Raw genomic sequence first — 57,671 nt, 5'->3', positions numbered from 1 at the left:
GTGCGCAGATTGGCGGTGATGTCCTCGCCCGTCTTGCCGTCGCCGCGCGTGGCGCCCTGTACCAGCACGCCGTGTTCGTAGCGAATATTGGCCGACAGGCCATCGATCTTGGGCTCGGCGACGAAGGCCAGGGGCTGCAGCGGGTCCAGCTTGAGAAACCGGCGGATCCGTGCGGCGAAGTCGGTCACGTCGGTGTCGTCGAAGGCGTTGTCCAGCGACAGCATCGGCACGCCGTGGCGGACCTCGGAAAACTGGGCCGAGACCGGCGCCCCGACCTTTCTCGACGGCGAATCGGCGCGGATCAGGTCCGGGAAACGCGCCTCGATGGCCAGGTTTCTAGCCTTCAGCGCGTCGTATTCGGCGTCGGTCAGTTGCGGCGCGGCCTCGGCGTAGAGAAAGTCGGCGCGCGCCATGGCCTTGGCTAGCCGGGCAAGCTCGGCCGCCGCCGCCTCGGGCGTCAGGTCTTCAACGGGCATGTCGGCGGCAGGTGAGGGCATGGGAATCGCAGAACGTCGGCGGGTGGGTTTGGTTTAGCATTCTGGGCGCCGTCAGGTCCGATGACACGAAGTTAATCTGACGCTGGGCCTAAGGCTCGCTAGGCTTTGGCGAAAATAGGGAGGATTCCATGTTCAGACGTTCCGCCGCCGCCACCCTTGCTGCGAGCGCATCCCTGTTGGTGCTGGCCGGCTGCGAGGGCCGCCATCCGGCCGCGGCTCCGGCCGCGATGCCCGAGCCGTTGGCGCAGGTCACACCGCCCCAGCAACTGATGACCGACCTGCGCGTCCTGTCGGCGGACGACATGGAGGGCCGCGGCGTCGGCACAGCGGGCGGCGAACGGGCGCGGGCCTATATCGTGTCGCGGCTGGAGGCTCTGGGCATCGAAGCCGCGCCGATGGGCCGGCTGCAAGCCTTCCAGGCCGAGGGGCGCGATGCGACCGGTCGGCGCCAGGTGTCGGGCGTCAACATCCTGGGCCTGATCCCCGGCACGCGGGTCACGGACCGCTATATCGTGGTCACCGCCCACTACGACCACAACGGCGTCTATGAGGGTCAGATCTACAACGGCGCCGACGACAACGCCTCGGGTGTGGCGACCATGCTGGAGTTGGCCGCGCGGCTGAAGGCGGCGCCGCCCGAGCACAGCGTCCTCATCGTCGCCTTCGACGGCGAAGAGGCGGGCCTGCTGGGCGCCAAGCATTTCATCCAGGCGCCCCCGGTGCCGCTGGCCTCCATCGCCCTGAACATCAACTATGACATGACCGCGCGCGCCGAGACCGACGGCAAGCTGTGGGTCACCGGCACCTATCAGCACCCCGCGCTGAAGCCTGCCCTACAGGCCATTCCGTCCAACGGGGCGGTGGCGCTGGCGTTCGGCAAGGATTCGCCTGCCGATACAGGGTCCGACAACTGGGTGCACGCCTCGGATCATGGCCCCTTCCACGACGCGGGCCTGCCCTTCCTGTATTTCGGGGTCGATTTCCATTCGGACTATCACCGCCCGAGTGATGACTACGAGCGGATCACGCCATCGGTATTCGCCAGCGCGACCGAACTGGCGATCTCGGCCTTCCGGGCGCTGGATGCGTCGCTGGACCGCTGACTTCAATCCGCCGCAAAGCCTCGACATCACCGTCTGCGACATTCTGTCCAGCTTCGAAGGTGATCCATGGCCACGGCGAGCTTTGATCTTGGGCGCGTACAGAAACTGAGGAAGGCGGCGGTCGCTGCGGGGCTGATCGTCGCTATCGCGCTCGCCTTCGTCAGTCGATCCTTTTGGGGCGGGGGCGTCTTACACGAGGGCGTCGAGGCCGTTGGCCTCGGCATGATCGCGGTCTGCATCGTGGGGCGAGCCTGGTGCTCGCTCTACATCGGCGGGCGCAAGAAGGACGAGATCGTCGATCAAGGCCCCTATTCGGTCAGCCGCAACCCACTCTATGTCTTCAGCTTCATCGGCGCGTTCGGCGTGGGCGCCCAGACCGGCAGCCTGATCCTATCACTGGTGTTCCTAGCGATTACAGGTCTGATCTTCGCGATCACCATTCGTCGCGAGGAGGCCTGGTTGTCCGAGGCGTTCGGCCCCGTCTATGCCGCCTACGTCGCCCGCACGCCCCGCTTCGGGCCGGACTTCCGGCTGTGGCGGGATGCCGAGACCCTGCAGGTTAAGCCGCGCTTCTTCCTGACCACGCTCCGAGACGGCTTGGTCTTCCTGCTGGCCGTGCCGATCTTCGAGTCGGTCGAGAGACTGCAGTCCCTCGGTTGGATCGGCACGCTTTTCCGCCTGCCCTAGATACGAATAGGATGGGATGCGAAAGGGGCGGGCCGTTTTCACGACCCGCCCCTCGAAAGCGTCTTTAGTTGACCGTCGCCTTGACGATCTTGCCCGGCGTGCGGGGCGGCTCGCCCTTGGGCAGGGCGTCGACATTGTCCATGCCTTCGATCACTTCACCCCAGACCGTGTACTGGCGGTCCAGGAAGGTCGCGTCGTCCAGGCAGATGAAGAACTGCGAGTTGGCGCTGTCGGGCGCCGAGGTGCGGGCCATGGAGCAGACGCCGCGGACGTGCGGCTCAGCCGAGAACTCGGCCTTGAGGTTGGGCTTCTTGGAGCCCGAGGTGCCGGTGCCGGTCGGATCGCCGCCCTGGGCCATGAAGCCCGAGATGACGCGGTGGAAGACCACGCCGTCGTAGAAGCCTTCCGAGGCCAGTTCGGTGATGCGCTCGACATGGCCCGGCGCCAGGTCGGGCCGCAGCTTGATGACGACATCGCCCGTATCGAGGGTCAGGGTCAGGGTTTGATCGGCCATCGGGCACGCTCCGTTTCTAATCGGGTGTTCTTATCCGGGCAGGGGTCATAGCCCGCAATGCCTGTCGGGGCTATGTGGGATGCATGAGTGAAGATGAAAAGCCCCCAAAGACCGTGAGTGCGTCCGAAACCGCGCCGCCTGAACCCGCGCGCCGCAAGATGGTGCGCCCTCCCACCGGCGGCACGGCTGCGGGCCGCGGCATGGGCACCCAGATCAAGACGGCCGACAAGAAGTCGATGTCCTCCATCCAATGGATCAAGCGTCAGCTGGCCGATCCCTGGTCCGAGAAGGCGCGCGCCGAGGGCTGGCGCAGCCGGGCGGCGTTTAAGTTCAGTGAGATTGACGACCGATTCCGCCTGGTGAAGCGCGGTTCGCGGGTCATCGACCTGGGCGCGGCGCCGGGCGGCTGGGTCCAGGTTTGCGTCAATCGCGGCGCTGCGGCGGTGGTGGGGGTCGACCTGTTGCCGATCGAGCCGATCCCCGGGGCCATCCTGATCCAGGCCGACTTTACAGAACCGGGCGTCGATCAACAGTTGATAGAGGCTCTTGGCGGGGCGCCTGATCTGGTGTTGTCCGACATGGCGCACAACACGGTCGGCCACCGTCAGACGGATCACTTGAAGATCATCGCCCTGATCGAAATCGCCGCCGAATTCGCCATCCGGACCCTGCGTCCCGGCGGGCATTTCGTGACGAAGAACTTCCAGGGCGGGGACGCCGGTCACGTCCTGGCTGACCTGAGAGCGAACTTTCAGGACGTTAAGTACGTCAAGCCTTCCGCCAGCCGGAAAGGCTCGTCGGAGGTCTATCTGGTGGCGCTGAACCGGCTCTGATCCTTCAGGCGGCCTGGGGAGCCCTGCGGGCTTCCCGCGCCGTCCAGAAGCGATCGTGAAGGGCGAAGAAGACCATCTGGACCAGGGGCTCGACCACCCCAATGGCCAGGGCTGCGCGCCAATTCTGCGTCACGGCGAAGGCGACCGTCACGGCCACGGTGAAATGCATGACGCCGTAGGTCATGGTCTTGACCGCGATTTTCCTGAACGAGGGCAGGCTGTGGAGATGGCCGTGGTGCTCGCGGGTCCGCGCCTGTTCGTCTGCGTCCATGACGTTCAGGCGGGCGGTGAAGGCCTCTGCGGTCTCCTCCAGCGAACTGCCCGTTCGGCGTCGCTCGACACGGTGCCAAACGCGGTCGTGAATGGAATAGGCGATGGTCTGGAAAAACGGCTCGACCACGCCGATCGCCAAGGCCAGCCGCCAATCGCGCGTGATGGCCAAGGCCACCAGCATGGCGACGATCAGGTGCATCACGCCATAGCTGGCGATCTTGAGCGCAAGGCTTCGGACGGATCTGGCGATATCTGCAACCATGGCCTTTAAATGTTAGCTGCGGCTGAAAGTTTCAAGCACTGGCGAGCAATCTTGTCCGCCTGCGGATTTTGGCCGTCGGAAGCATGGACTTGCGGTTGACTTCGCAGCCGCGAAAGAGGATATGCGGCCCGCAAAACGGAGACTCCCTATGGAGATACGCGAAGGGCTCACCTTCGACGATGTTTTGCTCGAACCCGGCCCGTCCGAGACCATGCCTGCGGAAGCAGATGTCTCGACCCGCCTGACGCGCGACATCAATCTGAAGATACCGCTGCTGTCGTCCGCCATGGACACGGTGACGGAAAGCCGACTGGCCATCGCCATGGCCCAGGCCGGCGGTCTGGGCGTGCTTCACCGCAACATGACCATCGCCGAACAGGCCGATCAGGTCCGCGAGGTGAAACGCTACGAAAGCGGCATGGTCATCAACCCGGTGACCATCAGCCCGGAAACCACCCTGGGCGAGGTCCGCGAGATCGTGGCGCGCAGGAAGTTCAGCGGCTTTCCCGTCGTCGATCCGAAGACGGGTCGGCTGGTCGGCATCCTGACCAACCGCGACATGCGGTTCGACACCGATCCGAACCGCAAAGCCGCCGAGCTGATGACCACCAGCGATCTGGTCACCGTGCGCGAAGGCGCCGGGCGTGACGAGGCGCGCGCCCTGTTGCGGGACAAGAAGATCGAGCGCGTCATCGTCGTGGACGAGGACTATCGCGCCACCGGCCTGATCACGATGAAGGACATCGAGAAGGCTCAGGCCCATCCTCACGCCGCCAAGGACGAACAGGGCCGGCTGCTGGTCGGCGCCGCCTCGACGGTGGGCGACGCAGGCTATGAGCGGGCCATGGCCCTCGCCGAGGCCGGTTGCGACGTGGTGGTGATCGACACCGCCCACGGCCACTCCGCCCAGGTCGCCCACGTCGTCGAGCGCATCAAGCGCGAGAACAACCGGCTCCAGATCATCGCCGGCAATATCGCCACCTATGACGCCGCACGCGCCCTGATCGACGCGGGCGCCGATGCGGTGAAGGTCGGCATCGGTCCGGGCAGCATCTGCACCACTCGCATCGTCGCCGGTGTCGGCGTGCCGCAGCTGACGGCCATCATCGACGCCGTTCGGGCCGCCAAGGCCTCGGGCGCGCCGGTCATCGCCGACGGCGGGATCAAGTATTCGGGCGACCTGGCCAAGGCCATCGCGGCGGGGGCGTCGGTGGCCATGATGGGTTCGATGTTCGCCGGCACCGACGAGAGCCCCGGCGAGGTCTTCCTGTACCAGGGCCGGTCCTACAAGTCGTACCGCGGCATGGGCTCGGTCGGAGCGATGGGGGCCGGTTCCGCCGACCGCTATTTCCAGAAGGACGTCCAGGACAGCCAGAAGCTGGTGCCCGAGGGCATCGAGGGCCAGACCCCCTACAAGGGGCCGATCGCGCCGGTCCTGCACCAGATGGTCGGCGGTCTTCGCGCCGCCATGGGCTATGTCGGCGCCCCCACGATCAAGGACTTCCAGGAGCGCGCCAAGTTCGTGCGCATCACCGGGGCCGGATTGCGCGAAAGCCACGTCCATGACGTGATGATCACGCGGGAAGCGCCGAACTATCGGCAGGGGTAGGGGACCGATCCGATGACGCCTGAACTGACCTATCTGGCGGCGACGCTGATCCTGGCGGTGGTGCAGATCTTCCTGCCCGCCACCGGGAGGACGCGTCAGTTCGGGACCAAGTGGAACGCCGGGCCGCGTGACGAGGCGACTCCTCCGGTCGGGCCGATCACCGGCCGCCTCGAAAGAGCCCAGTCCAACCTCTACGAGACCCTTCCGCTGTTCATCGGCGCCGTCCTGATCGCCCATGTGACGGGCGAGGACGGCGTCCTGACCTACTGGGGCGCCGCCCTCTATTTCTGGGCCCGCCTGATCTACATCCCGCTGTACGCATTCGGCGTCACGGGTCTTCGCAGTCTCGCCTTCATGGCCTCGCTCATCGGCTTGCTGATGATCATCGCCGCATTGTTCCTCTGAAAGCCTAAGTGACCCCAGCCGCTCGTCTTGCCGCCGCCGCCTCCGTCCTGGACTCCATCGCCCAGGGCCGCCAACCGGCCGAGGCCGTCCTCAAGACCTGGGGATCCGAGAACCGCTATGCGGGGTCCAAGGATCGCCGCGCCGTCGCCGACCGCGTCTATCGCGTGCTGCGTGCGCGCGGTCGTCTGGTCTGGGCCATGGGCGGGCGGGAGGACGGCCGCGCCCTGGTCATCGGCTCGCTCAGCCTGATCGACGGCCTGTCGCTGGAAGAGATCGAGGCCCTGCACATGGGCGACGGCTATGGCCCGCGTCCTCTGTCGAAACAGGAACGCAGCCGCCTGACCGCCACCGACGGCGAACTGCCCGGCTGGGTCGCCGCCGGTCTGCCCGAGTTCGTGATGGAGGACTTCAAGGCCTCGTTCGGCGATAGCTGGGCGGCTGAGGCCGAGGCCCTGATGGTGCCTCGCGCGCCCATCGACCTGCGCGTCAACGCCGCAAAGGCGACGGTGGCCGAGGTCGCCGCCGAACTGCGTGCAGCCGGGCTGGACCCGCAGCCCACGCCCTGGTCCGCCTGGGGGCTGCGTCTGAATGCCGAGCCGCCGCCCAACGTCCAGGCGCTGGAAGCCTTCAAGGACGGCCGCATCGAGATTCAGGACGAAGGCAGCCAGATCGTCTGCTGGCTGGCTGGCGTCGAGCCCGGCATGACCGTGGTCGACTACTGCGCCGGGGGCGGGGGCAAGACCCTGGGCCTGGCCATGCAGATGGCCGCCGCCGGCTCCGGCCGCGTGGTCGAGGCCGCAGAGCCCGGCAAGGTCTGGACCCCGACCGGCTGGGTCGATGCGCCGGTGGCCAAGAAGACCGCCCCGGTCGCCGGGACGGACGGTCGTCTGGTCGCCTATGACGTGGTTCAGAAGCGGTTGGACAACATCAAGCCCCGCCTGCAACGTGCGGGTGTTGCTGCGGAATTGCATCAGCTCGGCCCCAATGGCGGCGGTGTCGAGGACATGGTCCAGCAGGCCGACGTGGTCCTGGTCGATGCGCCCTGCACCGGCTCGGGCACCTGGCGTCGTCGTCCCGAGGACGCCTGGCGGCTGAAGCCCGAGGACGTCGACCGCATGCACAGCCTGCAGATGGCCATCGTCGCCCGCGCCGCCAAGCTGGTGAAGCCCGGCGGTCGGCTTGTCTATGTCACCTGTTCGATGCTGCGCGGAGAGAACGAGGCGACCATGGACGCCTTCGAGGAGGATCACCCGTCCTTCACGCCCGTGGCCATCACCGCCGCCGTGGGCAGCGCCAACTTCACCGACGCCGGGCGCAACAAGCTGGCCGAGCTTTCGAACGGCGGCCATCGCATCCGCCTGTCGCCGGCCACGGCCAACACGGACGGCTTCTTCGCCGCCCTCTACGAGCGGCAGGCGTGAGCCTGAACGGGCGGCTGGAGCGATACGGCGACCTCTCGGTCCTGTGTGTCATGGCCGCCCCCGCCGAATACGGCGAGCACCTAAAGGCGCGCATCCAGCCGCTGATGACCGGCGTCGGTCCGGTCGAGGCCGCCGTCAGCCTGACCGCCGCCCTGGCGCGACTGGATGCCGTGAACAACCTGCCGGATCTGATCCTGTCCCTGGGGTCGTGCGGATCGCGCGAGTTGGAACACGCCTGCGTCTATCAGGCGTCCTCGGTCGGCTATCGCGACATGGACGCCAGTGCTCTGGGCTTCCCGAAGGGGATCACGCCCCTGCTGGACCAGCCCGCCGTTCTGCCTCTGCCATGCCCCATACCCGGCGTGCCGACCGCCTCCCTGTCCACCGGGGGCAGCGTCGTTTCGGGCGCCGCCTATGACGCCATTGACGCCGAGATGGTGGACATGGAGACCTTCGCCCTGCTGCGCGCGGCCCAGACCTTCGGCGTCCCTGTGGTCGCCCTGCGTGGCGTCAGCGACGGTCGCGCGGAGCTGACCAAGCTCGAGGACTGGACCTCGACCCTCCACCACGTCGATCAGAACCTGGCGGTCGCTCTGGATGGGTTGGTCGCTGTTTTGACGGCCCGCGGCCTTTCCGCGCTTGATATTGCTGGCGACGCCAGCCAAGTCCCCGCCCAATCGCTCGCCCCGGAATCGCCATGACCGCACAATCAGACCACCGATCCGTCCTCATCGTCGATTTCGGCAGCCAGGTGACTCAGCTGATCGCGCGGCGCCTGCGCGAGGCCAGCGTCTATTGCGAGATCCATCCCTTCGCCAAGGCCGAGGCGGCGGTGGCGGCGATGAACCCGGCGGCCATCATCCTGTCGGGCGGTCCCGAGAGCGTCCATGAGGAAGGCAGCCCGCGTGCGCCCCAGGCCGTGTTCGAGGCCGGCGTGCCGGTGCTGGGCATCTGCTACGGCGAGATGACCATGTGCGAGCAACTTGGCGGCAAGGTCGAGGGCGGCCACACCCGCGAGTTCGGCCGCGCCGAGATCACCGTGGCCAAATCCTCGCCTCTTCTGGCCGGTCTGGCGCCGGTCGGCGAGGACGAGACCGTCTGGATGAGCCACGGCGACAAGATCGTCGCCATCCCCGAAGGCTTTGAGGCCGTCGCCACCTCTGCCGGATCGCCCTATGCGGTGATCGCCGATGAGAAGAGACGCTTCTATGGCGTTCAATTCCATCCGGAAGTCATGCATACGCCGCGTGGCGCGGAGATGCTGAAGAACTTCACCCACGGCATCGCCGGCCTGACCGGCGACTGGACCATGGCCGCCTATCGCGACGAGCAGGTCGCCAAGATCCGCGCCCAGGTCGGTTCGGCCAAGGTCATCTGCGGCCTGTCGGGCGGGGTGGATTCTTCGGTCGCCGCCGTGCTGATCCACGAGGCTATCGGCGACCAACTGACCTGCGTCTTCGTCGACACCGGCCTGCTGCGCAAGGACGAGGCTGCGCAGGTCACGACCCTGTTCAGAGAACACTACAACATCCCCCTGATCCACGTTGATGCGTCTAAGGAATTCCTCGGCGCGCTGGCCGGACAGTCCGACCCTGAGACCAAGCGCAAGACCATCGGCCGCGTCTTCATCGAGATCTTCGACCGCGAAGCCAACAAGATCGAAGGCGCCGAGTTCCTGGCTCAGGGCACCCTCTATCCCGACGTAATCGAGAGCGTGTCCTCGTCCAGCGGCAAGGCCCACGTCATCAAGAGCCACCACAATGTCGGCGGCCTGCCCGACTATATGAAGCTGAAACTGGTCGAGCCGCTGCGCGAGCTGTTCAAGGACGAGGTCCGCGCCCTGGGCCGTGAACTGGGCCTGACCGACGCCTTCGTGGGTCGCCATCCCTTCCCAGGGCCGGGCCTGGCCATCCGCATCCCGGGCGAGATCACGCCCGAGGCCGTCGAGACCCTGCAACAGGCCGACGCCATCTATCTGGACGAAATCCGCAAGGCCGGTCTCTACGACAAAATCTGGCAGGCCTTCGCCGTCCTGCTGCCGGTCAAGACGGTCGGAGTCATGGGCGACGCCCGCACCTACGAAAAGGTCCTGGCCCTGCGCGCCGTGTCCTCCACCGACGGCATGACCGCCGACTTCTACGAGTTCCCCTGGGACGTCCTGGGCAAGTGCGCGACCCGCATCGTCAACGAGGTCCGAGGCGTCAACCGCGTGGTCTATGACGTGACGTCCAAGCCTCCCGGCACCATCGAATGGGAATGATTCAAATCTGCCGGTCTTCCTTCGTTCTGTTGGACTGGTCGGCGGTCTACCGACGCATCGCATCGGTCGGACGCGGGCCCGAAGCCCTCGTGCCCGCCGATGAACGCGCGTTCCAGGCGTAGGCAGGCTGCGGCTGATGGGGAGGGCGCTCCTATCGCATTCGGCGACCCCAGCCTTTGGATCGCGACGACCGCCGCTATTTCCGGCTGGGCTTGATTGACTCCCGCGCCGCATCTGCCGCGTCGAGCAGTCGGATGGCCGAGATTTCCGCTGCATCCGCGGTCATCTTCAGTTTGGCTTCCGGCGGATCGACCGCCTCGACGCGACCGTCGACGGCCTCGGGTTTCAGCGGGTCGGTGATCAGCGGCGTGTCATCAGCAGGCTCAGTCATCGCCAGAAAACCCGCGCTGTCGCCGCTTGTTCCGGACGGTCTCTCTTCAAGCACACGCAGCGCGCATCCCTTGCAATCCGGTCAGCGACATGTGGCCTATCGTCTGAGAGCGAAGTCCGCGCCGAATTCAGGCGTTTACTCCGATCTTGCCGCGTCGTCGGCAGAGCGGCCGAGTAGGCTGTCCATCGCCCGCGCAACATTCTCCAAAGTGTAGGGCTTCTGGACCACCAGCCGACCGCGATGATCCATCGGCAGGTTAGCCTGTTCGCCATAGCCGGTGGCGAAGAGGAACGGCACGTTCAACTCCATCAACCGGTCGGCGATCGGATAGCTGGTGCGGTCGCCGAGATTGATGTCGAGCATGGCCACCGTTGGTCTCGCGGCCTCGATCAGTTCCAGGGCCGCCTCCACGGTAGCGGCCGGTGAAACGGAGTCCGCGCCGAGCCGACCGACGATGTCCTCGGCGTCAAGGGCGATGATCAGACTGTCCTCGACCAGCAGAACAGTCTCGCCCGTCAGCACCGTCGTCGGCGCCGCTTGGGGATGGCCCACGGCGGGACGTGGATATTTTATGGGCTGCCCTGTGACAGTACGCGCCTCCGATACGTGGCGGCTGGGGATCCAGAAGGACGCTTGTACGCCCGTCGGATCGTAGTCGATGCTGGCCTTGCCGCCGAGGTCATAGGGCACCGAGCGATCAATGATGGTGGTGCCAAATCCCTTTCGGGTCGGAGGACTGACTGACGGCCCGCCTTGCTCGCGCCACTCGAGCACAAGGTCGTTCTTGGCGTCGCGGCGCCAACCGATCGTCACCCGCCCGCCCGCGGCCGACAGGGCCCCGTACTTGGTCGAGTTCGTGACCAACTCGTGGACCACCAGCGCCATGGTCGAATAGGCTTGGGGATTGAGCAGAACTGGCTCGCCTTGCGTAACGATCCGGTCGGGTTCGCTGACGAAGGCGGCGGCCTCGGCGTCGATCAGGGCCTGCATCGGCGCCGGACCCCAGTGGTCATCGGTGATCTGGTTGTGGGCCCGGGCCAGGGCGTGGATGCGTCCGTCGACGACCTTGACGAACTCCGCCATATCACCGCCGGTCGGCTGTGACTGCCGGATCAGGCCGCGAATAACGCCCAGGATATTGCGAACCCGGTGGTTCAGCTCGGCGATCAGCAGCTCCTGACGCGCGCTGGCCTGCTGTCGTTCCGCCGAGGCCTCATCGGCCAACCGCAGCACAACCTCGATCAGGGTGGCGCGCAAGGTTTCGGCCACACGGCGTTCTGAGCCGGTGAAGGGCTTGGACCGACCCTCGATCAGCTCCTTCCACTCGGCGAAGCTCTCGCGCGGCGTCAGGCGCGGCCCGTTGGGTCCGTATTCGATCGGCTTGTGCGGGTCGCCCGCCCAGCGCACCGAATGGATCAACTCGCGGCGGAACAGCACCACATAGTCGCGCGGACTCCGTGAGATCGGGATCGCCAGCATGCCCGCCGTTGATGAGGCGAACGCCTCCGCCCCCGAGACGATCGAGCCGATATGATCGGTCGCATAGACCTTGCCCGCCGCCGTTCCGTTCAGGGCGCGCACGATACGGCGGAAATCTTCGAGTGGCGGCGTAGTGCCCGAAAAGGCGTGGTTGCCGCCGATCCACACCCCGACTCCGTCGGCCGGGATGGCATGGGTCAGGATGTCGCCCAGCCAGTCGGGATCCTTGAGCAGGGTCTCGTCGGAGGCCACGGCCCCCAGCAATTGATCGGAAATGTCGCGGGCGCGGCGTTCGTACTCCACCGTCTCCTGACGCTCCCGGCTTTCCAGCCGCATGGAAAACATCTGGGAGAAAAGCTCCGCAACCGAGCGCCGTTCGAACGTCGGGCAGCGAGCCGAATAGTGGTGGCAGGCGAACAGGCCCCACAGCCTGCCCTCGACGATGATCGAGATGGACAGGGAGGCGCCTACCCCCATGTTCTTTAGATACTCGATATGGATCGGCGATACCGACCTGAGCACCGACAGCGATAGATCGAGCGGTGCTCCCGCTTCGTCGCGTTGCGGAAGAACCGGCACAGCCTCGGCGTTAACATCAGTGATCACGCGCAGCAGGTTGCGACGATAGAGCTCGCGAGCCTGAGCCGGAATGTCGCTGGCGGGGTAATGCAGCCCCATGAACTTGCCGATTCCCGCCCGCACGGCCTCGGCGACGACTTCCCCATGCCCATCGGCGGCGAAGCGATAGACCATCACCCGGTCGAAGCCGATCAGGGCGCGTACCTGGCGCGCGCCCTCCTTGTAGAAGGCGGTGAAATCGGCCGCCTGGTCCAGACGGGTGATCATCGACCGGACCATGCCGGTGGCGTCGCCATGCTCGCCGGACGCCGGCTCGGCTTCGATCACCACCTGTCCGCCGGAGATGTGAAGCGCCACGTCGAATGACCCGAACCCCGGGACCAGCTCGCAGTCGAACATCCGTTCGACCGCGTCAGGGCCCCTTAGAATGGCCGCGCGATTGCGCAGATCGTGGACGGCGGCTTTCGAGAACACCGTTTCGAGCGGCTCGCCGAACAGGTCCGCAGGCTCTCGGCCGATGAACTCCGCCACATTGGCCGAGACCCGCGCCACCATCCAGTCCGAGGTTAGGGCGATTAGGAAGCCGATCGGCTGGATCGCGCCCAGAATATGGATGGGCTCGCGATCGCAGTTCGTCAGATCGACAGGTCTTGAGTTCACGGCTGCGCGGCCCCGGATTGCGATCGAGCGCACTGCTCGAACATGGCGAAGACGACAAGAGCCGCCGAAACTGCGTCGGCAAGACTCGCCTCCGAGCTTAGCCGTTCATCAAGAAGCGAAATGAATGCGCGCCAATCCGCCGGGTTCCCAGGTGTGAGAAAAGCAGTCGGAAATCCTGGTCCGACCGCCCGGACAAGCATGGCTCCGCCCAATCGAGAGCCTTCGAGAACATAGGCGGCGCCGAGGACGGCCGCGTCGGTTGAAAAGATGGGAAGAGGGCAGGGAGACGGTGCGGGCGCGGCCAGGGTGGCGAGGTCACTCAGCAGGTCGGCGGATCGTCGGCGGCTCTCCCAACCCTGGATCACCCTTTCAGCGGCGGCGGCGTCAAGTGCGGCCTCGACTGCCAGAAAAGCTGGAGCCTGAGCTCGCAGGAAGGCGACGTAGTCAGATTTGTTTGCGAGGTTGAAGGTGGAGAACATACCGTCCAGCCGCGCGTGGGCTTCGGCGGTGGCCGCTCTCAGCGCGAAGCGCGGGCTGCGATGCTCATAATCAGCCGGGCCGGCAGAGCCGCGGGGGTGGGGCGACGGGTTTGCGATGGTCGATTTCACCAATCTATGTTAAGCTAGGGATCGAAAGTTGCTAGACATTTTGCATCATGGTTCGACGGACTTCACAGTAACTTGAAACGGATTTTGGCCCGGTTATCATCCTCTCGCTACCAGGGGGATGGCGCCCTGCCTCCAGGGGGCTGGAGCGTCGGAGCCCGGACGAGCGACGACGGGGACGGGGCTTCACGCTCGTGCGTGGTTCACGTTGGCGGGCCACGGTTAGGCCGCTTTCGTCCACGATAGGGAAATCGCGCCAAGGCGCACGCCTTCTCGGCGTTTCCCTCCCCGACTATCCGGGCCGCGCCTAGGCGCGGCTCTTCTTTGTCTGGCGTCAGCGCCGGTCGCCAGAGCGTTTCCAAGATGACCGCAGGACTTCAACTTAAGGCCGCTCGCCAGATCCTCCGATGGGACGAGGCGACGATGGCGCGCGCCCTGCGGCTCGCCGGGACGCCCGAGAAAGCGGCGGCCCGGGTGCGCGAAATGGAAGCGGGCAAGCGCGACATCAGCGGACCTGTTCAGGTCGCGGTCGAGGCCTTGCTCAGCGGCTGGCGTCCGACCGGGTGGAGCGACAGCCCGCCAGCCTGAGCCGCCTCAAGCCGTTAATCCCAGCGCCATCTCGAGCTCATTGCTTGAGAACGGCTTGATCAGCGTCGCGTGGGCGCCCAGACCCGAGGCCATCCTAAGCACGGGACCTGCGCCGAGGCGGCCGCCACCCGTGATGGCCACGATTCGCACGTCGGATCGGACCTTGCGCGCCTCCATGATGAAGGTCAGTCCGTCCCGCTCGGGCATCAGGATATCGACCACAACCGCATCCGAGCCTTGCGTTTCCATGCAGCTCAGGCCTGTATCGACATCAGGCGCGGTCGCGACCGTGTGCCCCAGAGACGTCAGCATCGTTTCCAGATGGCTGAGCATCAACGGATCGTCATCGATGACACAGACTTTCATTGTGATCGACCTCCTCGGCTCCATGCCCAGCCTGCTGAGTACCGGCCAATGACCTCGGCGCGTCAACCCTTGTCGCGCCGTTTTCGCGCCGCCGTCGTTGCGGGCATCGGCGTCATCCTGGTGCTGCTCGCGCTGACCGGGATCGAACTGTCGAAGGAATTCAACAGCAGCAGAGCACTGCGCGCGCAGGTGGTGCAGTCGTACGAGACGCGGCTGGAAATCGAGGCCGTTCAGAAGATCATGCTGGACGGAGAGACGGGCGCTCGCGGTTATGTGCTCACGGGTCAGGATCGATATCTCGAACCGTGGATTTCCGCCTCGGCCCGGATCGGAACGCAGCTGGCCGGACTGCGGCAGGATTTCCGGGGGGATGCTCAGGCGTCGCCTATGCTGGATCATCTCGAGGCGCTGGCCAGAGAGAAGTTCGCCATCTCGGCCGCCGTCATCGATCGACGTAGGGACCTCGGCGCACAGGCCGCCCTGGCATCCCCTCTCGACAGTCGAGGCAAGGTGATCATGGATGAGGCCAGGCGAACCCTTACAGACTTGGTCGCGCTGGAGGCGGCGAGGCTGGATCAGTATTCCGCGGCCGCCGATGCCAGGACCGCTCGGACGGAGCGGCTGGTCGTCGGCCTGTTCGCCACCCTTTTGCTGGTCATCTTGGGCGCCGTCATGCTCGGCATCCGCTATGTCGTCACGCGTCAGACCATGATGAGCGACATCCGGAGCCAGGCGCAGCGGCAGCAGGTGATCTTCAACAGCGCCATCGACGCCATCATCACGCTGAACCCCAGCGGGAGCATCGAGACCGTCAATGCGGCGGCCGAGACCATGTTTGGATACCGCGCAGAGGAACTGAGCCGACGCGACATCTCTCTGTTGGTGGAACTGGCCCAGGACGGCGACGGCGAGTTCCTCAAGCGGCTCGGGTCTTCGCAGGGAGCCCTTGAAAAGGGGCTGATCCGGCAGATGGAGGCCCGACGCAGGAATGGCGTCGTCTTCCCCGTCGATGTGGCCCTGGGCGCCATGCATCTGCCCACCGGAACCCATGTAGTCGCCGTAATCCGCGACATTTCCGAGCGCAAACGGATCGAGCAGTTGAAGGACGAGTTCGTCTCGACCGTCAGCCATGAGCTGCGGACGCCCCTGACATCCATCGCCGGCTCCCTGGGTCTGCTGGCCGGCGGCGCGGCGGGCCGGATGCCCGAGAAGGCCGCCCGGCTGGTCCAGATCGCGCATTCCAACAGTCAGCGGCTGGTGCGGCTTATCAACGACATCCTCGACATCGAGAAGATGGAGTCGGGCAAGCTGCGCCTCGAGGTGACGTCGCTGGATCTGTACGACATCGCCGAAAGGTCGATCGAGGGAATGCGCGGCTATGCCGACGAGTTGGGCGTGACGCTGGATCTGGCGGCGGGCGAATCCGCGCCTGTGCGGGGCGACGCCGACCGGCTGATCCAGGTCGTGACCAACCTGCTGTCGAACGCGGCGAAATTCTCGCCGGCGGGCGGCTCGGTCCGGGTCAGCGTCAATCCGGAAAGGCGATTGGCTCGCCTCAGCGTCACCGATCATGGACCCGGCATTCCCGAGGCCTTCCGTTCGCGCATCTTCTCCAAGTTCGCTCAGGCCGATGGTTCCGACACCCGCGCCAAGGGTGGCACCGGCCTTGGCCTGGCCATCGCCCGCGAGATCGCAGAGCGACATGGCGGCCGGCTGTGGTTCGAATCCCTGCCCGGCGAAGGCGCGACCTTCCATCTGGACCTGCCGCTGGCCAGCGGGCAGGGCGGTGCGGAGGTCGGCGGCGGACCCCGTCTGCTGATCGTCGAGGACGACATCGACGCCGCCAACATCCTGCGTGACATGCTCGAGGCGGACGGTTTCGACGCCGAGATCGCAAGCACGGGCCGACAGGCCCTGATGATGGCGCAGACGGGCTTCTATTCCGCCGTCCTTGTCGACATTCATCTGCCCGACGCCGACGGCATCAGCCTGATCCGGACGCTGCGCGAGTCGGCGGACACGCGCGATCTGCCCGTCGTCGTCGTCTCCGGCGACGCCGCCAAGGGAAGGGCGCGAGCGCAATCGCTGGAAGTCCTCGACTGGCTGGAAAAGCCGTTCGACCAGGCCCGACTGCGCAGCGCCGTGGCAGCCATCTATCAGCGGCTCGCGGATCGTCTGCCGGTGGTCCTGCACGTGGACGACGACAGGGATATCCTGGAGGTCACTGCCGAAGCCCTGGCCGGATCAGCCGTAATGGTGGCGGCGGAAAGCCTGGCGGGGGCACGGGGGGCGTTGGCGAGACACAGGCCCGATCTTGTCATTCTGGACCTCGGCCTGCCCGACGGATCGGGTCTGGAGTTGCTGAGCGAGATGCGCGACGAGAGCGGCCACAGCGTTCCGGTCATCGTCTATTCCGCCCAGGAAATGGATGGCGCGCTGGCGCACCGCGTGGAGGCCGTTCTGACCAAGTCGAAGTCGTCCCTGGCCGGTCTCGCAAAGACCGTCCGGAAGTTGACCGACACGAAGACCAATCAAGAGAGGAAAGCGGTGGATGATGGAGATACTTCACGTCGATGACGAGCCCGACATTCGCGAAGTCGCCGCGATGTCGCTGGCCATAGACCCGGCGATCAATGTCCGCTCGGTGCGATCCGGCGAAGAGGCGCTGGAGATGCTGGCGACCGGTTGGCGGCCCGATGTCGTCCTGCTGGACGTGATGATGCCCGATCTGGACGGGCCGGGCACGTTACAGCGGTTGCGCAAGATGCCGGGTCACGAGACGACGCCGGTCATCTTCATGACGGCGCGCGCGCAGGCGTCGGAACGGATGCGCTTCATCGACCTGGGAGCGATCGCGGTCATCATCAAGCCGTTCGACCCCATGACCTTGGCCAGCCAGGTGCGGGATCATCTCGCCTCCGTCGCATGAGCGATCCTCTGGCCGCGTTGCGCGAGCGCTTCCGGGCTCGACTGAATGACGATCTCGAACGCCTTAGAGGCTTGCGCGCCGCGACCGGAAAAGAAGCGGAGCTGCGGATGCTGGCGCACAGTCTGGCGGGTGCGGCGGGCACGTTCGGATATCCGGCGCTCAGCGCCGTTGCGGTGACGGTGGATGATCGCCACGCCTCAGGCGAGCGACCGACCGAAGCCGAACTTGACGCGCTCGAGACCGCGATCGCCTCGGTCATCGCATCCGCTTGACGTGTCAGCCCTCCAGCGGGCGCAGATACGGTCCCGCCGCCAGGATGGCCTGGCTGCGGTTGTTGACGCCCAGCTTCTTGAAGATGGCCGACATATGCTGTTTCACCGTACCTTCCGTCAGGTTCATGTCGGCGGCGATCTGTTTGTTCAGTCGCCCGTCGGCCAAAGCGTTCAGCACCCGAAGCTGGCCCGCCGAAAGGGTCGCCACCTTCTTGTGGAAGTCTGCGGCCGCCGGCACGGGGGCCGGGTCGCCGGGCAGGTTGACGCTCTCGCCACGCAGGATCGCCCCCACGGCGTTGACCAGGTCGCTGACCGGCGCGCCCTTGTTCAGATAGGCGGCGGCGCCGAAGGTCTTGGCCAAGGCGACAACATGGGTGTCGAACCGGCCGGAAACGATCGCGATCGGTCGATCGGGCAAGAGTTGCTGAAGCATCAGAAGCCCGCTGAATCCCGTGACGTCGGGCAGCATCAGGTCCAGCAAGACAAGTTTGATGCGTGGCCCATGGGCCCTGGCGTAGGCTTCGGCTTCTGCCGCACTGGTGACCCTGCCGACGTCCAGGTGCGGATAGGCGGCCCGAACCGACAACTCGAACGCTTCGCCGACCAAGGGATGGTCATCCACGATCAGGACGATCCACTGCATTCCAGGCTCTCCCTGCAGGCTGTGTAACGGATTCGCAGCTAACAGGTTCAGTCTATGTCAGACGCGCTATGGTTACCAATCTGTTCCCAATGCTTAACGAAATCTGAAAGATCATCGTAAAAATAAAGTAACCACTAATCGAAGCGGCCATCTGCAGAGCATTCAGGCGTATAACTTTGGTATATTTTGATCCCTTTTGAGCTTTGTGCCGCTGGACTTCGACACGCCTTGGTTGTTTCTCCAGATCATCACGTTCACAACGCCCCCGAGGAGAGGCCGAAATGTCGATCAAGTTGTTCGCCGCCGCCGCCGTGATCGCTCTCGGCGCCCTGTCCAGCCCGGCCTTCGCCCAGTCGGCATCGACAACGGGAACGGGCTCGATCACCGTCATCCGCCCCCTGACAATCACCAAGAATTCCGACCTTAAGTTCGGCGCCGTTGTTCGCCCGACGACCGGTTCGGGCACGGCCGTGGTCAGCGCCGCCGGCGTTCGCTCGGTCACCGGCGGCGTCGCCGGCCTGGCTTCGGGCGACACCCCGGTCGCTGCCGCCTTTACGGTCGCTGGTGAAGGCGGCCAGTCGGTCTCGATCACCATCCCCGCGACCTTCAGCATGATCAATGGTTCGGACACCCTGACCGTCACGACCTCAAACAACCTGACCGGTTCGGCGGCGGCCCAGACCCTCAGCAACGCCTTGGGCTCCGCCGGTTCGCTGGCCTTCGCCGTTGGTGGTTCGGTTCCTGTGTCCTCGACCCAGGCGACCGGCCTCTACACCGGCACGTTCACGGTCTCAGCCGCCTATAACTAAGGCGAGTGCCACGCCCGGAGACCACTTTCGGTTAACCCCGGGAGGCTAGCCTCCCCGGCGTCGCCACCGATGAGACCCGAGATGTTCAAAGCCACCCTCGCCGTCGCCGTCTTGACCAGCCTTCTCGCCGCTCCGGCGCTGGCCCAGGTCGGTGCAGATCTGAACATCTCGCCGCGCCGCGTGACCTTCGACGACAGCGAGCGCGCTGCGACCGTCTATGTCTTCAACCAGGGCGACGAGCCGGCGACCTACACGGTCGAGCTGGTGGATCGCATTATGCAGCCTGACGGCCAGATCGTCGCCTTGGTCGACGCAACGGACGCGCCGCATTCGGCCTCGGCCCAGCCCTTTATCCAGTACACCCCCCGCCGCGTGGTGCTGGAGCCGAAACAGAGCCAGGTCATCCGCGTCCGGGTGCGTCCGCCCGCAGTCGGTGCGCCGGCCGAGTATCGCACCCACCTGACCGTCACCGCCCTGCCGCCGGAGGACACCGGCTTCACCGCCGCCCAGGCCGCCGAAGCCAATCCCAACGGCTTGGCGCTTCAGGTCACCGCCCTTTTCAGCGTCAGCATTCCCCTGATCGTGCGCGAGGGCGCCGTCGATGCAAGGGCCGCGATTCAGAACGTCTCGCGCCTGCCCGCCTCGGAAGGCGCGCCCAACGGCGCGCTGGCGCTGGACCTTGTCCGGCTCGGCGACAACTCGGTCTATGGCGATGTCGAAGTCCACGCGGGGCAGGGCGCAACGGATCGCGTGGTCGGTCTGGTGAGCGGTGTCGCTGTCTATCCGGAAATCGAACGCCGCACCCTGACCGCTCCCCTGGCCGAAACCGTCGCCGAGGGTGAAGCCCTGCGCATCGTCTATCGCGACGACGACGCCCATGTCGGCGTCGAACTGGCGACGGCGTCTCTCCCGGCGTCATGAGCCATGGCCGACAGGTCGCGATCATGATGGTGGGAACATTGGCTTCGATGTCCGCCGCGCCGACGTTCGCCCAGACTGTGGCGAACGGGGCCATGGTGGCCGGGCCGAGCGCCAACGACGCCTCGACGCCCTTCACCGGCGACGACCTGCTGTTCATGGAGGTCACGGCCGACGGCTATCAGCTGGCCGAGACCATGAATGTTTATGCCTCGCGCCGGGGCGTCTACATCCCGTTGGGGGAGTTCGCCCGCGTGCTGGACTTCGCCGTCGGCGTTTTCCCGGCTCAGCGCCGCGCCGAGGGCTGGATACTGTCGCGCGACAACAGCCTGGTGCTCGACCTGAGCACTGGCCGGGCTCGTGTCGGCGGTGTCGACATCGCCTTCGACCCCGACCAGATCAGCGTCTTCGACGATGACTTTTATGTCCGCACCGATCTGTTGGAGCGTCTGATCCCTGTCCGGCTGACCCCTGACGTCAACGCCCAGACCCTGGTCGTCGTCCCCACCCAGCCTTTGCCGTTCCAGCAGCGTCTGGCGCGCGAACAGCGCCGCGCCGGGGCTGTTTCCGGCAAGCCTACGGACCGCTTCCGCACCCTGCCGAGCCCCTATCTGCTGGCCAGCCCGCCCGCCTTTGATATCAACCTGGGCGGTCAGGTGACGCGCGACGGCGACGACCAGAGCCGCAGCTACGACGTGCGCATGGCCGGCGACCTGCTGTGGGCCGGATTTCAGGGCTACGCCGGCTCCGACGCCGACGGCGAACTGAACAGCGTCCGCGTCCTGCTGGAACGCAAGGATCCGGACGGTCACGCCCTGGGCGCCCTTGGCGCCACCCGGGCCGGAATCGGCGACGTCTTCACGCCGTCGATGTCGATGGGCGCCGGCAGTTTCGGCGGGCGCGGCGCATACTACACTTCCGCCCCGCTGGAATCGTTGGATCTGGCGACCCCGCTGAACCTGCGCGGCGAGCTGCCGCTGGGTGAGGAGGTCGAACTCTACGTCAACGAGGTGCTGCAGACGAACCAATCGTCGCCCGTCGCGGGACGCTACGAGTTCCTCGATGTGCCCCTGACCTTCGGCCTGAACACCATTCGGCTGGTCTTCTACGGGTCGCAGGGTCAGACGCGCGAGCAGGTTCGCCGTATCAATTTCGGCACGGGTCAGGTCGAGGCCGGCCGCTTCATCGTCCGGTTGGGCGCTGTGCAGCAGAACACCCCGGTGTTCCAGGTGGGCAAGATCGTTTCCGATCGCTCGACCGGGGAGGGCCGGTTCGCCGCCCTGTTCGACTATGGCGTCAGCCCGACTCTTACGCTGAGTGGCGGCGTCGCCCGTTATGCCCCGTTCGGTATGGATGCCCGCAGTGTCGGCCTGCTGGGCCTGCGCGGTTCGTTCGGCGGCATGGCCGGTCAACTGGATGTGGGGGCGGACGAGGGCGGCGGCGCTGGGGTCACCTTTGGTCTGGCCGGTCGTCCCTTCGGTGTCTCGGTGATCGGCCGGCATGCCGAGTATTCGGGCGGCTTCGTCGATGAGACGCGACTGTTCGGGGTTTCGGCTGACGCCTCGCTTGTGCGCAGCAGCGACCTGCGCGCCGATGCTGCGGTGCGGCTGGGCGCGCGCATGATCCTGCCTCTGTCATTCGACATGCGTCGCCAGGAGCGGACCAACGGCAGCGGCCAGTTCACTGCGGACGTGCGCACCTCCCTGCCGGTGAACCGCTATTATCTCTCGACCAGCCTGTCGTACCAAAACGACTGGACCGCGATGGTGCGTCAGGAGCAGCTGATCGGCGTCGCCGATGTCGCCACCTTGGTCGCCGCACGCGCGCAGTTCCGTGGCGGCGTCTCGTATCGCATCATGCCGGATGCGGAGCTCCAGACCGCCTACGCGACCCTGGATTATCAGGTCACCACGCGAAACGCCGTCCGCATCGGCGTTCAGCGGAGCCTGGGCATACAGCCAACGACAACCATCCAAGGCTCCAGCCTCTACGCCGCCGACCGCTTCGACGCGTCGTTGAATGCGGCCTACGAGACAGAACGTGGCGAATGGCAGATCGGCTTCCAGCTGGGCTTCGGCTTTGGCTACGACCCCACACGTGGCCGCTACGAAATTCATCGGCCCGGCCTGGCGACCGGCGGCTCTGTCGCCATCGACGCCTTCATCGACGCCAACGGCGACGGCGTCAGGCAGGCCGATGAACAGGGCGTTCCCAATGTCGCCCTAGACACCCCCGGCGGCTCCATCGTCACCAACGCCGAAGGCCTGGCCATAGCCGGCGGCCTCGGTGACGGCGGCCCGGCCCGAATGCGCGTCAACCTCGAGAACCTGGATGACCCCTTTCTCGTGGGCGGCGACAGCGTGACCTTCGTCCCCCGTCCGGGTCGGACCGTCGCCGTAATCTATCCCTTGCAACTGACCAGCGAGGTCGAGCTGACCACGAGACTCCGCCGCGACGGCGCCGAGGACCGCGCCCTGGCTGCGGTTAATCTTCAACTCGTCCCCACGCAGGGCGGCGATGCGCTCGTAGGACGAACCGACCATGCCGGCGTCATCGTGTTGGAGGGTGTGCGTCCCGGACGCTACGAAATCCGGCTTGATCCAGGCCAGGCCGCTGATCTGGGCCTGTCGATCGAGGGCGCGCCGGTGCTCGATGTTCCGGCTGAGGGCGGCTATGTCCGCGCCGACGATGTCTTCATCGCGGTCAGGCAGAGGGAGCCGGCATGATCCGCCACCTTCTGGCCATTGCCGCCTTCATGCTGGGCCTGACCTGGGCCGGATCGGCCGCGGCCCAACTGACGGTTCAGCGCAGCCCGACGGCGATCAACCCGGCCTTGGGCCAGGTCATTCGCGGCACGTCGGCGACCACCTTCTCCATCGCCACCGACGGCACGGTGACGCGAACCTCCGGCAATGCGATCCGGCTGAGCTCGGCCCCGGTTACGCCGATCACCATCACCGTCATCTGCCAGCTCGACATCCTCTGCAACCTTCGCCAAGTCCGGGTGACGGTGACGATCACCGGCTCCTCCGGCGTCGCTGACATCAGCAACCTTCGGATCAGCTCGCCCTACGGTCTGCTCTACTATATCGCCCCGGCCAGCTCTGGCTCGACGATCACCTTCGACGCCTATCCCCTGGGGCTGAATCTGGGAGCGACGTTCAAGTTGGGCATGGATGTGCTGGTGCCGGCCTCGGGACCGACGGGCTACGGCACTTACAGCTACACGGTCACAGCGGTGCTGTTGTGAGAGCCCTGTTCCTCGCCATATTCGCGCTGTCCTTCCATTGTCTCGACGTCCAGGCCCAGACGCGCCAGACCGGGTCCTCGATCCGCATCGAACGCTCGGTGGGTGTAACGACCATGGCGCGCATGGCCTTCGCCGCCGACGATGGCAAACCGCCGCGCCCCGGCGAAGCCAGCGTGTCGGAAGCCCGCGGCACGACCTCCAGCGCCCCAGCGGTGATCCAGGTCACCGGCGACCCGGGGCGCACCTATCGGATCAACCTGCCGACCTCGCTCAGCGCACCAATGACCAATGCGACCATCAGCCAGTTCCGCGTCTGGAGCCAGAATTCTGGCGACATCTCGGATACCCTGTCATCGCACATGGACCGTGCAGGCCGGGACACTTTGCGGGTCACAGGCGTCCTGTCGACGGTGACGTTCGAGGACGTCACCGCCGCCATGCCGATCACGGTCAACTACGAGTAACCGCAGACGCTTTATCGCCAGGGTCGGGAAGGTCTGACGTTCGGCTAAGGTCCGATGTCTGTAATTTGCGCAGACGGACGCGCGAGCGTCGGGACGGCTGCTCTTGGCCTGTTAGACATCCGGAAGCTGCGCCGCTTAGCCTTCGATCATGTCGTGGACTTTGGCGGCTAGGTCACCCATGACGAAGGGCTTGGTCAGGACCTCCATGCCGGGGGCCAACAGACCGTTGCCCACGGCCGCGTTCTCCGCATAGCCGGTGATGAAGAGGACCTTCAGATCCGGACGGCTGACCCGCGCGGCGTCCGCAACCTGACGCCCGTTCATCCCGCCGGGCAAGCCCACGTCTGAGACAAGAAGGTCAATGCGGCGGTTGGAGCGCAGAAGTTCCAGACCCGAGGGACCGTCCGGCGCCTCGATCACCGTATAGCCGGCGTCGCCCAAGACCTCGGCCACGAGCATCCGCACCGTCTCCTCATCGTCGATGACCAGCACGGTCTCCCCGTGACCGCCCTCGGCGACCGGCGTTGCGCCCACATCTTCGTCGCCGTCCACATCACCTTGATGCCGCGGCAAATACAGGCACATGGTCGTGCCCTTGCCGATCTCGGAATAGATACGCACCTGTCCGCCCGACTGGCGCACGAAGCCGTGGATCATGGATAGGCCCAGACCCGTCCCCTGGCCCAGCGGCTTGGTGGTGAAGAAGGGGTCGAAGGCCTGGGCCTGGACTTCCGGCGGCATGCCGGCGCCGGTGTCGGTGACGCACAGTGAGACATATTGGCCGGGCGGCAGGTCGCGGACCTTGGACGCCCGGTCGTCCAGCCACTTGTTCGAGGTCTCGATGGTCAGCCGCCCGCCCGCAGGGGCCATGGCGTCTCGCGCATTGATGCACAGGTTCAGCAACGCGTTCTCCAGCTGCGACTGGTCGATTCTGGTCGCCCACAGACCGCCGGCGCCGACCACCTCGACTTCGACGTCCGGCCCGACGCTGCGGCGGATCAAATCCTCCATGCCGTTGATCAGGCGGTTCACGTCGGTCGGCTTGGGGTCCAGCGTCTGTCGGCGCGAGAAGGCCAAAAGCCGCTGGGTCAGGGCGGCGGCGCGCTGGGCGGAGCCTTGCGCCGCATCGATGTAACGCTCCGTGCCATTGAGGCGGCCTTCGCTGAGGCGTTTGGCAAGCAGTTCCAAAGAGCCGGAGATCCCGGCCAGAAGATTGTTGAAATCGTGGGCGATGCCTCCGGTCAGTTGGCCGACCGCCTCCATCTTCTGGGACTGGCGCAGGGCGTCCTGGGCCGCCGCCAGGCGCTCGGACTGGGCCCGTTCCTCAGTCACGTCGCGGCCCACGCCATACAGCCGCTCGCCCCCCGGTTCCGGCGACAGGGTCCAGACGAAGGTCCGCCATTCACCGCTCGCGGTCAGCAGGCGATCTTCCAGCAGCGCCGGCTGGTCATTGGTCTGCAGGTCGGCCAGCAAATCGCCGATCGACTCGACCTCATCGGGATGCAGGATCTCGGCATAGGGCCGGCTCAGCAGGGTCTCTTCATCCCATCCCAGCACACGCGTCCAGGACGGGTTGATCCGCTCCAGCCGGCCATCATAGCTGACGACGGTCAGCAGGTCGGGGCTGAGCTCCCACAATCTGTCGCGTTCTGCCTGGCTGCCGGTCAGCAGCCCGGACAGGATTTCGTTGACGCGCTCCAACTCCTCGCCCTGCTGTCGGATGTCGTCGATATCGCTGTTGGCCCCGACCCAGCCGGTCAAGGTCCCTGTCTCGTCATGGACCGGCTCGGAGCCGACGACAAACCAGCGCCAGGCGCCGTCGGCGCGGCGAATGCGGAACTCGGTACGATAGACTTCGCCAGACTTCAGCGCCCTAGACCATGCGGCAGCGGCGCCCGGCAGGTCGTCAGGATGAACGATCCTGGCCCAGCCTGCAGGGCCGTGCAGGTCGCCTTCGGACAGGCCCGTGTAGGCATAGACCTGATTGTTGAACCAATAGAGTTCGCCATCTGGGCGGCTAGCCCAGACCTGATTGGGCACGGCTTCGGCGAAGGCGCGGAATTGCGCTTCGCTTTCACGAAGGGAGCGTTCGGTGCGATGTCGGACGGTCAGATCTTTGAACAGGACCGCGACCTGTTTGCGGCTCGGGGGTTCGACCCGGAAGGCGGACAGCTCCAGCCAGCGGCCGGTCGATGCGAATTCCTTCTCGAAGCGGAGGGGGCGGCCAGTCTCCAGGACGTTTCTATATAGCTCGACCCATTCCTGAGCCTCATCGGGGGCGATGTCGCGGATGCGGCGACCCACTACTCCGGCCAGTCCGGCCTGTTCCGCCGCCGCCGGATTCGCCTCGACATGGATATAATCGTCCAGAGAGCCTGACGGACCATCGACGAATTCCATGACGCAGAAGCCCTCGTCGATGGTGTCGAACAGGGTGCGATATCGGGCCTCGCTGTCTTCCAGGCCGGCGGTTGCACGGGCGCGTTCGCTGGCGGTGCGAACGCGTTCCGCCACTTCGCGCACAAGGGCGATATCTTCGTCGGACCAGGCACGCGGCGTGGCGTTGTTGACGAACAGCAGGGCCACGACCTTGCCCCGCTCCATCAACGGCATGTTGATCAGGGACGTCGCCCGAATGCCGGCCAGAGCCTCGCCCCCGTCGCCGACACGTGGATCGTGGGCCGCATCGGCCAGGATTACCGTCTCGCCGCGCGACAGGTCGTCGATATACGAGCCGAAATCCCGAAAATGGATGACGCCGGCGATGCTCTGGATGCCGGGCGCATTGTAGTCCCTGGCGATGGTTACGGTCTCGGCGACCGTATCCATGACCCCGTATCCGACACGGCTGACATCCAGCGCCTCGGCCAGGATTTTCGAGGAGGCATGGGCGATCTCGTTGGGATCGATCAGGTCGCGGATCGCGTCGTTGAGGTCCAACAGGGCCTGCTGACGCCTCTCGTGCTGCTTCCGTTCAGTGATGTTGGTGAACAGGATCGCGACGCGGTGGGACGCCGGATCGCCGATGCGCAAGGCTTCGACGTCGTACCAGCGGCCGAAGACATCGGCGGGGTTCTCGAAACGGATGGTCTCGCCGGTCAGAGCGACCTTGCCGTAGAGATCGAACCAGTGCTGCTCCAGGCCGGGCGCGATCTCCGACACCCATTTTCCATTGGCGCCTTTTAGGCCGGTCATATCCTCGAACGCCGGATTTCCCTCGACGATCATGTAGTCGATTGGCCGCATCTCGGCGTCGAATTTCATCTCTACGATGCAGAAGCCGGTGGAAATGGAGTTGAACAGGGCGTCGTAGCGGCTCTCGGTTTCCGCCAGGACGGCATCCGCCTGGCGCCGCTCGGTGACGTCGAAGGTCACGCCGGGGAAACGCAGCATTCCGTCCGCGTCCGTCACGATACGACCCTCGGCAGAGACCCAGCGGACTTCGCCATTGGCCTGGATCAGCCGGTATTCCGATCGGAACGGGGCATGGGTCTCAAGAGTGCGATGAATCTCGCGACCGACGCGTTCGGCGTCCTCGGGGTGCATGGCCTGGAAGAACTCCGACAGGGGAGCGCCCTCGCGAGCCACGGCCGGAGCCACCCCGTAGATTTCCGCGAACCTTTCGTCGGCCACGACCCGGTCGGCGGCTATATCGAAGTCCCAAGTGCCGACGCCACGCCCTGCGGACAGGGCCAGTTGCAGCCGCTCGTTGGTGGCGCTCCGCAGGCGGTCAGATTCGACGCGGGCCGTGGTCTCGACGACCGTGGCGATAACGCCGGCGGGTTGTCCGCTCTCATCGAGAACGGGCCAGTAGTCCAGGTCCATCCAGACCTGCTCGGGCTGACCTGTGCGGTGGAGGGTCAGTTCCTGATCCTTGTAGGCCAGCGTCCCCCCCGCCAGGCCGACCTTCATGACACGGTCGTTGAAGTCCGCGACCTCGGGCCAGCCCTCGCGGACGTTGGACCCCAACAACTGAGGATGACGCCCGCCTGCGAAGACCGAATAGGCGTCATTGTAGATCATGACGCCCTGCTCGCCCCACAACAGGACGATGGGAACGGGGGCGGCGATCAGCAGGGAGACCGTCGTGCGCAGGCTCTGTGGCCATTGGTCAATCCCTCCCAGAGGCGTGGAGGACCAGTCGTGACGCCGTACGCGGTCGGCCATCTCTCCCGAGCCGCCCGGGAAGGCGTGCGCGAGATCGTATTTCGAAGTCGCTTCAGACAGTGGTCGTCCCCCCAGGCCGTCATTTCGGATCGCCGCGAATGTCGCAAACGCGGCAGAGCTTGAAAGGGTCCACGTCCAAGCACCTGTGCAGACTTGGGCGCCACAAGGCCGGCGGCAGGATCAGTCCGGTCGCAAATACGCCGGTCGCCATCCTCTGATCTCCTGGGGATTGAGCGGGGAGGGGCGCCGCGTGCGCGCGACCTCGCCCAGGATCAAGCTCGCGGGCGGCCGATCCCACGACCGACGCGGTGTCGCCGGCGTCACGTCACGGCTGCTGCACGATCGGCAGGGAGATGAAGCTGGCCTCTGGACCGGAGACGGTCACCTTCTGCGTCGCGGCGACATAGTCTGCAGGTTGGGCGAAGAAGATGTTCGGGACGAAGGTCTGCGGATTGCGGTCGTAGAGCGGGAACCAGCTGGACTGAATCTGCACCATGATCCGGTGTCCGACGCGGAAGACGTGGCTCGCGTTCGGGAGCGCGAATTCGTACCGCAGCGGCGCATCCGCCTGCAGGGGGCGACCCTCGCTCAGCGTTTCGCGATAGCGACCGCGAAAGATGTCCATGGCGATCGGCAACTGATAGCCGCTCATGGCCGGTTCCTGTGGGGTTTCGTCGGGATAGACGTCGATCAGCTTGACGATCCAGTCGCTGTCCGTGCCGCTGGTGGAGGCCGTCAGATGCGCCACGGGCCGCCCCGCGATCATGACCGGGGCGGTGAGGACCTCGGACGTGAAGGTCAGCACGTCGGGCCGGCTTGAGGCGTTGCGCTGGTCACTGGTCAACCACGACGACCACCGCTCATCGCCCGAGCGGATCGGCCGCGTCAGGAAGGTCACCGGACGGGCCGGGTCAGAGACGTAGTCGACCGTCGTCGCCGCGCCGGGCGCGGCTCCGAACCCCAGACCCAGGCCGGGCCTCAGATAGAGTTTGGCCGAAACCGTGGCTTCGGTTGGCCAGGCATCTGCGCGATGCCAGGTGTTGTCGCCGGATCGGAAGGCCGTCACCGGCGCGACGTCCATCGGGTGCTCCTTGAGGTAGCGGGCGAGGAAGGGGGCGAGCACGTCGCGGCGCCATGCCCGAGCCGTGTCCTCGCCGAACTGGATGTCGCCCAGATGGCTGCCGTTCTCGCGTGACTGGCCATGGGACCAGGGGCCGATACTCAGGAAGACTTTGTCGTTGCCGGAATCCTTTGGCTCAAGCGCGCGATAGACCGCCAGCGCGCCGTAGATGTCTTCCGAATCCCACAGGGAGGAGACGATCATCATTGGGACCGTCAGCGGCCGTTCGCTCAGGGTCAGGTCAACCGCCTGGGAGCGCCAGTAATCGTCATAGGCCGGATGGCGGGTGATCTCGCGCCAGAAACGACCGGACTCCATCCCGTGGCGACGGCCCAGTTCGCCGGCCGAGCCCGCGCGCATGAAGATGTCATAGAGGTCCGACTGGCCCCAGGGCAGTTCGCCGCTGTTGTCGCGTTCCTCGCCACCGAAGATGGCGGGCATCAGCATCTGGCGGAACGCGCCGTTGTGCATCCAATCGTCGCCACGCCAGCCGTCGACCATGGGGTCCATGGGTATGGCGACCTTCAGCGCGGGGTGCGGATCGATCGTGGCCATCAGGGTCTCGAAGCCATCGTAGGATATGCCGATGGCGCCGACCCGTCCGTTCGATTCCGGCAGGTTCTTGACCAGCCAGTCGATGGTGTCCCAGGCGTCGGTGGATTCATCCGTGTCGCTGGCGTTCAGGGGTGTGCCGCGCAGCGGCCGGGTGACTACGAAGTCGCCGCCAGAGCCGAACTTGCCCCGGATGTCTTGAACGACCCGGATATAGCCGCCGTCCAGGATGACGTCGGTGACGTGGTCGAACCTATCCAGGACTGCGGCAACGGCAGGGTGATCTTCGCCCGCCATCCAGTCGGCGCTGTAGGGGGTTCTGGTCAACAGGATGGGCGCGCCGGACGCCCCCTTAGGGATGACGATGACCGTGTGCAGGGTGACGCCGTCGCGCATCGGGATTTCGACCACTCGGCGCACGTAATCGGCGTCTGGCTGGGTCGTGGCGGCCCGGACAGCGGCCGGTTGCTGCGTCTGCGCAGCTAGTGCGACTGCCGGCAGGGCGAAGACGGCCAGGGCGAAAATGGCCAGGACGCCGTCAATCCGGGCGTGTCGAATCATGCGCCGTACTCGGTTCGGGCGGTTGCAGCGGGCGGCCAGTGATCGGCCCGAGCCAGGGCGATTTCCAACTTCGCGGTCAGGTCCACGGCGCGCGCTCCGGCCCGCGCGGTCGAAGGCGCAGTGGCTGATGCTGTTCAAGGCGGGGTCCAGTCGCTGGATTCGGTCGATGGTCGCTTCGACCAGACCACCGGTCGGGATGTCCCCTTCACGGATCAGCGCGGCCTGGGCATGACCATCCAGTTTGGCGATGATCCAGGCGTCGGCTTCGGTCATTGCAATATGCTCCCCACTAAGGCGAAGCCTAACATTCGCTGGGTGATGGCGTGACGTGAATACGGGTCACGAGCGCGCCGGATTGGGCCAGGGTTGAGATCCAAGCGAACCAGCATCGACTGTCGAGGCTCTCTGGCTGCGTCATTTAATCACGGCGGGCGGTCATGGCCCGAACGGCGGCCTAAGTGACCCCCTTGCCCGGCGAACCATCCCATAAGCTCCAATACGGTTTTGGCTCAGACGGCGGATGATCGACGCGATTGATTGGACGCCTGCGGTTTCCATGCGACCAAAGGTCGAATGACCAAGGTCGCTCACATGAGGGGTGGCAAATGAAACTTTCGAAAACTGCACGATTGCTCGGGGCGTGCTCTGTAACGGCGCTCGGTTTGTGTACGGCGCCCGCTGGTTTGCTGGCGTTTACGTTGATTGCGGCTCCCGCTGCCGCTCAGGACTACACTTCCGGCGCCTTTTCGGGCGACGTGAGGGACACGTCGGGCGCGTCCGTCGGCGGGGCGACGGTGACCATCACCTCCAACCAGCAGGGCTTCACCCGCACCTCGACCACGTCGGGCGGCGGGGCGTTCCGCTTCCCCGGCCTGGCGCCGGGCGATTACAGTGTCGCCGTCTCATCCAGTGCGGGTGACACGACGGAAACAGTCCGGGTCGCGGCTTCCAGTACGACCAACTACACGCTGGTCGTCGGATCTGCCGATGTGGTGGGCGAGGTGGTTGTCACCGGGTCGCGTCGCAATCTGGACTTCTCGACCGCCACGACGGGGGTGACCGTCAACGTCGGCCAGTTGATGGCCAAGGTGCCCGTCGCTCGCAATCTCAACTCCATCACCCTGCTGGCGCCGAACGCGGTTCCGGGTGACGACACCTTCGGCAACAGCGCCTCTCTGGGCGGCTCGTCGGTGGCCGAGAACGCCTATTACGTGAACGGGCTGAACATCACCAACTTCGACAACTATCTAGGGTCAGCGCCCGTACCGTTCGATTTCTACGAGTCGATCGAGGTCAAGACCGGCGGCTATCCTGCCGAGTTCGGCCGCGCCACGGGCGGCGTCATCAACGCGGTGACCAAGTCAGGCACGAACACCTTCACCGCCGGCATCCACCTGAATTGGGACCCGGACAGTCTGTCCCAGAACGCACCGAACACCTATCAGGAGCGCAACAGCCTGGATGAGCGTGAGGCCTTCAGCGCGGTGTTCGAGGCGGGCGGACCGATCATCCATGACCGACTGTTCGCCTACGGTCTGGTCGAGTTCCGCGACAACAAGGCGACGGACGTCGGACTGCTCTCGGGTATCCGCACGACCGACAGGGACAAGGATCCGATCTGGGGCTTCAAACTGGATGCCTACCCGCTGGACAACCACCATTTCGAGTTGACCTATTTCGACACCGAGACCCAGCGCGAGCGCGTCGACTATCGCTTCGACAATGCGACCGACACGCTCGGCGCCCTGGCCGGTCGAACGCTCTTCAATAGCGGCGGCGTCAGCTACATCGGCAAGTACACCGGAAATCTGACGGACTGGCTGACGCTCTCGGCGGCTTACGGCGTGTCCGAGGATCAGTTCGAGGTTCTGCCTCAGGAAAGCCGGAACCTGGTCCGGGACGCGAACTATGTCGCGATCAGCGACGAACAGGGCGGTGAGATCAGCAGCCCCTACGATACGCGCCGCGAGTTCGTCCGGGCCGACGTCGACATCTACTTCGACCTGTTCGGTTCGCATCATGTCCGAGCCGGATTCGACCGGGAGGAGAACGAGCTCTTCAAAGTCAGCTATCCGACGGGGCCGGACAATGTCGGCGCCGGTCTGCCCCAGGTGACCACGCCGGGCGGCGTCCAGTACCAGCAGTATATCTGCGGCGTGGATACGCCTCAGTGCGACACTGGGGGGCTGGTGGTGGGAGACGCCTACTTCGGCGTCAGCTTCTATAATGTGGGCGGCACATTCGTCGGCGAGAACACGGCCTATTACATCCAGGACGAATGGAAGGTGACGCCGCAACTGACGGTGAACCTCGGCGTGCGCCTTGATCAATTCGTCAGCAAGACCGCCGATGGCTCCACCTGGCTCGACTTCGATGACCTGTGGGCGCCCCGCCTGGGCTTCGCCTATGACGTCTTGAACGACGGCCGCACGAAGGTGTTCGGCAACTACGGTCGCTACTTCCTGCCCATCGCCGCCGTCACCTCGTTCAACGCCTTTGGGTCGGCGATTTCATTCGCCGAATACTGGAAGACCGACGGCACGTTCGGCGACGGGATGGTTCCCAATCTGACGGACCAGATCGTCGACTTCACCGGCGGGGACACCTGTCCCTTCCCGATCTTCGGCGTCGATGGCCGCAACTGCTCGGTGATCGCGGCGGGCAACGTCCCGGGCGGCGATTCCTTCGTGTCCACCAATCTCGAGGCCAGCGAGGAAGAAGAGTTCATCCTGGGCGTCTCGCATCGTCTGGGCGACCTGTGGACCCTTGGCCTGACCTACACCCACCGCAACCTGCTGCAGAACGTCGAGGACTCTGCAATCGACGACGCGGTGAACGCCTATTGTGTCGCCGAGGGCATCGCCGGCTGCGGCGACATCTGGGGCGGCTTCGGCCAGTATGTTCTGGTCAATCCAGGCGAGGATGTGACGGTCACGCTGAACTCGCCGATCAACGGCGAGTCCACTCTGCGGACGGTGACCTTCAGCGGTGAGAGCCTGGGATATCCGAAAGCCAAGCGTAAGTACGACGCCGTGGAGTTCACATTCGAGCGGGCCCTGGACCGGGGATTGGCTTTCCAGGGCTCCTACACCTGGTCCGACAGCCGCGGTAATACCGAAGGCTTCGTTCAGTCGGACTATGCCCAGACCAACGCCGGGACGGTTATCGACTTCGATCAGCCGGGCTTTACCGAGGGCGCCTACGGCAACCTTCCGAACCACCGCGAGCACCAGTTCAAGCTGTGGGGCTCCTATCAGGTAACAGACGCCTTTTCCGTCGGCGCCAATGCGGTCCTGGCCTCGCCGCGCGAGTTCAGCTGCCTTGGCAACTATCCCGACGTGAACCGGCCTGAGTTCTTCTACGGACACTACTCACGCTACTGCCTTGGTCGGCTTCAGCCCCGTGGCACCGGCCTGGACGGAGCAGGGCTGGAAAGCGACTGGTACAAGAACGTCGATCTGTCGTTGCGCTACAATCTGTCGCTGCCCGGCGGGTTTGGTACGACGCTGCGGGCCGACATCTTCAACGTCTTCAACTTCGACAGCATCACCGACCGTGACGAGTACGGCGAGAACGACTTCAACAGCGACGCGATCCGCCCAGAATACGGAATGCCGATTGGCTATCAGCGGGCCCGGTACGTCCGCATCGGGATGGACATCACCTTCTGATGCCGACCAGGAAGGGCGGCGCTGCATGAAGCCGCCCTTCCTGACGCGGCCTGATCCTCGGACCAGGCCGGCCTATACCATCTCCGACCAGGCGGTTTGGGCGAACACAGATTGACTGCTGAACCGCACGCCGGGTCGCCATTTCGAACGATGGCGATCCGGCGTTTTGCTTTTTTCTTGGCAAGGCGAGATCTCAACGCGGACTTGTCTCAGGCCGCTCGGATCAAGGCTCCGGCTGGAGGCTTTCAGCCTGGCCGGCAGTAGGTGCTGGGATTTGCGCCGAAGGTGCGGTGGAACATGGCGGTGAATGCGCTGGGGTTCTCGTATCCGACGTCGAACGAGACCTTCGCGATCGACTCGCCTGCGGCAATCCGCGACGCCGCCTCCATGACCCTCACCTGTCGGCGCCAGGTGGCCAGACCCATGCCGGTCTGCTCGCTGAAGATGCGGGTAAAGGTCCGGCGCGACATACAGGCCTCGCTGGCCCAGCCGTCGATGTCGCGCGGGTCTGCGGGGTTGGCCATGATGGCGTCGCACACCCGGCGCAACCGCTTGTCCTGAGGCAGGGGCACCGAGACGGGGAGAGAGGGCATCCGTGCGATCTCGCCCAACAGCAGATCGACGATGGCGGCCTCGCGATCCTCCTCACCGGGGCTGGTTTCGAACTCCGTCATCTCGCCGATCAGCGCGCGCAGCAGGGGCGTGGTTTCGAAGACGCGGCAGACGCGAGGCTGGCCGACGAACTTGGGGTCGATGAAAACGAACTGGAACACCAGGTCGCTGCGGATCACCGACTGATGCTTGCACCCCGCCGGTATCCAGATCGCGCGGTTGGGCGGAAGGACGAAACTGGTGTCTTCGACCGTGACCGTCATCACCCCGGATAGCGACAGCGAGAGCTGGCCGCTTTCATGGGAATGCAACGGGTCATGATAGCCCGCACCATAGTGATCTTCCCGCGCCACCATGTGCAGGGCGTCCGCCTGCAAGCTGTCCGTTTCGATGCCCGTGGTCGTCATCAAGAACCCCGATCGCGACTGTGAGCCCCATTCCTGCGACCATCTCTCAAACAGGTCAATCAAACGGCGCTCGATGGCCCGCGACGCAGGGCATATGGCCCATCGCCATCGCCTCGCGCCGACAGTCGCGATGTATCGTCAGCACCATGCTCGGGCAGGCCCGCAGCATGAAAACGGGGACGGCCCTGCGCTTTGAACACCCCCCGCTGAACAGAGAGTCGCAGCTTGAATATCGATCCGGAAATCCAGTTTTTCCTTGATGAGCTTCGTGCCGGCTGGGCCAAGGAGCCGCCTTTCTCCGGCCTGACCTTCCCTGAGCGGCGGGCGGTGGCGGAAAAGGTTCGGGCGCGCTGGAATGCAGGCGGCCCGGTCATGGCTCGGACCTCGGAGCGATACTTCGACCCCGGGGCCGGTGAGCTGCGCGTGCGCGTTCACCGGCCTTCCGGTCTGCCCGAGCCGGCGCCGGCGCTGGTGTATCTGCACGGCGGCGGCTTCACCCTGTTCTCGATCGACTCTCACGACCGGCTGATGCGCGAGTACGCCCAGCAGGGCGGGTTCGCCGTGATCGGCGTGGACTACCCGCTGTCACCCGAGCACAAGTATCCCGTCGCTCTGGACCGGATCGAAGCCTTGATGCTGTGGCTCAAGGAGCATGGCGCGGAACTGGGCGTCGATCCGACGCGGATGGCTCTGGGAGGCGACTCGGCCGGGGCCAATATGTCGTTCGGCATCGTGCAGCGTCTTCACGCTCGCGGGGAGGTCGATCTGGTTCGCGCCATCCTGTCGAACTACGGCGGTTACGACGCCTCAATCTCCGATGCTGCGGAAGCGCACTTCGGCGGCGAAGAATCGGTGATGAGCCGTGCCGAGGCCGAGGAATATTACGGCAATTACCTCAACGGCGACGACGAGGCCGATGACCCGCACGTCTACCCGATCCTGGCCGATCTGACCGGTTTCCCGTCTGTCTTTCTGGTGATCGCCGAATGCGACATCCTGGCCGAACAGGGCGTGGCTATGGATGCCCATCTGCGGAGCCAGGGCGTCGAAACCCGGACGGAAACCTATCCGGGCGCCATTCACAGTTTCCTTGAGGCCATGTCGGTGTCGGAGGTCGCGCGGCGCGCCATCGCGGACGGGGCCGCCTTCATTCGCAGCAAGCTGGACTGACGACAATGGCCCCTGCCAGCGCGCAATCCGACAGCCATTCGTCAGCCGACCGTCGTGGACCCATGTCGGGTGTGATGGTGCTGGATGTCACGCGTGTGGTCGCTGGACCCTACTGCGCTATGATGTTCGCAGATCTCGGCGCGACGGTGATCAAGGTCGAGAACCCGGACGACCCTGACTACACCCGCACCTTTCCGCCGATGGTCGACACAGCCGCCGGCCCGGCCAGCGCCTTCTATGCTCAGTACAATCGCAACAAGCGCGGCGTCACCCTGGACCTGCGCCAGGAGACCGCCCGCGCCGCTTTCCTGAAACTGGTGGCCCGGGCCGACATCCTGGTAGAGAACTTCCGCCCCGGCGTGATGGAGAAGCTGGGCCTGGGCTATGAGGTGCTGAAGCAGGTCAATCCTCGCCTGGTCTATACCGCGATCAGCGGGTTCGGACGCACAGGCCCCAACGCCAGCCGCCCCGGCTATGACAATAGCGGTCAGGCGGCCGGCGGGCTCTGGTCGATGAACGGCTATGCCGACAGGCCGCCCGTTCGCGTGGGCACCATCATCGGCGATCTGGCGGCATCCCTCTATGGCGCGATCGGAACCCTGGCCGCCTTGCGCGAGGCCGAGCTTACGGGCCTGGGTCAGGTGGTCGACATCTCGCAGCAGGATTCGGTGCTGTCGCTGACCGAGAACGCCGTCGTCCGCTACACGGTCGCCAACGAGGTCGCTGGCCCCCTCGGCAACGACCATCCCTTCGTGCGCCCCTACAGCCAGTTCGCCTGCGCCGACGGCTATGTCTTCTTCGGCGGTTATACGGACAAGTTCTGGTCCATCACCTGCGAGATGTTCGGCGAGCCCCAGGTCGCGGCCGATCCCCGTATCGACACCATGGAAAAGCGCTTCGATCCGGCGGTCTATGAGGCCGTGGTCCGGCCGCTTCTGGATCGTTGGTTCGCTGCTCGCACCAAGGCGGAACTGGAGGCGATGGCCGGTGACAGGGTGCCGCTGAGCGCCATCAAGACCATCGACGAGGTGATCGCCGATCCCCACATTGGCGCCCGCGGAATGATCGTGGACGTGCCGATGGGCGAGGTCAGCGTCGCCATGCTGGGGTTGCCGATCAAGCTGTCCAACCTGGGAATCCAGCCCCATGCCGGCGCGCCGACCCTGGGTGAACATAACCAGACGGTGTTCGGAGATATGCTCGGTATGGCCGAGGCTGACATCGCCGCCATGTGCGCGCGAAAGGCGGAATAGGATGGCGATCGAACTGGTCCGTGACGGCGCCGTCGCCATCGTGCGCTTCAATCGACCGCTGAAGCTGAACGCCCTGACCCTGGCCATGTACGATGACCTGGGGCGCGCCTTCGCCGAGATCGGCGCCGACGACCGGATAAACGCCGTCGTCCTGGCAGGGGCGGGGGAGCGCGCCTTCTGTGTCGGGGCCGACCTGACAGAGTCGATCCCGGCGCTGGCGTCAGGCCAGTTCGACATCAGCCATTGGGACCCGGCGCACCTGAAGCCCGCCGGTTTCTACAAGCCCATCATCTCGGCCGTCCGAGGACTTTGCATGGGTGGAGGCTTCGAGATCATGCTGGCCACCGACCTGCGGATCGCGGCGGACGACGCCGTCTTCCAGTTCCCCGAGGTCGACCACGGCTTCGTTCCCGCCGGCGGCACCCTGGTCCGGCTGACACGCCAGATCGCCTATGCCCACGCCATGGAGTTGATGCTCTCGGGGCGGCCTTTCAGCGCGGCGGAGCTTCTGGAGCGCGGCGTCCTGAACCGCATCGTGCCGTCTGGGGATGTTGAGCCGGTCGCCATAGCCCTGGCGGCGGACATCGCCAGCAAGAGCCCGGTGGCGGTCCAGACCATCAAGGAGGCAGTCCTGACCCTCTATGATCTGCCGCTGGAAGCTGCGTTCGCCCAGGAGGCGATCCTCGGACAACGCACCTTCACAAGCGCCCGGGCCCGGTCCGGTCTCGACGGCTTTGCGGCGCGCAGGGCCGAGCCGGCACACCCGTCCGGGGCGCGGGACTGATCCCGTCATTCGCTGCGTCGGTGGTCGATGCCGCAGAAATTTCTGCCCAGCGAAGCGTCGCGGGCGCAATCCTAATCGAAGGCGAACACCCTGATGACCCACCCTGTGGCAAGCCCGACGTCGAGAATCTCCGGATTTCACAAATGGACGCCAGAGGCGCGCATTGAGTGCGTCGCTGCCTTCGCGGGTCTTGGACAGGCCGAGCGCGATCAACTGTCGGCGCCGTCGAACATTGAGGCCCAGTTGGGTGACCACATGATCGAGAACTTCGTCACCACGATCGCGATTCCCGTGGGGATCGCCACCAATGTGCGTGTCGATGGCCGCGATGTCCTGGTGCCGATGGCTACCGAGGAATCCTCGGTGATCGCCGCCGTCGGCAACTCGGCGCGTCAATGCTACGACACCGGCGGCTTCGTCACCTCGATGTCGGGTACGCAGATGATCGCCCAGATCCAGCTGCTGGACATCGCCGATCCGCGTCGCGCCAGGCTGTTGATCCTCGAACGACGCGACGAGATCGAACGGATCTGCAACGCCTGCGATCCGACCCTGGTCAGATTCGGCGGCGGGTTCCGTGATGTCGAGGTTCGTCTGATCGAGACCCCTGCCGGAACCATGGTCGTTACCCATCTGATCGTCGATACGCGCGACGCCATGGGCGCCAATGCGGTGAACACCATGGCCGAGCGCCTGGCGCCCGACCTGGCGCGCTGGACGGGGGGCAGGGCGCTGTTGCGCATTCTGTCTAACCTGGCGGACCGACGAGTGGCGCGGGCGCGGGCGACGTGGTCGTGCGATGCGATCGGGGGTGAGGCGGTCCGCGATGCCATGATCGCCGCCTGGCAGTTCGCCGACAATGATCCCTACCGCGCCGCGACCCACAACAAGGGCATCATGAACGGCGTTTCCGCCGTGGTCCTGGCGACCGGCAATGACACTCGCGCGGTCGAGGCCGGCGCCCACGCCTTTGCCGCGCGGACGGGCCGCTATCGCAGCCTGTCGACCTGGGAGATCACGGCCGAGGGCGACCTGGCGGGGACGCTGGAGATGCCGATGGCAGTTGGACTGGTCGGCGGGGCGGTGAAGATTCATCCGACGGCTCGCGCCCTGCTGTCGATCCTGCGGGTGGAGACCGCCGAGCAACTGGCGCGGATCATAGCGGCGGTGGGCTTGGCCCAGAACTTCGGCGCCATGAAAGCCTTGGCCACCGAGGGTATCCAGAAGGGCCATATGTCCCTGCACGCCCAGAACGTGGCCTTCGCTGCCGGCGCCGTAGGTGAAGAGGTCGATGCGGTCGTTCGCGCCCTCATTGAAAGCAAGTCCTTTAGTGAAGAGGCTGCGAGCGCGGCCCTGGCCAGGCTCAGGTCTCATTAGGCGCGGCATCGCCGGCTGACGCCGGCAGGATTTGGGCCCGGCCCGTTTTGTGGCGCCGGACAGCAGGCCCGATAAATGCAGATTCTCGCCCTAACGCGAGGCTGGCTGGCGATCTGGACTGCTAATCATGGCGCCTCTCGCACCAAGGTAGATGCTTTGACCCGCCTCACGGACATGGACCCCGACATCCGGCGGTTCCTCGACATCATGACGGATGACTGGCGCCGGTTCCCGCCGTTCACAACCCTGTCGCTGGATGAGGGACGCCGGGCGGTCGAAGCGGTCCGTGCACGATGGACCCACGGTGGTCCCGCTATGGCGGAGACCTTCGAGCGGGTGGTCGATACCGGGCACGGGGATATCCGCGTCCGCGTCTATAGAACAGAGGGGGCAGGGCCTGCGGCGCCGGCCATGGTCTATCTTCACGGCGGCGGCTTCATGTTGTTCAGCATCGACACGCATGACCGGCTGATGCGCGAATACGCCGACCGGGGTGGTTTTGTCGTTATCGGCGTGGACTATCCCCTCGCGCCCGAGACGAAGTTTCCGGTAGCTCAGCACCGGATCACCGGCTTGATGCTGTGGCTGGCCCAGAACGGCGCCGAACTGGGTGTCGATCCGCACCGCCTGGCGATGGCCGGAGATTCGGCTGGGGGCAACCTCGCGGTGGCGACCTGCCTGCGGCTGCGGGACATGGACCGCCTGGAAATCGTCAAGGCCATCCTGTCCAACTATGGCGGGTTCACAGGGCGGATTTCGGACGAGTCCGAAGCCACCCATGGCGGCCCTGGCGCCATCCTGAATCGAGAGGAGGCCGAGGGCTTCTGGCGCAATTATCTCAACGGACCGCACGAACTGGACGATCCCTATGCCTGCCCGCTCTACGCCGATCTGACCGGACTGCCGCCGACCCTTCTGATCGTCGCCGAACTGGATCTGGTCGCCGAGGACAGTCTGAAAATCTTTCCTCAGTTCCAGGCCGCAGGCGTCGACGTTCGCTGCGAAATCTACAAGGGCGCGACCCATAGCTTCCTGGAGGCCATGTCCATCTCGGCCCTGGCGTGCGACGCCATCGCCGAAGGCGCCGACTTCATTGGCCGCCAGCTGGCCCTGCACGATCGCGGCAGGTAACCCGCCGTCATTCCTGGCCGCAGTTTTCCAGCCAAGTTGACAGAGGCTGCGCGTCGGGGGCATTATTGTTCCCGTAATGTGGAAATGCGCCATCCCTTCGCGGAATACGCTGCACGCCGGACGCTTCGTCGGAGGCGTCTAGCCCCAAACTCCTTTTGGGCGAAAGCCTAGAGTTTGGGGACTTTTTTCGTTCAAATTTATCCTAGCTGAAATCGGGCTGATTACTCAGATCCCGACGTCCAGCTTGTTCGAAAAACTCAATCGACAACTTCAACCATTGAAATGCGGCTGATCCTCATCAGCCGTTTGCAGCCATGCACGGCTCAAAAGAACGGGATCCGCAGGATGTCCAAAACCACTTTGAAGGCGGCCAGAAAGCCGCGAATTCTCATCACCGCCCAGGATTTGGAAATTCTGGAATCGATGGTCGATCTGTCGCCGTCGCGTAATGCCGCCCTCAACCTGCTGGAGGAGGAGCTGTCGCGCGCGGTGGTGGTGAACCAGGACCTTAAGGCGCGCGCCTTCTGCCGTATCGGCAGCTGGGTGACCTACGAGGACCTGGCGTCGGGTCAGGTCCGCAGTATCCAGATCGTGATGCCCGGCGAGGCCGACATCGACAAGCGGCAGGTCTCGGTTCTGAGCCTGGTCGGCGTGTCCCTCCTGGGCCTGGTGGCGGACGCTGAGTTCACCTGGGCCGACGACAAGGGGCGCCCGCATAGCCTGCGCGTCCTGAGCGTGGGAGACGAGCATCATGCCAAGCTTGAATAGGCTTGATGCGCGCGTCGTCGGGGCCGCGGTCGCTGAGGCTGTCGCTGGCGCCCAGTGGGACCGCGTCGATCTGGAAACGCGTCGGCCCGGTCTCGCGGCGGATGAATTGATGCTGGCCAAGGCCGCCGAGCTGGCGATGTCGCCGCTGGCGCGTGACCAGCTGATGTCGCTCGCCCTGGAACACGCGGCCCAACATTTCCACCCCGACTATCCTGTCATCGACGTCGACTGCGAGCCTGACGCGCGTGAACCCGTCGCCCAGAGGATTTTCGCCCTGGGGCCGCACAAGGCGTCAGAGACCGAAGCCGTCGTGGCCTTGGTCGAGGACCGCCACTCGCGGCGTCTTTGCCAGGACGCCCGGTTCGACCTTCTGGCGGACTGTCTCAGACAGGAGGCCGTGCTTCAGGAGACCTTCTGGGATCACCCCGACATCCCTGCTGACGACGCGGTTCGGCTGACCATGCTCTGCTCCGTGCCGCGACTGCGGGACCGGGCCGAGGTGTTGTCATCTTCGGCGCGCGTCTGGCGCCTGCCGGTTTTCCGGTGGTGCTCAAACCTCAAAGGAGGCGTCCGATGAGGGATCGTCACAACATCGTCGGCAGCGAAGTGGGGCGTCCCCGTCCGCCGGTTTATCTGGGCCGAACCGCCAGGCTGCAGAAAAAGCGGGCTCGGTTCCACTGGGTCTGGATTCTGCTGGCTGTCGCGGTTCTGACGCCGATCATCCTGCTTGCGATCTAGCTGGCCCCCGGCCCCCGGCCCCCGGCGCCCTGCTGCCAGTCTGTCAGGCTGCCATGGCCCTGGCCTGAGCCGACAGGTCTGAAACCAGGCCCAGCAGCTCGGCGGCGTTAAAAGGTTTGGCAAGGTGGTGGTCGGCGCCGGCGGCGTGGCTGGCGGCGACATGGTCGGGCAGGGCGTTGGCCGTCAGCATGACGATCGGTGTCCGTTCTAGCCCCATCGCCGCCTCGTGCAGGCGGATTTCGCGCGTCGCCGTCAGTCCGTCCATCACCGGCATTTGCATGTCCATCAGGATCAGGTCGAAGCTATTCGACTGACAGGCGGCCACGGCCTGGGCCCCGTCCTCGACCGACGTCAGATCGACCGCCGCCTGGCCCAGGATCAGTTCAACGACCCTGCGGTTGGTCGCGTGGTCGTCGGCCAGCAGGACGCGGATGATGTGGGCTTCACCGGCTTCAGGCTCCGCGTCTGGGCGCTCGATCCGCACCGGCGGCGCCTCGACCTGCTGCAGGGGCAGGGTCATGATGAAGGCCGAGCCGCCTTCGGGCTCGCTCTCGCAGTCCAGATCGCCATCCATCATGGTGACCAGTTCGCGACAGATGGCCAGACCCAGGCCGGTCCCGCCAAAGCGACGGGTGATGGTGCCATCGGCCTGCTCGAAACGCGTGAACAACCGGGCGCGGGCCTCGGCGCAGAAGCCGACGCCGGTATCCTCGACCGTGAACCGCAGGATCGGCGTTCCGTCCGTGCGGGCGCTCTGCGCGACGGTCAGGCTGACGAAGCCTTCGGTGGTGAACTTCACGGCGTTGGACACTAGGTTGGTGAGCACCTGTTTCAGGCGGACGGAATCCCCCTGAACCCAGATGGCCGCATTGGGGTCGATCTCAATGAAGAACTGAAGCCCCTTGGCCTTGGCCGCAGATGCATAGAGCTGACCGGCATCGCGGACAGCCCGCGCCAGGTCGAAGGTTTCGCTAGCCAGTTCGAGCCGCCCGGACTCGACCCGGGCGAGATCGAGAATGTCGCTGAGAAGAGCCTGAAGGGTCCTGCCGGATGACTGGATCAACTCCAGCATCTCGCGCTGGTCGGGCGACAGTTCGGTGCGGTCTAGCGCCTGAGCCAGGCCGATGACGCCGTTCAGGGGCGTGCGGATCTCGTGGCTCATGTTGGCCAGGAATTCGGACTTGGTGCGGTTGGCAGTCTCGGCCTCGTCACGAGCCATCTCTAACGCCAGAGCGTCCCGCTTCAGATCGGAAATGTCGGTGCAGACCGTGACTGTGCCGCCTGCGGCTGTCTTGCGATCCTGCACCCGAAGCCAGCGTCCGTCGGACAGCTTCTGCTCCATGGTGTTGGACAACAGCTGGCGTGCAGCCATTCGTTCCGCCATCCAGGACTCTTCGCGGCCCTCGGCCTCTGCATAGACGCCCGCGTTCATGTCGATGCCCACAGCCTCGCGAAACAACATTCCCGCACGCAAGGACTGGGCGACGCCGGGGTTCACCTCGGCATAGCGCGAGTTCCATACGAGGAGCCGGTCGTCGGCGTCGTAGAAACCCAAGGCGTCGGGCATGGCGTCGATAGCCTGGCGCAGATGCCCCAAGGCGTTGGTCCGCGACCAGTAGGCGACGCCCATGACGAAGGCCGCGATGGCGATGACGACCGTCATGACCAACGCAAGCACGATCAAAAAGACCTCTGCGCTGATGCCGCCGGTGGCCAGGCTTGTGGGATCAGGCAGGATGGTGATCGCGCTCATGGAGCCGAAATGAAAGCTTGCGACGCTGGCGACCAGTAGGGCCGCAGCCAGCGGCAGTCCCCCGGCGCGTCCCGAGGTCGAGGGTAGGCCGGCGAGAACAGCGAGGACCAAGCCGGTTAGTATTGAACCCGTCACAACGCCAGGATCGAGGGCGATGCTAGCGCCTTCAAGTGACATGGCGGCGATACCGACGAAATGCATGGCTGCGATGGCGGCCGCGACCACGACCATGCCCGTTACTCGACGCCAGCGGGCTCGGCCTTCGACGGCCATAGCCGTATAGCTCAGCATTCCAGCCAGGATTACGCCCAGCGAAGCCAGGGTCGCGGGTATCTCGTAGGTGACAGGAACGCCGGCTTTATAGCCGAGCATTGAAATGAAATGCGTCGCCCAGATCGCCAGGCCGGCGACAGCGGCTGCGGCGGCGGCGAACAGCTTCTTACCCTTGGAAGACGCCTGGCGCGCCAGGTTCAACAGCAGCAGGGCCGCAACCACTCCGGCGGCGCACACAATGGCCGCCATCAACACGAATGGCCATTCGTGTTGCGAGGTCAGACAGTACAGAATGCGGTCCACAGGCTTTCGGCCCCTTCCTAGAAGCCGCATCCTCGCCCGAACAGGTAAAGAAAGCGGCGCCTTATCGGACGAAATTCGCGCTCGCATTGTCATAAAGACGCGGTGATGGTGGTGCTATCGGCTTTCGAGTCGTGGCGATTTCGCCGCAAAGCGTGGGATTATTCTGGAAGCAATGACATCGGGAACGGGACCAGATGGCGAGACCAGCAGCCTTGATCGGTTGTTGACGACATCCACCGCAGCCTGGTTGGCGGTCGGGATCATGATCCTGCTGGCGATGCTCAATCACGAGGCGGCGAGGGGATTGTGTCTCGGCGCAGGCTTGGTGGGACTGATCGCCTGGCTGGCAGGCCGGCGGACGCGTCCCGCCGCTGACACCCGCGAGGACGTCGCTCCCGTCGTGGACGACGAGCCCCGGCGTCTGCTGGATTCCGTGTTCGAGACCCTGGACGATCCAATCATGGTCATCAGCGGCGGCATGGCCGACGATATGTCAGGGCGGCGCATCATCCTGGCCAATGCGTCGGCGCGAGAACGACTCAGGGTTGCGCGCGACGGCGGGGCTCTGGTCGCCTCGGTTCGGGACCCCGAAATGCTCGAAGCCATCGATGAAGCCCTGTTTGGCGGATTGACGCGCTCGGTCGACTATACCGTCAGCGGCGCACAGTCGCGCGAATGGAAGGCCTCGATTCATCCTCTGCCGTCGCCGGGGCCGTCGCCACTGGTGTTGCTGTCGCTGCGAGACGAGACGGACCTGCGCCGGACCGAGCGGATGCGGGTCGATTTCCTGGCCAACGCCAGCCATGAACTACGCACGCCCCTGGCGTCGCTGACGGGGTTCATCGAGACGCTAAAGGGCCATGCGCGCGACGACACGCGGGCGCGGGATCGTTTTCTCGACATCATGGCGGTGCAAGCCGACCGGATGGGTCGGTTGATCTCCGATCTGATGTCGCTGAGCCGCATCGAACTGAATGAACATGTGCCGCCCCAGGGGCGAGCCGACCTGTCGCGCACCATTCTGGATGTGGTGGACGCCGTGGGCCTTCTGGCTAGGGGCAAGGGCGTCACCCTTAAGGTCGAGCAGGACGGCGCCGCCTGGGTCGAGGGTGAGCGGGACGAAATCCTGCAGGTGGTTCAGAACCTGGTCGATAATGGAATCAAATACGCCCCGGCCGGATCCTCGGTGGAGATCACGGTTCGAACCGGCAGGTCGCTGGACGATATCTGCGGGCCTCGAACGGAGGTGGCGACCCGCCTGGCCCTGCTGACGCCAGACCGCGAGGCTGGGGCAACCTATGCCGCCGTCACCGTGCGGGATCACGGGCCGGGGATGAAACGGGAGCACCTGCCGCGCCTGACCGAACGATTCTATCGCGTCGAAGGCCAGAAGAGCGGCGCCCACTCGGGCACGGGCCTGGGTCTTGCGATTGTCAAACATATCACAAACCGTCATCGCGGCGGCTTGGTAGTCGAGAGCGAAGAGGGGCAGGGAGCAGCGTTCACCGCCTATTTCCCCGTTATTAATCAGTTGGATGAGGCCGCGACAAACTCATTTCAAGAGGCGGCTCCGCTGTAACAGAACTGTCATGCAGCCGTCGTAATCCGCTTGCGAAACACGGGCAGTTTGCGGCCACGACGCCTGCGGACCTCCCCGCGCGCGACAGTCATGGCTTTCGTCGCTCTTCATGCTCTGGATAACGCTTTCGATCCTGGCCGTGCTGGCTGGCCTCGCATACCTCGGCGGACGGACCCTGTCGCAGCGACGCGCGGCGGCCAGCGCCAGCAAGCCTCATTCGCGCCCGGGACAACACGGCTTCTACGCCCTGATCTGGGTCGCTCTACCGGCCCTGGCCGTGCTGATCGTCGCCGGGATCTTCGCCGGACCGATCGGGCACCAGACATTGATGGCCGGAGCGCCTGCCGAGGTCCTGCAGCTCGAGCCCTTCCGGCGAGAGGCCTTCTTCGCCGATGCGCGCCGCGTGGGCGCAGGTCTTGAAGCCCAGCAGATCTGGCCCGGTTCTCTGAACGACGAACTGGCGCAGGAAGGGCGACGCTCCGCAGGCATCAGCCAGGCCCTGGCGATTGGCCAGATGATCGGCGTGCTGATCGCCGCCGCCATGGGCGGGCTGTTCGTCTTCATGCGCATCCGTCCCGATTTTCGCGCCCGCAACCGGGTCGAGTCGTGGATCGGCGTGGGTCTGTTCGCCTGTTCGGCCGTGGCCGTCCTGACCACCATCGGCATCGTCTCGTCCCTGTTGTGGGATTCGATGCGGTTCTTCAGCACCGTGCCGGTGACCGAGTTCCTGTTCGGAACCCAGTGGAGCCCGCAGATCGCCATCCGCGCCGACCAGGTCGGATCGACCGGAGCCTTCGGCGCCGTGCCCCTGTTCGCCGGCACCTTCCTGATCATGCTGATCGCCATGTGCGTGGCGGCGCCGGTCGGGCTGTTCTCGGCCATCTACCTGTCGGAATACGCCAGCCGCCCGTCGCGGGCCATCGTCAAGCCGGTGCTGGAAGTGCTCGCGGGCGTTCCGACCGTGGTCTATGGCTTCTTCGCCGCCCTGACCGTGGGGCCGGCCTTCCGGGTCTTCTTCAACGAGATCGGTGCCCTGCTGATCGGCGGGCCGCTGGACGGCATGGGCCAATACCTGATGCTGGTGCAGAACCAGATGGCGCTGGTGGCCGGGGCCGTCATGGGCATCATGCTGATCCCGTTCGTCTCCTCCCTGTCCGACGACATCATCAACGCCGTGCCCCAGTCGCTGCGCGACGGGTCCTACGCCATGGGCGCGACCAAGTCCGAGACGGTCAAGCGGGTGCTGCTGCCCGCCGCCCTGCCGGGCGTGGCTGGCGCCCTGCTGCTGGCCGTGTCGCGCGCCATCGGCGAGACCATGATCGTCACCATGGCGGCGGGTCTGGCCGCCAACCTGACGCTCAATCCGCTGGATACGGTGACCACCGTGACCGTCCAGATCGTCACCCTGCTGACCGGCGACCAGGAGTTCAACAGTCCCAAGACCCTGGCGGCCTTTGGTCTGGGCCTGACCCTGTTCCTGGTGACCCTGGCGCTGAACGTCGTCGCCCAGCGCATCGTGCAGAAGTATCGGGAACAATATGACTGACGCGACCCCCGACATCTTCGACCGTCCGGCCGACGCCGGCCGTGCCGGACGGCTGCAGGCGGGCCTGAAGAAGCGCTACGCCCGCGAGAAGCGGTTCAAGGCCTATGGGATCATGGCGGTCGCCGTGGCCATCGGCTTCCTGACGCTGCTGCTGTTCCGCATCATCGAGCAGGGCCACACGGCCTTCTATGCCCACGAGGTCACGCTGCCGGTCTATATGGACCCTGCGCGCATCGACCAGGCCTACCCCGAAGGCACCAATTTCGAACTGCTGGTCGCCGAGCAGGAGCTGGCGCGCCTGGGCGTTCAGGACGATGCGGCGGGCACGCAGGCGCGGGCCATGCGCTCGCTGTTCTCTTCGGAACTTAAATACCGCGCCGCCGACATGGTGCGCGACAACCCGGAGATCATCGGCAAGACCGTCACCATCGTCGCGCCCGCGTCGGACGAAGCCGACCTCTATTACAAGGGTGAGATCTCCATCGAGACGCCTGCCGACCAGCGCCGCCTGTCGGACGCCCAGATCGGCTGGCTGGACCGGATCAAGGCCGAGGGCGCGGTGCGGACCCATTTCAACGGCGCCCTGTTCACCAACGGCGATTCGACCGAGCCGGAACTGGCGGGCGTGCTGGGGGCCGTGATCGGATCGGCCCTGATGCTGATGGTGACGGCGGTCATCGCCATTCCGGTCGGCATCGGCGCGGCGGTCTATTTGGAAGAATTCTCGCCCAAGAACAGGATCACCGACCTGATCGAGGTCAACATCAACAACCTCGCGGCCGTGCCGTCGATCGTCTACGGCCTGTTGGGCGTGGCCCTGTTCATCAACTGGATGCACCTGCCCAGGTCCTCGCCGCTGGTGGGCGGTCTGGTGCTGGCCCTGATGGCGCTGCCGACCATCATCATCGCCACCCGGTCGTCGCTGAAGTCGGTGCCGCCTTCGATCCGCGAGGCCGCCCTGGCCATGGGCGCCAGCCGCACGCAGACAGTGTTCCAGCACGTCCTGCCGCTGGCCATGCCGGGCGTGATGACGGGCGCCATCATCTCGATGGCCCACGCCCTGGGCGAGACCGCGCCCCTGCTGCTGATCGGCATGGTCAGCTTCGTGCCGGGCATTCCGCACTCGGTCGTCGAGCCTACGGGGGCGCTGCCGTCCCTGGTCTATATTTGGGAGAATGCGTCCGAGCGGGCGTTCCACGAACGGACGGCTGCGGCCATCATCGTGCTCCTGACCTTCATGATCGTCATGAACGCCGCCGCGATCCTGCTGCGTCGGCGCTTCGAACGCCGGTGGTAACCTAATGAAATTCCCTTTCTTCCGAGCCAACGACGACCGCAACGGCGGCGGTGTCGCCGACCCGACCGAAGTCCCCCGCATGGGCGGCCAGGCCCTGCCTGCCGCCGCGACGACCGACGCCCCGACGGATGACGTCTCTACGCCCGAGCCTCAGGTCGAGGCCGGAGCCCAGACCCGTATCCCGCAGGTGACCTCGACCCAGGCGCCCGTGGGCCCGACCAAGATCGCCGTGCGCGACGTCTCGGTCTTCTATGGCGACAAACAGGCGCTGCACGACGTCAGCATCGACATTCCCGACAAGACGGTGACGGCCTTCATCGGCCCCTCGGGTTGCGGCAAGTCGACCTTCCTGCGCTGCATCAACCGCATGAACGACACCATCCAGGGCGCGCGCGTCACCGGGCGGATCGAGATGGACGGCCAGGATGTGAACGCCCGCTCGGTCGATCCCGTGCTGCTGCGCGCCCAGGTCGGCATGGTATTCCAGAAGCCCAATCCGTTTCCCAAGACCATTTTCGAGAACGTCGCCTATGGCCCACGCATCCACGGCCTGACGACCAGCAAGCGCGAGCTTGAGGACATCGTCGAGGCCTCCCTGCGTCGCGCCGGCCTGTGGGACGAGGTCGCCGACCGGCTGCACTCGGCCGGCACCGGCCTGTCGGGCGGTCAGCAACAGCGTCTGGTCATCGCCCGCGCTATCGCCGTGAACCCCGAAGTCATCCTGATGGACGAGCCCTGTTCGGCGCTGGACCCCATCGCGACGGCCAAGATCGAGGAACTGATCGACGAACTGCGCGAGCGGTATTGCATCGTCATCGTCACCCACTCGATGGCCCAGGCGGCGCGGGTGTCCCAGCGGACGGCCTTCTTCCACATGGGCCGACTGATCGAGACGGGCGACACCGAGACCATCTTCCAGAACCCGCGCGAGCAGCGCACCCTCGACTATATCACCGGCCGCTTCGGCTAAGGATCGCGCAATGAGCACCCATACCGTCAAGGCCTATGGCGACGAGCTGGATCAGCTGACAGCCGAGGTCGCCCGCATGGGCGGACTGGCCGAGGCCCAGGTCGCCGACGCCGTCGAATCCGTTTCGCGCCGCGACATCAGCATGGCCCGGGCCGTGGTCGAGCGCGACCTGCGTCTCGACACCATGCATCGCGACATCGAGAAGAAAGCCATCCGGCTGATCGCCCTGCGCCAGCCGGTCGCCACCGACCTGCGCAAGACCCTGGCGGCGATGAAACTGGCGTCCGACCTGGAACGCACCGGCGACCTGGCCAAGAACATCGCCAAACGCGCCCTGGTCATCGCCGGCACCGAGCCGATGCAGCCCCTGACCCGGTCGATCGTCCGCATGGGCCGGCTGGTGTCGCAACGGCTGCGCAATGTGCTGGACGCCTATACGGCGCGCGAGCTGGACGGCGCCCTGGCCGTCTGGGCCTCGGACGACGAGGTGGACGAGCACTACAACGCCCTGTTCCGCGAACTCCTGACCTACATGATGGGCGATCCACGTACGATCAGCGCCTGCACCCATCTGTTGTTCATGGCCAAGAACCTGGAGCGGATCGGCGACCACGCCACCAATATCGCCGAGACCATTCACTACGAGATCACCGGCGACGAGATGATCGGCGAACGCCCGCGCGGCGCCTTCACCAGCGGCTCCGACGTCAAGCCCAACGCCGAAGACTGACGAAAAAGGACGCGTCATGCAGCCCTATATTCTGGTCATGGAAGACGAGGACGCCCTTGGCGCCCTGTTGCAATACAATCTCGAAAAGGAAGGCTACGACGTGATCGTGGCCTCGGACGGGGAAGAGGGGCTGCTGCAGATCGACGAGCGGCTGCCCGATCTGGTTCTGCTGGACTGGATGCTGCCCAAGGTGTCGGGCATCGAGGTCTGCCGCCGCATCCGCGGTCGCCCGGAATCACGCAACCTGCCGATCATCATGCTGACGGCGCGGGGCGAGGAGAGCGATCGCATCCGCGGCCTGGATACGGGCGCCGACGACTACCTGACCAAGCCCTTCTCGATGACCGAGCTGACGGCCCGCATCCGCGCCGTGTTGCGCCGGATCCGTCCCGGTCTGGCCGACGACCGTGTGGGGCATGGCGACATAATCATCGACCGCGTCGCCCACCGGGTGAAACGTTCGGGCAAGGAGGTCCATCTGGGGCCGACCGAGTTCCGGCTGCTGGACCACTTCATGCGGCATCCCGGTCGGGTGTTCAGCCGTGAGCAGTTGCTGGACGCCGTCTGGGGCTCCGACGTCTATGTCGAGGCGCGCACCGTGGACGTCCACGTCGGTCGCCTGAGGAAGGCGCTGGATGTGGGCGACAGCGCCAACCCGATCCGCACCGTGCGGTCGGCGGGCTATTCCCTCGATCTGGAAGGTTGAACCGCCCGATTGGCCATCTCCTCGGCCGTGGCGGCGCGAGGTCCGAAGGCCAGCGCTGGCCATTGCGGTAAGAGGCGATCCACGGCCAGCATGATGGCCAGGCCTTCGTCCTGGCTCCAGTGGCCTGAGCCGCCGCGCACGAAGGCGATGGCGTCGGCCGATGACATCCGCCCGCCGCGCGGGTCCGTCAGCCAGGCCCAGGCCGACCAGTTGCCCGTGCCTTCCATCGTAAGGAAAACGTCGTCGGCTTCGGCATAAAGGGCATCCGGCCCTGTGAACCAGCGCGCCTGACGCTCTCGCATCTGCTGCAGCCCGTCGTTCAGATGACTGCGCGCCGAACCGGCGTCCGGCGCCGAGACCGCCCGATAGAGTGTATCACGCTCAGCCTCCCACATGGCCTGATAGCCTGGACGCCCGGCAAAACGGTCCTGAACGATGTCGTCGTTGGCGTCCTCGGGCAGACCCAAAGACAGCAGGCGATCGACCCGCGCACCCAGGCCGTCGGCCTGCTGGGTGTGGGTGAACTCGTGCATGAAGACGACTATGGCCAGCAGGCGGGGATCACGACGCTCGGCCCCGTCGGCGCGCCAGAGGGCGGGCAGGGCCATGATGAAGAACATGCCCTCGGACGTGGGGGCGGCGAAGGCCAGCCGCTGGGCCGGGACGGTCGAGCCGTCGGGGATGGCTACCTGACCTGTGTGGGATTCGGCCGATGTCCGAAAACGACGGCCTCCGGCATTGAAATCGCCGCGCCGGTCCGGCGTCAGGCGATAGACGCAGGCCTGGTCGAACAGGGCGATGGTCGGGGTAATCGGATTGTCGATCCGCAGCCGCTCACGATCCAGACGCGCCCAGGCGTCGAGCGCCTGGGCGGTCCACTGACGGGGTTCGCCGGTGAAACGGCATTGCGCCGACAAGGCCGATGCGAGCTCGGGTCCAGCCGGTTTTGTGGCGGGCGAGAGCATAAGGGCGGCGGCGAGGGCGAGGACGGTCAGCATGAGCGCTCCAGACAACGCCACTGTCTCCCACAAGCTCCACAGCTCAAGTGAAATCGCTGCAAGGCTGAGGCCCGAATCTAGTCTGCGGCGGGACGGGCCGCCTCCTCGGGCGACAGCTCATAGACCGTCGAGCAGTATTCGCAGGTCACGCGGATATTGCCGTCGTCCTCGACCATGTCGTCGCGTTCCGCCTGCGAAAACGAACTCAGAACGCCGACGATACGCTCGGCTGAACAGCGACAGACCGCCGACAGGTTCAGAGGCTGTTCGAGACGCACGCCGTCCTCGTGGAACAGGCGATAGAGCAGGATTTCCGGCGTTATGGTCGGGTCGATCAGTTCGTCGTCGGCCAGGGTCATGAACAGGGCTCGGCTGCGGTCCCAGACATCCTCGGTCGAACCGCGAGAGGCGTCGCCGGCCACCATCTGGATCATGGCTCCGCCCGCGCGCCAGTGAGTCCCGGCTTCGGTGGTGATCTGGCCCACGGCCAGACGCACCTTGGTCGGCACCTGCTCGGACTGGGCGAAATAGTGTTCGGCGCACAGCGACAGGCTTTCGCCCTCGATGGGGGTGATGCCCTGGTGGCGGTCGAAATCAGGCCCCTGGTCCAGGGTCATGATGAAGACGCCCTTGCCCAGCAGGGTCTGGGCGCCGGGCCGCGCAAAGCCGGTGGAGGCGGCAGCGACTTCGTCCTCGTCGAAACGGCAATAGCCGCGCAGCGTGCCCGAGGTGTCGTAGTCGGCGACGACATAGCGGACGGGGCCGTCGCCCTGGGCCTGAACGATCAGCCGCCCGTCGAACTTCAGGCTGGAGCCCACCAGGGCCGCCAGCGCACAGGCCTCGCCCAGCAGGGCGGCGACCGGTTCGGGATAGTTGTGAGCCGAGATGATGGTGTCGACCGCTTCGCCCAGACGCACCAGGCGGCCGCGCACGGGCCAGCCCTCGATCTGGAAGGCGGCGGCCATATTGTCCTGGCCGGGCTCGGCGGACGACTGAGTAGGCGTGGGGTCTGTCGGCGCGTGATAAGACACGTTGGGGTTCCGGCATCGGCTGTCTGGGAGCGCGTCAAGATAGGCGCCGCGAGCGTCTATGGTAAGGGGCATGGATAAGGGCGACAAAAGCCCGCCGTCGGAACCGCGACACCCAGGGACGAGACATGCCGACAAAACCGATCCTGAAGCCCCTGCATCAGCAGTCAATCGTCATCACGGGGGCGACCTCCGGCATCGGCCTGGCCACCGCGCGGCGGGCCGTGAAGGCCGGGGCCTGCGTCTTCCTGATCGCGCGAGGGCAGAACGATCTGAAGGCGCTGTGCGAAGAGTTGCAGGGGCAGGGCGGGCGTGTCGCCTTCGCCGTCGCCGACGTGTCGGACTTCGACGCCCTGTCGGAAGCGGCGGACAAGTGCCGGCGGCTGTTCGGCGGCTTCGACACCTGGGTCAATAATGCGGGCGTATCGATCTACGGCTCGATCCGCGAGACGACGCTGGAAGACCAGCGCCGCCTGTTCGAGACCAACTACTGGGGTGTGGTCAACGGCTCGACCATCGCCGCCGAGCATCTGCGCGGACGGCCCGGCGGCGGGGCCATCATCAACATCGGCTCGACCCTGGCGGATGCGCCGGTGCCGATCCAAGGTGTCTATTCGGCGTCCAAGCATGCGGTGAAGGGGTTCACCAATGCCCTGCGGATGGAGCTGATACGGGATCGCTCGCCCATCGCCCTCACCCTGGTAAAGCCTGCTGCTGTGGACAGCCCCTACAACAGGCACGCCCGCAACCTGACGGGCTATGCGGCCAAGAACCCACAGCCGGTCTATGCGACCCACGTCGTCGCCGACGCCATCCTGTGGTGCGCGGCCCATCCGATCCGCGAAATCACCGTCGGTGGGGGCGGGCGACTGATCGCCGCATTCTACTCGGCATTGCCAGGCTTGGCGGAACCTCTTCTGGCCCGGTTCGCTCCTAGCCTGATGCGGGACAGGGGTTCCGCCTACGATCCTTATGCCGACGGTCTCTATGAAGCCGGCGACGACGGTCTCGACGAAGAGGTTTATTATCCCATGGTTCGACAGTTCAGCGTTCTGGCCGAGGCCCGCAAGCATCCTGGCATCACAGCCGGCACGGTCGCCCTGGTGGCGACGGCCGCCATCGCCACCCTGTTGCTGACCCAGCGTTCCGGCCCGATGCGCTATGAGCGGATCCGGGATCGGCTGGACCCGCGCGGCTGGATCGACGCCGAGGCCCTGCGCCATCGTTTCGAGGACATTTCGCGCGGTCTGGCCGACGGCGTCGAGGACCTGGGTCACCGCGCCGAGGAGTTCGGCGGCGACACCCGCGATCAGGCCAGAAAACTGTTCGAGCGCGGCCAGAAGGCTGTCGCCCCGTCCAAGCGCCGCAAATACGCCAAGGCGGCGCGCGGCTATTATGACGACGCCAGCGACAAGGCTCGCCATTACGCCGACGTCGGCGGTCGCTACGCCAAGGACCACGCCCGCGAAGGCGGAGCCCTGCTGGCGGTCGCCACCATCGCCGCCGCCATCGGCGCGGCGGCCCTGGAAAGCCGCCGGCCGGACAGCCGCGTGCGTCGCATCGCGAAATTCTAGGCGTTCAGCTTAGCAATCATCGTTGCTGCATATGCGAGTGAGGGCGTAGAGAGCGCGGCCATGACCGCTGCTCCTACGTTCGTCTTCGACTTCGATTCGACCCTCGTGCGCATCGAAACCCTTGATGCGCTCGCCGACATCGTTCTGGACGGGCATCCAGACGCGGATCGGGTCCGGGCCGAAATCGCGCGCCTGACCAATCTGACCATGGGTGGCGAGCTCGACTTCGGACAGTCGCTCAGGGCGCGTCTGGCCATGCTGCCCCTGACCCGCGCCCATGTGGACGCTCTGGCCGACCGGATCCTGGACGAGGGCACATCGTCGGTGCGCCGCAACCTGCGCTTCTTCCAGGAGAACGCGGCCAATATCGTCATCATCTCCGGCGGCTTCCGCGAGATCATTGCTCCTGTCGCCGAACGCCTGGGCGTCAGCCCCGATCGGGTTCTGGCCAATGATTTCGTCTATGACGCCGAGGGTCGGGTGACCGGCGTGGACGACGCCAATCCGCTGTCGCACGCGGACGGCAAGCCCAAGGTGATCAAGGCGCTGAACCTCACCGGCCCAATCGTCATGGTCGGGGACGGCTGGAACGACGCCGAGGTCAAGCTGGCCGGCGCCGCAGACCGGTTCTACGCCTTCACCGAGGTCGCCCGCCGCGAGAAGGTGGTCGCCGTCGCCGACGCCGAGGTGCGTTCTATGGACGAACTGCTGCACGCCGAGGGCATGGCCGGTCGCTGGTCCTTCCCGCGCAGCAAGATCAAGATGCTGCTGCTGGAAAACATTCACCCCGCCGCCGTGCGCGAGCTGGAGGAGGCGGGTTATTCCGTCCAGACCGCAAAGGGCGCGCTGGACGAGGACGACCTGATCGCGGCGCTGAAGGGTGTCCATGTCCTGGGCATCCGGTCCAAGACCAATGTCACCGAGCGGGTCCTGGCCCATGCCGACCGGCTGATGGCCATCGCCGCCTTCTGCATCGGCACCAACCAGATCGACCTGGACGCCGCCGCTGCGAAGGGGGTCGCGGTGTTCAACGCGCCCTATTCCAACACCCGTTCCGTCGTCGAACTGGCCATCGGCCTGACCATCACCCTGATGCGCGACGTGGTCGACAAGTCGGCCGCCATGCACGTCGGCAAGTGGAACAAGTCGGCCGAGGGATCGCGCGAGCTTCGCGGCAAGACCCTGGGCATCGTCGGCTATGGCGCCATCGGCTCGCAGCTATCGGTGCTGGCCGAGGCCCTGGGGATGCGGGTCATCTTCTATGACATCACCGAGCGGCTGGCCCTGGGCAATGCGCGGCGCATCCGCTCGCTGGACGCCCTGCTGGCCGAGGCCGACGTGGTCAGCCTGCATGTCGACGGCCGGCGCGAGAACGCCAACATTTTCGGCGCGGCCCAGTTCGCCAAGATGAAGCCCGGCGCCCTGCTGTTGAACCTGTCGCGCGGCCATATCGTCAACGTCGGCGACCTGGCCCAGGCCATGGGATCGGGCCGTATCGGCGGGGCGGCGGTCGACGTCTTCCCCGAGGAGCCGCGCACCAACGCCGACCCCTTCGACAGCCCGCTGATGGGCCTGAAGAACATGATCCTGACGCCGCACATCGGCGGCTCGACCGAGGAGGCCCAGGAAGCCATCGCCGAGTTCGCGGCCGAGCGCCTGCTGGGCTATCTGAACCGGGGCGACACCACCTTCTGCGTCAACCTGCCCAACGTCCAACTGGCCGAAGTCACGGGCGGGCACCGCATCCTGCACATCCACAGGAACCAGCCGGGCGTCATGGCCGAGCTGAACCGCGAGCTGACGGCGGCGGGCCTCAACATCCTGGGCCAGCACCTGAAGACCGACGAACGGACCGGCTATGTCATCATGGACGTGGACCGCGACTATGATCCCGAGGCTCTGAAGGCGCTGAAGACTGTGGCAGGAACGCTTCGCTTCCGACTGCTGCACTGACAACCTTACGTCGCGGCATCTTGCGTCTGCTACAAACGGGCGCATGCTCCCGATAACGACCGCGTTCTGACGGTCGAGGGAGGATTCTCGTGTCTAAATATCTTCGCTCCGCAGGGCTTGTCGCCCTGTCATTCGCCGCGGCCTGCGCCGTGTCCACCGCCGCCAGCGCCCAGGAATACGACCGGCTGGTCGTGTTCGGCGACAGCCTGAGCGACAACGGCAACCTGTTCAACGCCACGGGCGGCGTGGCGCCGGCCGCGCCCTTCGTGGACGGACGGTTCTCGACCGGGCCGGTCTTCACCGAGCTTCTGGGCTTCAACGCTGGCCGCTTCACCGAGGGTGCGCCGGTCACCGGCAGCGTCAACTACGCCTTTGGCGGATCGCGCACCGACGCCATCGCCAGCCCCGGTCCCGGCATGCAGACCCAGCTAGGCGCCTACCTGGGCGCGGGCGGTCAGTTCGATTCGAGTGACCTGGTCAGCGTCCTGGGCGGCGCCAACAACATCTTCCAGGGCATCGCCGCCGCTGGCGCGTCGCCCAACCCTGTCGCTGCCATCGACGGCCTGGGACGTTCGGCTGCAACCGACATCGTTGGAATCGTCAACACCATAGCAGGCGCGGGCGCAGGTACGGTGCTGGTCACCAACTTGCCCAAGCTCAGCCTGACGCCGGCCTTCAGCGGTACGCCGGGCGCGGCCCTGGCCGACCGGGGCGTGACCACCTTCAACACCGCCCTGGCCGCCGGCCTGGCCCAGGTCTCCGCCAATAATGCGGGCGCCAACATCATTACGATGGACCTGTTCAAGATCGGCGACACCCTGGCCGGGGATCCG

Annotated in this window: 49 protein-coding genes and 1 pseudogene (2 of these 50 cut by a window edge); 36 read left to right on the top strand and 14 right to left on the bottom strand. The window is 65.6% G+C overall.

The window, feature by feature from the left end; genetic code table 11:
- Positions 1-497: the 5' end (the start) of an NAD-dependent DNA ligase LigA gene (gene ligA / locus ACO05L_RS11155; RefSeq protein WP_421729246.1), read on the bottom strand. The gene continues 1,831 nt to the left of window position 1, outside the view; the window shows 497 of its 2,328 coding nt (coding positions 1-497); it begins with the start codon at positions 495-497; its stop codon lies off the left edge, out of view.
- Between the two features lie 128 nt (positions 498-625).
- On the opposite strand from ligA, the gene ACO05L_RS11150 reads away from it, so the two are divergent.
- Both ACO05L_RS11150 and ACO05L_RS11145 read left to right on the top strand, forming a co-directional pair.
- Positions 626-1,600 (top strand): M20/M25/M40 family metallo-hydrolase, encoded by a 975-nt coding sequence (locus ACO05L_RS11150; protein WP_421729245.1) that lies wholly within the window; start codon positions 626-628, stop codon positions 1,598-1,600.
- Positions 1,601-1,666: 66 nt separating this feature from the next.
- Positions 1,667-2,287, top strand: a complete 621-nt coding sequence (locus ACO05L_RS11145) for a methyltransferase family protein (protein WP_421729244.1) — start codon at positions 1,667-1,669, stop codon at positions 2,285-2,287.
- A gap of 64 nt (positions 2,288-2,351) precedes the next feature.
- Here ACO05L_RS11145 and ACO05L_RS11140 read toward each other — a convergent pair whose 3' ends face one another.
- Positions 2,352-2,801: a peptidylprolyl isomerase gene (locus tag ACO05L_RS11140; RefSeq protein WP_421729243.1), complete on the bottom strand. Its 450-nt coding sequence runs from the start codon at positions 2,799-2,801 to the stop codon at positions 2,352-2,354.
- A gap of 83 nt (positions 2,802-2,884) precedes the next feature.
- Between ACO05L_RS11140 and ACO05L_RS11135 the strand changes: the two genes are divergently transcribed.
- Positions 2,885-3,634, top strand: a complete 750-nt coding sequence (locus ACO05L_RS11135; RefSeq protein WP_421729242.1) for an RlmE family RNA methyltransferase — start codon at positions 2,885-2,887, stop codon at positions 3,632-3,634.
- A 4-nt stretch (positions 3,635-3,638) separates the two neighbouring features.
- Here the strand turns inward: ACO05L_RS11135 and ACO05L_RS11130 are convergent, their stop codons facing one another.
- Positions 3,639-4,169 carry a DUF2061 domain-containing protein gene (locus ACO05L_RS11130; RefSeq protein ID WP_421729241.1) on the bottom strand — a complete coding sequence of 177 codons (531 nt, stop codon included), beginning with the start codon at positions 4,167-4,169 and terminating at the stop codon, positions 3,639-3,641.
- Between the two features lie 148 nt (positions 4,170-4,317).
- Between ACO05L_RS11130 and guaB the strand changes: the two genes are divergently transcribed.
- From guaB to guaA, 5 genes are read left to right on the top strand one after another with little or no spacing between them, the layout of a single operon-like run.
- The gene (gene guaB / locus ACO05L_RS11125; RefSeq protein ID WP_421729240.1) at positions 4,318-5,778 is read left to right on the top strand and encodes an IMP dehydrogenase; all 1,461 of its coding nucleotides are present in this window, start codon (positions 4,318-4,320) and stop codon (positions 5,776-5,778) included.
- A gap of 12 nt (positions 5,779-5,790) precedes the next feature.
- Complete coding sequence (locus tag ACO05L_RS11120) at positions 5,791-6,183, top strand: MAPEG family protein (RefSeq protein WP_421729239.1); 393 nt, start codon at positions 5,791-5,793, stop codon at positions 6,181-6,183.
- Positions 6,184-6,191: 8 nt separating this feature from the next.
- Complete coding sequence (locus ACO05L_RS11115) at positions 6,192-7,604, top strand: RsmB/NOP family class I SAM-dependent RNA methyltransferase (RefSeq protein WP_421729238.1); 1,413 nt, start codon at positions 6,192-6,194, stop codon at positions 7,602-7,604.
- Positions 7,601-8,305 carry a 5'-methylthioadenosine/S-adenosylhomocysteine nucleosidase gene (locus tag ACO05L_RS11110; protein WP_421729237.1) on the top strand — a complete coding sequence of 235 codons (705 nt, stop codon included), beginning with the start codon at positions 7,601-7,603 and terminating at the stop codon, positions 8,303-8,305. The genes ACO05L_RS11115 and ACO05L_RS11110 overlap by 4 nt, the downstream gene beginning before the upstream one ends.
- Entirely contained in the window at positions 8,302-9,864 is a 1,563-nt protein-coding gene (gene guaA / locus ACO05L_RS11105) for a glutamine-hydrolyzing GMP synthase (protein ID WP_421729236.1), read from the top strand. Before ACO05L_RS11110 ends, guaA begins: the two co-directional genes overlap by 4 nt.
- A 196-nt stretch (positions 9,865-10,060) precedes the next feature.
- On the opposite strand, the gene ACO05L_RS11100 is transcribed toward guaA, so the two are convergent.
- The 3 genes from ACO05L_RS11100 to ACO05L_RS11090 form a co-directional block, all read right to left on the bottom strand.
- A complete protein-coding gene (locus ACO05L_RS11100) occupies positions 10,061-10,309 on the bottom strand; it encodes a hypothetical protein (RefSeq protein ID WP_421729235.1) in 249 nt (82 codons plus the stop codon).
- 81 nt (positions 10,310-10,390) lie between these two features.
- Positions 10,391-12,973, bottom strand: a complete 2,583-nt coding sequence (locus ACO05L_RS11095) for an HWE histidine kinase domain-containing protein (RefSeq protein ID WP_421729234.1) — start codon at positions 12,971-12,973, stop codon at positions 10,391-10,393.
- Positions 12,970-13,581: a biliverdin-producing heme oxygenase gene (locus ACO05L_RS11090; RefSeq protein WP_421729233.1), complete on the bottom strand. Its 612-nt coding sequence runs from the start codon at positions 13,579-13,581 to the stop codon at positions 12,970-12,972. Before ACO05L_RS11090 ends, ACO05L_RS11095 begins: the two co-directional genes overlap by 4 nt.
- A gap of 360 nt (positions 13,582-13,941) precedes the next feature.
- Between ACO05L_RS11090 and ACO05L_RS11085 the strand changes: the two genes are divergently transcribed.
- The gene (locus tag ACO05L_RS11085; RefSeq protein WP_421729232.1) at positions 13,942-14,166 is read left to right on the top strand and encodes a hypothetical protein; all 225 of its coding nucleotides are present in this window, start codon (positions 13,942-13,944) and stop codon (positions 14,164-14,166) included.
- Between the two features lie 6 nt (positions 14,167-14,172).
- Here ACO05L_RS11085 and ACO05L_RS11080 read toward each other — a convergent pair whose 3' ends face one another.
- The gene (locus ACO05L_RS11080) at positions 14,173-14,532 is read right to left on the bottom strand and encodes a response regulator (RefSeq protein WP_421729231.1); all 360 of its coding nucleotides are present in this window, start codon (positions 14,530-14,532) and stop codon (positions 14,173-14,175) included.
- Between the two features lie 69 nt (positions 14,533-14,601).
- Between ACO05L_RS11080 and ACO05L_RS11075 the strand changes: the two genes are divergently transcribed.
- Genes ACO05L_RS11075 through ACO05L_RS11065 form a run of 3 tightly spaced genes read left to right on the top strand, consistent with a single transcriptional unit; the run spans position 14,602 to position 17,733 of the window.
- A complete protein-coding gene (locus ACO05L_RS11075) occupies positions 14,602-17,109 on the top strand; it encodes a response regulator (protein WP_421729230.1) in 2,508 nt (835 codons plus the stop codon).
- Positions 17,084-17,461, top strand: a complete 378-nt coding sequence (locus tag ACO05L_RS11070) for a response regulator (RefSeq protein ID WP_421729229.1) — start codon at positions 17,084-17,086, stop codon at positions 17,459-17,461. The genes ACO05L_RS11075 and ACO05L_RS11070 overlap by 26 nt, the downstream gene beginning before the upstream one ends.
- Complete coding sequence (locus ACO05L_RS11065) at positions 17,458-17,733, top strand: Hpt domain-containing protein (protein ID WP_421729228.1); 276 nt, start codon at positions 17,458-17,460, stop codon at positions 17,731-17,733. The genes ACO05L_RS11070 and ACO05L_RS11065 overlap by 4 nt, the downstream gene beginning before the upstream one ends.
- 4 nt (positions 17,734-17,737) lie before the next feature.
- Here ACO05L_RS11065 and ACO05L_RS11060 read toward each other — a convergent pair whose 3' ends face one another.
- The gene (locus ACO05L_RS11060; protein ID WP_421729227.1) at positions 17,738-18,376 is read right to left on the bottom strand and encodes a response regulator transcription factor; all 639 of its coding nucleotides are present in this window, start codon (positions 18,374-18,376) and stop codon (positions 17,738-17,740) included.
- Positions 18,377-18,657: 281 nt separating this feature from the next.
- Between ACO05L_RS11060 and ACO05L_RS11055 the strand changes: the two genes are divergently transcribed.
- From ACO05L_RS11055 to ACO05L_RS11035, 5 genes are all read left to right on the top strand, one after another.
- Complete coding sequence (locus ACO05L_RS11055) at positions 18,658-19,185, top strand: DUF4402 domain-containing protein (protein WP_421729226.1); 528 nt, start codon at positions 18,658-18,660, stop codon at positions 19,183-19,185.
- Positions 19,186-19,266: 81 nt separating this feature from the next.
- Positions 19,267-20,106 (top strand): molecular chaperone, encoded by an 840-nt coding sequence (locus ACO05L_RS11050; RefSeq protein WP_421729225.1) that lies wholly within the window; start codon positions 19,267-19,269, stop codon positions 20,104-20,106.
- 47 nt (positions 20,107-20,153) lie between these two features.
- Positions 20,154-22,829 carry a hypothetical protein gene (locus ACO05L_RS11045; RefSeq protein WP_421729224.1) on the top strand — a complete coding sequence of 892 codons (2,676 nt, stop codon included), beginning with the start codon at positions 20,154-20,156 and terminating at the stop codon, positions 22,827-22,829.
- Positions 22,826-23,353, top strand: a complete 528-nt coding sequence (locus tag ACO05L_RS11040; RefSeq protein ID WP_421729223.1) for a hypothetical protein — start codon at positions 22,826-22,828, stop codon at positions 23,351-23,353. The genes ACO05L_RS11045 and ACO05L_RS11040 overlap by 4 nt, the downstream gene beginning before the upstream one ends.
- Positions 23,350-23,817: a hypothetical protein gene (locus ACO05L_RS11035; protein WP_421729222.1), complete on the top strand. Its 468-nt coding sequence runs from the start codon at positions 23,350-23,352 to the stop codon at positions 23,815-23,817. The genes ACO05L_RS11040 and ACO05L_RS11035 overlap by 4 nt, the downstream gene beginning before the upstream one ends.
- A 135-nt stretch (positions 23,818-23,952) precedes the next feature.
- Here ACO05L_RS11035 and ACO05L_RS11030 read toward each other — a convergent pair whose 3' ends face one another.
- Entirely contained in the window at positions 23,953-27,984 is a 4,032-nt protein-coding gene (locus tag ACO05L_RS11030) for a PAS domain S-box protein (protein ID WP_421729221.1), read from the bottom strand.
- A 325-nt stretch (positions 27,985-28,309) separates the two neighbouring features.
- Entirely contained in the window at positions 28,310-30,490 is a 2,181-nt protein-coding gene (locus ACO05L_RS11025) for a CocE/NonD family hydrolase (RefSeq protein ID WP_421729220.1), read from the bottom strand.
- Positions 30,491-30,915: 425 nt separating this feature from the next.
- Between ACO05L_RS11025 and ACO05L_RS11020 the strand changes: the two genes are divergently transcribed.
- Entirely contained in the window at positions 30,916-33,888 is a 2,973-nt protein-coding gene (locus ACO05L_RS11020; RefSeq protein WP_421729219.1) for a TonB-dependent receptor domain-containing protein, read from the top strand.
- Between the two features lie 245 nt (positions 33,889-34,133).
- On the opposite strand, the gene ACO05L_RS11015 is transcribed toward ACO05L_RS11020, so the two are convergent.
- Positions 34,134-34,907 (bottom strand): AraC family transcriptional regulator, encoded by a 774-nt coding sequence (locus tag ACO05L_RS11015; protein WP_421729218.1) that lies wholly within the window; start codon positions 34,905-34,907, stop codon positions 34,134-34,136.
- 225 nt (positions 34,908-35,132) lie between these two features.
- Here ACO05L_RS11015 and ACO05L_RS11010 point away from each other — a divergent pair, with 225 nt between their 5' ends.
- From ACO05L_RS11010 to ACO05L_RS10975, 8 genes are all read left to right on the top strand, one after another.
- Complete coding sequence (locus ACO05L_RS11010) at positions 35,133-36,077, top strand: alpha/beta hydrolase (protein ID WP_421729217.1); 945 nt, start codon at positions 35,133-35,135, stop codon at positions 36,075-36,077.
- A 5-nt stretch (positions 36,078-36,082) separates the two neighbouring features.
- A complete protein-coding gene (locus tag ACO05L_RS11005; protein ID WP_421729216.1) occupies positions 36,083-37,330 on the top strand; it encodes a CaiB/BaiF CoA transferase family protein in 1,248 nt (415 codons plus the stop codon).
- Position 37,331: 1 nt separating this feature from the next.
- Complete coding sequence (locus ACO05L_RS11000) at positions 37,332-38,114, top strand: enoyl-CoA hydratase/isomerase family protein (protein WP_421729215.1); 783 nt, start codon at positions 37,332-37,334, stop codon at positions 38,112-38,114.
- Positions 38,115-38,207: 93 nt separating this feature from the next.
- Positions 38,208-39,491: a hydroxymethylglutaryl-CoA reductase, degradative gene (locus ACO05L_RS10995; RefSeq protein ID WP_421729214.1), complete on the top strand. Its 1,284-nt coding sequence runs from the start codon at positions 38,208-38,210 to the stop codon at positions 39,489-39,491.
- A gap of 156 nt (positions 39,492-39,647) precedes the next feature.
- Positions 39,648-40,622, top strand: coding sequence for an alpha/beta hydrolase fold domain-containing protein (locus ACO05L_RS10990; RefSeq protein WP_421729213.1), 975 nt, complete (start codon positions 39,648-39,650; stop codon positions 40,620-40,622).
- Between the two features lie 282 nt (positions 40,623-40,904).
- Entirely contained in the window at positions 40,905-41,390 is a 486-nt protein-coding gene (locus ACO05L_RS10985; RefSeq protein ID WP_421729212.1) for a GreA/GreB family elongation factor, read from the top strand.
- Positions 41,374-41,967: a hypothetical protein gene (locus tag ACO05L_RS10980; protein ID WP_421729211.1), complete on the top strand. Its 594-nt coding sequence runs from the start codon at positions 41,374-41,376 to the stop codon at positions 41,965-41,967. The genes ACO05L_RS10985 and ACO05L_RS10980 overlap by 17 nt, the downstream gene beginning before the upstream one ends.
- Positions 41,964-42,128 (top strand): hypothetical protein, encoded by a 165-nt coding sequence (locus tag ACO05L_RS10975; RefSeq protein ID WP_421729210.1) that lies wholly within the window; start codon positions 41,964-41,966, stop codon positions 42,126-42,128. The genes ACO05L_RS10980 and ACO05L_RS10975 overlap by 4 nt, the downstream gene beginning before the upstream one ends.
- 43 nt (positions 42,129-42,171) lie before the next feature.
- Here ACO05L_RS10975 and ACO05L_RS10970 read toward each other — a convergent pair whose 3' ends face one another.
- A complete protein-coding gene (locus ACO05L_RS10970; protein ID WP_421729209.1) occupies positions 42,172-44,403 on the bottom strand; it encodes an ATP-binding protein in 2,232 nt (743 codons plus the stop codon).
- Positions 44,404-44,680: 277 nt separating this feature from the next.
- On the opposite strand from ACO05L_RS10970, the gene ACO05L_RS10965 reads away from it, so the two are divergent.
- The 6 genes from ACO05L_RS10965 to phoB all read left to right on the top strand — a co-directional run bounded on the left by ACO05L_RS10965 (position 44,681) and on the right by phoB (position 51,285).
- Positions 44,681-46,036, top strand: a complete 1,356-nt coding sequence (locus ACO05L_RS10965) for a sensor histidine kinase (protein WP_421729208.1) — start codon at positions 44,681-44,683, stop codon at positions 46,034-46,036.
- A 109-nt stretch (positions 46,037-46,145) separates the two neighbouring features.
- A complete protein-coding gene (pstC, locus tag ACO05L_RS10960) occupies positions 46,146-47,582 on the top strand; it encodes a phosphate ABC transporter permease subunit PstC (RefSeq protein WP_421729207.1) in 1,437 nt (478 codons plus the stop codon).
- Positions 47,575-48,879, top strand: a complete 1,305-nt coding sequence (gene pstA / locus ACO05L_RS10955) for a phosphate ABC transporter permease PstA (protein ID WP_421729206.1) — start codon at positions 47,575-47,577, stop codon at positions 48,877-48,879. Before pstC ends, pstA begins: the two co-directional genes overlap by 8 nt.
- 4 nt (positions 48,880-48,883) lie before the next feature.
- Positions 48,884-49,849 carry a phosphate ABC transporter ATP-binding protein PstB gene (pstB, locus tag ACO05L_RS10950; RefSeq protein WP_421729205.1) on the top strand — a complete coding sequence of 322 codons (966 nt, stop codon included), beginning with the start codon at positions 48,884-48,886 and terminating at the stop codon, positions 49,847-49,849.
- Positions 49,850-49,859: 10 nt separating this feature from the next.
- Positions 49,860-50,579, top strand: a complete 720-nt coding sequence (phoU, locus tag ACO05L_RS10945; RefSeq protein WP_421729204.1) for a phosphate signaling complex protein PhoU — start codon at positions 49,860-49,862, stop codon at positions 50,577-50,579.
- Positions 50,580-50,595: 16 nt separating this feature from the next.
- Positions 50,596-51,285: a phosphate regulon transcriptional regulator PhoB gene (gene phoB, locus ACO05L_RS10940; RefSeq protein WP_421729203.1), complete on the top strand. Its 690-nt coding sequence runs from the start codon at positions 50,596-50,598 to the stop codon at positions 51,283-51,285.
- On the opposite strand, the gene ACO05L_RS10935 is transcribed toward phoB, so the two are convergent.
- Positions 51,261-52,283, bottom strand: coding sequence for a hypothetical protein (locus ACO05L_RS10935; protein ID WP_421729202.1), 1,023 nt, complete (start codon positions 52,281-52,283; stop codon positions 51,261-51,263). The two genes, phoB and ACO05L_RS10935, sit on opposite strands and share 25 nt — an antisense overlap.
- A 77-nt stretch (positions 52,284-52,360) precedes the next feature.
- Positions 52,361-53,248 (bottom strand): Hsp33 family molecular chaperone, encoded by an 888-nt coding sequence (locus tag ACO05L_RS10930; RefSeq protein WP_421731679.1) that lies wholly within the window; start codon positions 53,246-53,248, stop codon positions 52,361-52,363.
- A 191-nt stretch (positions 53,249-53,439) separates the two neighbouring features.
- Between ACO05L_RS10930 and ACO05L_RS10925 the strand changes: the two genes are divergently transcribed.
- The 4 genes and pseudogenes from ACO05L_RS10925 to ACO05L_RS10910 form a co-directional block, all read left to right on the top strand.
- Complete coding sequence (locus ACO05L_RS10925) at positions 53,440-54,885, top strand: SDR family oxidoreductase (RefSeq protein WP_421729201.1); 1,446 nt, start codon at positions 53,440-53,442, stop codon at positions 54,883-54,885.
- 60 nt (positions 54,886-54,945) lie between these two features.
- Positions 54,946-55,425 (top strand): annotated as a pseudogene (locus tag ACO05L_RS10920) (HAD family hydrolase); the annotation flags it as partial.
- A 183-nt stretch (positions 55,426-55,608) separates the two neighbouring features.
- Positions 55,609-56,838, top strand: coding sequence for a phosphoglycerate dehydrogenase (serA, locus tag ACO05L_RS10915; protein WP_421731678.1), 1,230 nt, complete (start codon positions 55,609-55,611; stop codon positions 56,836-56,838).
- A gap of 89 nt (positions 56,839-56,927) precedes the next feature.
- Positions 56,928-57,671 carry the start of an autotransporter domain-containing protein gene (locus ACO05L_RS10910; protein ID WP_421729200.1) on the top strand. Its footprint extends 1,068 nt past the window's final position, so the window shows 744 of its 1,812 coding nt (coding positions 1-744); it begins with the start codon at positions 56,928-56,930; its stop codon lies off the right edge, out of view.

The sequence above is a fragment of the Brevundimonas sp. genome, from assembly GCF_965227765.1.
Lineage (GTDB): Bacteria > Pseudomonadota > Alphaproteobacteria > Caulobacterales > Caulobacteraceae > Brevundimonas.
This window is presented reverse-complemented; position numbering and strand designations above follow the sequence as displayed.

Bases quoted from the DNA above. Each gene is read 5' to 3' on its own strand.
- ACO05L_RS11150 (WP_421729245.1), top strand. From the start codon at position 626: ATGTTCAGACGTTCCGCCGCCGCCACCCTTGCTGCGAGCGCATCCCTG.
- ACO05L_RS11145 (WP_421729244.1), top strand. From the start codon at position 1,667: ATGGCCACGGCGAGCTTTGATCTTGGGCGCGTACAGAAACTGAGGAAG.
- ACO05L_RS11140 (WP_421729243.1), bottom strand. From the start codon at position 2,801: ATGGCCGATCAAACCCTGACCCTGACCCTCGATACGGGCGATGTCGTC.
- ACO05L_RS11135 (WP_421729242.1), top strand. From the start codon at position 2,885: ATGAGTGAAGATGAAAAGCCCCCAAAGACCGTGAGTGCGTCCGAAACC.
- ACO05L_RS11130 (WP_421729241.1), bottom strand. From the start codon at position 4,169: ATGGTTGCAGATATCGCCAGATCCGTCCGAAGCCTTGCGCTCAAGATC.
- guaB (WP_421729240.1), top strand. From the start codon at position 4,318: ATGGAGATACGCGAAGGGCTCACCTTCGACGATGTTTTGCTCGAACCC.
- ACO05L_RS11120 (WP_421729239.1), top strand. From the start codon at position 5,791: ATGACGCCTGAACTGACCTATCTGGCGGCGACGCTGATCCTGGCGGTG.
- guaA (WP_421729236.1), top strand. From the start codon at position 8,302: ATGACCGCACAATCAGACCACCGATCCGTCCTCATCGTCGATTTCGGC.
- ACO05L_RS11085 (WP_421729232.1), top strand. From the start codon at position 13,942: ATGACCGCAGGACTTCAACTTAAGGCCGCTCGCCAGATCCTCCGATGG.
- ACO05L_RS11080 (WP_421729231.1), bottom strand. From the start codon at position 14,532: ATGAAAGTCTGTGTCATCGATGACGATCCGTTGATGCTCAGCCATCTG.
- ACO05L_RS11070 (WP_421729229.1), top strand. From the start codon at position 17,084: ATGATGGAGATACTTCACGTCGATGACGAGCCCGACATTCGCGAAGTC.
- ACO05L_RS11065 (WP_421729228.1), top strand. From the start codon at position 17,458: ATGAGCGATCCTCTGGCCGCGTTGCGCGAGCGCTTCCGGGCTCGACTG.
- ACO05L_RS11060 (WP_421729227.1), bottom strand. From the start codon at position 18,376: ATGCAGTGGATCGTCCTGATCGTGGATGACCATCCCTTGGTCGGCGAA.
- ACO05L_RS11055 (WP_421729226.1), top strand. From the start codon at position 18,658: ATGTCGATCAAGTTGTTCGCCGCCGCCGCCGTGATCGCTCTCGGCGCC.
- ACO05L_RS11050 (WP_421729225.1), top strand. From the start codon at position 19,267: ATGTTCAAAGCCACCCTCGCCGTCGCCGTCTTGACCAGCCTTCTCGCC.
- ACO05L_RS11045 (WP_421729224.1), top strand. From the start codon at position 20,154: ATGTCCGCCGCGCCGACGTTCGCCCAGACTGTGGCGAACGGGGCCATG.
- ACO05L_RS11040 (WP_421729223.1), top strand. From the start codon at position 22,826: ATGATCCGCCACCTTCTGGCCATTGCCGCCTTCATGCTGGGCCTGACC.
- ACO05L_RS11030 (WP_421729221.1), bottom strand. From the start codon at position 27,984: ATGGCCGACCGCGTACGGCGTCACGACTGGTCCTCCACGCCTCTGGGA.
- ACO05L_RS11025 (WP_421729220.1), bottom strand. From the start codon at position 30,490: ATGACCGAAGCCGACGCCTGGATCATCGCCAAACTGGATGGTCATGCC.
- ACO05L_RS11015 (WP_421729218.1), bottom strand. From the start codon at position 34,907: ATGACGACCACGGGCATCGAAACGGACAGCTTGCAGGCGGACGCCCTG.
- ACO05L_RS11005 (WP_421729216.1), top strand. From the start codon at position 36,083: ATGGCCCCTGCCAGCGCGCAATCCGACAGCCATTCGTCAGCCGACCGT.
- ACO05L_RS11000 (WP_421729215.1), top strand. From the start codon at position 37,332: ATGGCGATCGAACTGGTCCGTGACGGCGCCGTCGCCATCGTGCGCTTC.
- ACO05L_RS10995 (WP_421729214.1), top strand. From the start codon at position 38,208: ATGACCCACCCTGTGGCAAGCCCGACGTCGAGAATCTCCGGATTTCAC.
- ACO05L_RS10985 (WP_421729212.1), top strand. From the start codon at position 40,905: ATGCGGCTGATCCTCATCAGCCGTTTGCAGCCATGCACGGCTCAAAAG.
- ACO05L_RS10980 (WP_421729211.1), top strand. From the start codon at position 41,374: ATGCCAAGCTTGAATAGGCTTGATGCGCGCGTCGTCGGGGCCGCGGTC.
- ACO05L_RS10975 (WP_421729210.1), top strand. From the start codon at position 41,964: ATGAGGGATCGTCACAACATCGTCGGCAGCGAAGTGGGGCGTCCCCGT.
- ACO05L_RS10970 (WP_421729209.1), bottom strand. From the start codon at position 44,403: ATGGCGGCCATTGTGTGCGCCGCCGGAGTGGTTGCGGCCCTGCTGCTG.
- pstC (WP_421729207.1), top strand. From the start codon at position 46,146: ATGCTCTGGATAACGCTTTCGATCCTGGCCGTGCTGGCTGGCCTCGCA.
- pstA (WP_421729206.1), top strand. From the start codon at position 47,575: ATGACTGACGCGACCCCCGACATCTTCGACCGTCCGGCCGACGCCGGC.
- pstB (WP_421729205.1), top strand. From the start codon at position 48,884: ATGAAATTCCCTTTCTTCCGAGCCAACGACGACCGCAACGGCGGCGGT.
- phoU (WP_421729204.1), top strand. From the start codon at position 49,860: ATGAGCACCCATACCGTCAAGGCCTATGGCGACGAGCTGGATCAGCTG.
- phoB (WP_421729203.1), top strand. From the start codon at position 50,596: ATGCAGCCCTATATTCTGGTCATGGAAGACGAGGACGCCCTTGGCGCC.
- ACO05L_RS10935 (WP_421729202.1), bottom strand. From the start codon at position 52,283: ATGCTGACCGTCCTCGCCCTCGCCGCCGCCCTTATGCTCTCGCCCGCC.
- ACO05L_RS10930 (WP_421731679.1), bottom strand. From the start codon at position 53,248: ATGGCCGCCGCCTTCCAGATCGAGGGCTGGCCCGTGCGCGGCCGCCTG.
- ACO05L_RS10925 (WP_421729201.1), top strand. From the start codon at position 53,440: ATGCCGACAAAACCGATCCTGAAGCCCCTGCATCAGCAGTCAATCGTC.
- serA (WP_421731678.1), top strand. From the start codon at position 55,609: ATGGCCGGTCGCTGGTCCTTCCCGCGCAGCAAGATCAAGATGCTGCTG.